General features: G+C 41.7%; 48 protein-coding genes and 1 pseudogene (2 of these 49 cut by a window edge). 24 read left to right on the top strand and 25 right to left on the bottom strand.

The genetic code is table 11. The features are described 5' to 3' along the window. Positions 1 to 1,475: the 5' portion of an ABC transporter ATP-binding protein gene (locus V7K40_RS08285; protein WP_334958451.1), read on the bottom strand. The gene continues 196 nt to the left of window position 1, outside the view; the window shows 1,475 of its 1,671 coding nt (coding positions 1-1,475); its start codon is at positions 1,473 to 1,475; its stop codon lies off the left edge, out of view. Positions 1,476 to 2,043: 568 nt separating this feature from the next. On the opposite strand from V7K40_RS08285, the gene V7K40_RS08280 reads away from it, so the two are divergent. Then, on the top strand, positions 2,044 to 2,367 hold the full coding sequence (locus V7K40_RS08280) for a hypothetical protein (protein WP_334958449.1): 324 nt from the start codon (positions 2,044 to 2,046) through the stop codon (positions 2,365 to 2,367). A 637-nt stretch (positions 2,368 to 3,004) separates the two neighbouring features. Here the strand turns inward: V7K40_RS08280 and V7K40_RS08275 are convergent. Further along, complete coding sequence (locus V7K40_RS08275; protein ID WP_334958500.1) at positions 3,005 to 3,214, bottom strand: hypothetical protein; 210 nt, start codon at positions 3,212 to 3,214, stop codon at positions 3,005 to 3,007. A gap of 730 nt (positions 3,215 to 3,944) precedes the next feature. Between V7K40_RS08275 and V7K40_RS08270 the strand changes: the two genes are divergently transcribed. Beyond that, a complete protein-coding gene (locus tag V7K40_RS08270) occupies positions 3,945 to 4,256 on the top strand; it encodes a hypothetical protein (protein WP_334958447.1) in 312 nt (103 codons plus the stop codon). Positions 4,257 to 4,497: 241 nt separating this feature from the next. Next, a complete protein-coding gene (gene trxA, locus V7K40_RS08265) occupies positions 4,498 to 4,851 on the top strand; it encodes a thioredoxin (RefSeq protein ID WP_334958445.1) in 354 nt (117 codons plus the stop codon). 144 nt (positions 4,852 to 4,995) lie between these two features. Here trxA and V7K40_RS08260 read toward each other — a convergent pair whose 3' ends face one another. From V7K40_RS08260 to V7K40_RS08245, 4 genes are all read right to left on the bottom strand, one after another. Beyond that, positions 4,996 to 5,529, bottom strand: coding sequence for a dihydrofolate reductase family protein (locus V7K40_RS08260; RefSeq protein ID WP_334958443.1), 534 nt, complete (start codon positions 5,527 to 5,529; stop codon positions 4,996 to 4,998). 167 nt (positions 5,530 to 5,696) lie between these two features. Further along, on the bottom strand, positions 5,697 to 5,951 hold the full coding sequence (locus V7K40_RS08255) for a TIGR03643 family protein (RefSeq protein WP_334958441.1): 255 nt from the start codon (positions 5,949 to 5,951) through the stop codon (positions 5,697 to 5,699). 41 nt (positions 5,952 to 5,992) lie between these two features. Next, positions 5,993 to 7,792, bottom strand: coding sequence for an ABC transporter ATP-binding protein (locus V7K40_RS08250; protein ID WP_334958439.1), 1,800 nt, complete (start codon positions 7,790 to 7,792; stop codon positions 5,993 to 5,995). A 309-nt stretch (positions 7,793 to 8,101) separates the two neighbouring features. Continuing rightward, complete coding sequence (locus V7K40_RS08245; RefSeq protein WP_334958437.1) at positions 8,102 to 9,889, bottom strand: ABC transporter ATP-binding protein; 1,788 nt, start codon at positions 9,887 to 9,889, stop codon at positions 8,102 to 8,104. Between the two features lie 149 nt (positions 9,890 to 10,038). Between V7K40_RS08245 and V7K40_RS08240 the strand changes: the two genes are divergently transcribed. Together V7K40_RS08240 and V7K40_RS08235 are read left to right on the top strand one after the other, a co-directional pair. Next, on the top strand, positions 10,039 to 10,575 hold the full coding sequence (locus V7K40_RS08240; protein ID WP_334958435.1) for a pentapeptide repeat-containing protein: 537 nt from the start codon (positions 10,039 to 10,041) through the stop codon (positions 10,573 to 10,575). A 59-nt stretch (positions 10,576 to 10,634) separates the two neighbouring features. Then, positions 10,635 to 11,690 (top strand): L-histidine N(alpha)-methyltransferase, encoded by a 1,056-nt coding sequence (locus tag V7K40_RS08235; protein WP_334958433.1) that lies wholly within the window; start codon positions 10,635 to 10,637, stop codon positions 11,688 to 11,690. A 217-nt stretch (positions 11,691 to 11,907) separates the two neighbouring features. Here V7K40_RS08235 and V7K40_RS08230 read toward each other — a convergent pair whose 3' ends face one another. Then, positions 11,908 to 12,120: a type II toxin-antitoxin system HicB family antitoxin gene (locus tag V7K40_RS08230; RefSeq protein ID WP_334958431.1), complete on the bottom strand. Its 213-nt coding sequence runs from the start codon at positions 12,118 to 12,120 to the stop codon at positions 11,908 to 11,910. Beyond that, complete coding sequence (locus tag V7K40_RS08225; protein ID WP_334958429.1) at positions 12,104 to 12,370, bottom strand: type II toxin-antitoxin system HicA family toxin; 267 nt, start codon at positions 12,368 to 12,370, stop codon at positions 12,104 to 12,106. Before V7K40_RS08225 ends, V7K40_RS08230 begins: the two co-directional genes overlap by 17 nt. 558 nt (positions 12,371 to 12,928) lie before the next feature. Between V7K40_RS08225 and V7K40_RS08220 the strand changes: the two genes are divergently transcribed. After that, positions 12,929 to 13,699 (top strand): pentapeptide repeat-containing protein, encoded by a 771-nt coding sequence (locus V7K40_RS08220; RefSeq protein WP_334958427.1) that lies wholly within the window; start codon positions 12,929 to 12,931, stop codon positions 13,697 to 13,699. A gap of 111 nt (positions 13,700 to 13,810) precedes the next feature. After that, on the top strand, positions 13,811 to 14,431 hold the full coding sequence (locus tag V7K40_RS08215; protein WP_334958425.1) for a TenA family protein: 621 nt from the start codon (positions 13,811 to 13,813) through the stop codon (positions 14,429 to 14,431). 407 nt (positions 14,432 to 14,838) lie between these two features. Here V7K40_RS08215 and ssuE read toward each other — a convergent pair whose 3' ends face one another. Genes ssuE through ssuD form a run of 3 tightly spaced genes read right to left on the bottom strand, consistent with a single transcriptional unit; the run spans position 14,839 to position 17,228 of the window. Then, on the bottom strand, positions 14,839 to 15,405 hold the full coding sequence (ssuE, locus tag V7K40_RS08210; RefSeq protein ID WP_334958423.1) for an NADPH-dependent FMN reductase: 567 nt from the start codon (positions 15,403 to 15,405) through the stop codon (positions 14,839 to 14,841). 17 nt (positions 15,406 to 15,422) lie between these two features. After that, positions 15,423 to 16,040, bottom strand: coding sequence for a carbonic anhydrase (locus V7K40_RS08205; RefSeq protein WP_334958421.1), 618 nt, complete (start codon positions 16,038 to 16,040; stop codon positions 15,423 to 15,425). Between the two features lie 27 nt (positions 16,041 to 16,067). Next, the gene (ssuD, locus tag V7K40_RS08200; protein WP_334958419.1) at positions 16,068 to 17,228 is read right to left on the bottom strand and encodes an FMNH2-dependent alkanesulfonate monooxygenase; all 1,161 of its coding nucleotides are present in this window, start codon (positions 17,226 to 17,228) and stop codon (positions 16,068 to 16,070) included. A gap of 429 nt (positions 17,229 to 17,657) precedes the next feature. Between ssuD and V7K40_RS08195 the strand changes: the two genes are divergently transcribed. After that, a complete protein-coding gene (locus tag V7K40_RS08195; protein WP_334958417.1) occupies positions 17,658 to 18,908 on the top strand; it encodes an FAD/NAD(P)-binding protein in 1,251 nt (416 codons plus the stop codon). 243 nt (positions 18,909 to 19,151) lie between these two features. Beyond that, entirely contained in the window at positions 19,152 to 19,646 is a 495-nt protein-coding gene (gene msrB, locus V7K40_RS08190; protein ID WP_334958415.1) for a peptide-methionine (R)-S-oxide reductase MsrB, read from the top strand. An 864-nt stretch (positions 19,647 to 20,510) separates the two neighbouring features. Here the strand turns inward: msrB and V7K40_RS08185 are convergent. The 4 genes from V7K40_RS08185 to V7K40_RS08170 form a co-directional block, all read right to left on the bottom strand. After that, positions 20,511 to 23,255 carry a calcium-binding protein gene (locus tag V7K40_RS08185; RefSeq protein WP_334958413.1) on the bottom strand — a complete coding sequence of 915 codons (2,745 nt, stop codon included), beginning with the start codon at positions 23,253 to 23,255 and terminating at the stop codon, positions 20,511 to 20,513. A gap of 1,093 nt (positions 23,256 to 24,348) precedes the next feature. Beyond that, entirely contained in the window at positions 24,349 to 24,966 is a 618-nt protein-coding gene (mreD, locus tag V7K40_RS08180; protein ID WP_334958411.1) for a rod shape-determining protein MreD, read from the bottom strand. A 26-nt stretch (positions 24,967 to 24,992) separates the two neighbouring features. After that, positions 24,993 to 25,802, bottom strand: coding sequence for a rod shape-determining protein MreC (gene mreC, locus V7K40_RS08175; RefSeq protein WP_334958409.1), 810 nt, complete (start codon positions 25,800 to 25,802; stop codon positions 24,993 to 24,995). Positions 25,803 to 25,902: 100 nt separating this feature from the next. After that, entirely contained in the window at positions 25,903 to 26,910 is a 1,008-nt protein-coding gene (locus V7K40_RS08170; protein WP_334958498.1) for a rod shape-determining protein, read from the bottom strand. 373 nt (positions 26,911 to 27,283) lie between these two features. Here V7K40_RS08170 and V7K40_RS08165 point away from each other — a divergent pair, with 373 nt between their 5' ends. Continuing rightward, a complete protein-coding gene (locus V7K40_RS08165; protein WP_334958406.1) occupies positions 27,284 to 27,646 on the top strand; it encodes a single-stranded DNA-binding protein in 363 nt (120 codons plus the stop codon). A gap of 103 nt (positions 27,647 to 27,749) precedes the next feature. On the opposite strand, the gene V7K40_RS08160 is transcribed toward V7K40_RS08165, so the two are convergent. After that, positions 27,750 to 28,493, bottom strand: a complete 744-nt coding sequence (locus V7K40_RS08160; protein WP_334958404.1) for an SIMPL domain-containing protein — start codon at positions 28,491 to 28,493, stop codon at positions 27,750 to 27,752. 403 nt (positions 28,494 to 28,896) lie between these two features. Between V7K40_RS08160 and V7K40_RS08155 the strand changes: the two genes are divergently transcribed. From V7K40_RS08155 to murI, 6 genes are all read left to right on the top strand, one after another. Further along, positions 28,897 to 29,310 (top strand): EVE domain-containing protein, encoded by a 414-nt coding sequence (locus tag V7K40_RS08155; RefSeq protein ID WP_334958402.1) that lies wholly within the window; start codon positions 28,897 to 28,899, stop codon positions 29,308 to 29,310. Between the two features lie 83 nt (positions 29,311 to 29,393). After that, complete coding sequence (locus tag V7K40_RS08150) at positions 29,394 to 30,872, top strand: cation:proton antiporter (RefSeq protein WP_334958400.1); 1,479 nt, start codon at positions 29,394 to 29,396, stop codon at positions 30,870 to 30,872. A gap of 593 nt (positions 30,873 to 31,465) precedes the next feature. Further along, positions 31,466 to 33,340 carry an N-acetylmuramoyl-L-alanine amidase gene (locus V7K40_RS08145; protein WP_334958398.1) on the top strand — a complete coding sequence of 625 codons (1,875 nt, stop codon included), beginning with the start codon at positions 31,466 to 31,468 and terminating at the stop codon, positions 33,338 to 33,340. A 488-nt stretch (positions 33,341 to 33,828) separates the two neighbouring features. Continuing rightward, positions 33,829 to 33,984, top strand: coding sequence for a hypothetical protein (locus tag V7K40_RS08140; RefSeq protein WP_334793089.1), 156 nt, complete (start codon positions 33,829 to 33,831; stop codon positions 33,982 to 33,984). Next, positions 33,981 to 35,882, top strand: a complete 1,902-nt coding sequence (locus V7K40_RS08135) for an N-acetylmuramoyl-L-alanine amidase (RefSeq protein ID WP_334958396.1) — start codon at positions 33,981 to 33,983, stop codon at positions 35,880 to 35,882. Before V7K40_RS08140 ends, V7K40_RS08135 begins: the two co-directional genes overlap by 4 nt. A gap of 129 nt (positions 35,883 to 36,011) precedes the next feature. Then, the gene (murI, locus tag V7K40_RS08130; protein WP_334958393.1) at positions 36,012 to 36,875 is read left to right on the top strand and encodes a glutamate racemase; all 864 of its coding nucleotides are present in this window, start codon (positions 36,012 to 36,014) and stop codon (positions 36,873 to 36,875) included. Positions 36,876 to 37,042: 167 nt separating this feature from the next. Here murI and V7K40_RS08125 read toward each other — a convergent pair. Continuing rightward, positions 37,043 to 37,147: pseudogene (locus V7K40_RS08125) on the bottom strand (substrate-binding domain-containing protein); the annotation flags it as partial. Positions 37,148 to 37,300: 153 nt separating this feature from the next. On the opposite strand from V7K40_RS08125, the gene V7K40_RS08120 reads away from it, so the two are divergent. After that, positions 37,301 to 39,448: a Bpu10I family restriction endonuclease gene (locus V7K40_RS08120; RefSeq protein WP_334958392.1), complete on the top strand. Its 2,148-nt coding sequence runs from the start codon at positions 37,301 to 37,303 to the stop codon at positions 39,446 to 39,448. 196 nt (positions 39,449 to 39,644) lie between these two features. On the opposite strand, the gene V7K40_RS08115 is transcribed toward V7K40_RS08120, so the two are convergent. Beyond that, the gene (locus tag V7K40_RS08115) at positions 39,645 to 39,842 is read right to left on the bottom strand and encodes a hypothetical protein (RefSeq protein WP_273768477.1); all 198 of its coding nucleotides are present in this window, start codon (positions 39,840 to 39,842) and stop codon (positions 39,645 to 39,647) included. A 951-nt stretch (positions 39,843 to 40,793) separates the two neighbouring features. Between V7K40_RS08115 and sds the strand changes: the two genes are divergently transcribed. Next, entirely contained in the window at positions 40,794 to 41,765 is a 972-nt protein-coding gene (gene sds, locus V7K40_RS08110; protein WP_334958391.1) for a solanesyl diphosphate synthase, read from the top strand. Positions 41,766 to 42,068: 303 nt separating this feature from the next. On the opposite strand, the gene V7K40_RS08105 is transcribed toward sds, so the two are convergent. Then, positions 42,069 to 42,542, bottom strand: a complete 474-nt coding sequence (locus V7K40_RS08105) for a hypothetical protein (RefSeq protein WP_334958389.1) — start codon at positions 42,540 to 42,542, stop codon at positions 42,069 to 42,071. A 205-nt stretch (positions 42,543 to 42,747) separates the two neighbouring features. Between V7K40_RS08105 and hetZ the strand changes: the two genes are divergently transcribed. From hetZ to V7K40_RS08085, 4 genes are all read left to right on the top strand, one after another. Then, complete coding sequence (hetZ, locus tag V7K40_RS08100; protein ID WP_334958387.1) at positions 42,748 to 43,953, top strand: heterocyst differentiation protein HetZ; 1,206 nt, start codon at positions 42,748 to 42,750, stop codon at positions 43,951 to 43,953. Continuing rightward, entirely contained in the window at positions 43,946 to 44,920 is a 975-nt protein-coding gene (locus V7K40_RS08095; protein WP_334958385.1) for a PatU, read from the top strand. The genes hetZ and V7K40_RS08095 overlap by 8 nt, the downstream gene beginning before the upstream one ends. 314 nt (positions 44,921 to 45,234) lie before the next feature. Continuing rightward, positions 45,235 to 47,526, top strand: coding sequence for a DUF3488 and DUF4129 domain-containing transglutaminase family protein (locus V7K40_RS08090; RefSeq protein ID WP_334958384.1), 2,292 nt, complete (start codon positions 45,235 to 45,237; stop codon positions 47,524 to 47,526). Between the two features lie 125 nt (positions 47,527 to 47,651). Further along, positions 47,652 to 48,392: a Shedu anti-phage system protein SduA domain-containing protein gene (locus V7K40_RS08085; RefSeq protein ID WP_334958381.1), complete on the top strand. Its 741-nt coding sequence runs from the start codon at positions 47,652 to 47,654 to the stop codon at positions 48,390 to 48,392. A gap of 431 nt (positions 48,393 to 48,823) precedes the next feature. On the opposite strand, the gene V7K40_RS08080 is transcribed toward V7K40_RS08085, so the two are convergent. Next, entirely contained in the window at positions 48,824 to 49,504 is a 681-nt protein-coding gene (locus V7K40_RS08080; protein WP_334958496.1) for a uracil-DNA glycosylase, read from the bottom strand. A gap of 188 nt (positions 49,505 to 49,692) precedes the next feature. On the opposite strand from V7K40_RS08080, the gene V7K40_RS08075 reads away from it, so the two are divergent. Next, positions 49,693 to 50,391 (top strand): phosphoribosyltransferase family protein, encoded by a 699-nt coding sequence (locus tag V7K40_RS08075; RefSeq protein WP_334958379.1) that lies wholly within the window; start codon positions 49,693 to 49,695, stop codon positions 50,389 to 50,391. Positions 50,392 to 50,669: 278 nt separating this feature from the next. Here the strand turns inward: V7K40_RS08075 and V7K40_RS08070 are convergent, their stop codons facing one another. From V7K40_RS08070 to V7K40_RS08055, 4 genes are all read right to left on the bottom strand, one after another. Continuing rightward, the gene (locus V7K40_RS08070; RefSeq protein ID WP_334958377.1) at positions 50,670 to 51,752 is read right to left on the bottom strand and encodes a tetratricopeptide repeat protein; all 1,083 of its coding nucleotides are present in this window, start codon (positions 51,750 to 51,752) and stop codon (positions 50,670 to 50,672) included. A 485-nt stretch (positions 51,753 to 52,237) separates the two neighbouring features. Then, entirely contained in the window at positions 52,238 to 52,708 is a 471-nt protein-coding gene (locus tag V7K40_RS08065; RefSeq protein WP_334958494.1) for an NADAR family protein, read from the bottom strand. Between the two features lie 298 nt (positions 52,709 to 53,006). Next, positions 53,007 to 53,861 (bottom strand): cyanophycinase, encoded by an 855-nt coding sequence (locus tag V7K40_RS08060; protein WP_334958375.1) that lies wholly within the window; start codon positions 53,859 to 53,861, stop codon positions 53,007 to 53,009. A gap of 378 nt (positions 53,862 to 54,239) precedes the next feature. Beyond that, positions 54,240 to 54,443 (bottom strand): hypothetical protein, encoded by a 204-nt coding sequence (locus V7K40_RS08055; RefSeq protein ID WP_229483945.1) that lies wholly within the window; start codon positions 54,441 to 54,443, stop codon positions 54,240 to 54,242. A gap of 318 nt (positions 54,444 to 54,761) precedes the next feature. On the opposite strand from V7K40_RS08055, the gene V7K40_RS08050 reads away from it, so the two are divergent. Beyond that, on the top strand, positions 54,762 to 56,672 hold the full coding sequence (locus V7K40_RS08050; RefSeq protein WP_334958373.1) for an acetate--CoA ligase family protein: 1,911 nt from the start codon (positions 54,762 to 54,764) through the stop codon (positions 56,670 to 56,672). A 129-nt stretch (positions 56,673 to 56,801) separates the two neighbouring features. Here V7K40_RS08050 and V7K40_RS08045 read toward each other — a convergent pair whose 3' ends face one another. Beyond that, positions 56,802 to 57,671: the 3' portion of a tetratricopeptide repeat protein gene (locus V7K40_RS08045; protein WP_334958370.1), read on the bottom strand. Its footprint extends 768 nt past the window's final position; 870 of the gene's 1,638 nt are visible here — the last part of the coding sequence; the start codon falls outside the window, past its right edge; it ends in the stop codon at positions 56,802 to 56,804.

Genomic DNA, 57,671 nt, shown 5'->3' with positions numbered 1-57,671 from the left:
AATTGCAACATCAAATCCAGCACTTGCGACTGCACGCTAGCGTCTAACATACTCACAGGTTCATCGCAGATTAAAAGTTTAGGGTGAGTAATCAAAGCACGAGCGATCGCAACTCTTTGCTGTTGTCCACCGGACAAATCTGATGGATAACGCTCATAATACACTTTTGGCGGTGTTAACCCAACTTTCTCTAGCATCGACAAAACCTGTTCTTTTGCCTTAAGGGGATCGGCAAGATTGTGGATAAATAAAGGGTCAGCGATACTTTGTCCCACTGTCATCGCTGGATTGAGACAAGCATGGGGGTCTTGAAAAACCATTTGTATTTGTCGCCGTGAGGAGCGAATTTCTTGGCGCGACAGTCTAGTTAAATCCTGTCCTAAAAACTCAACTTTGCCACTCGTGGGACGAATTAGTTGCAAGATTGTTCGTGAGAGCGTACTTTTACCACAGCCTGATTCTCCGACTAAGCCGAGAATTTCTTTTGAATAAAGATCCAAGTTGATACCATCTACTGCTTTAATTGTCTGCGTTTGTGTGTTCAATAGTCGTTCGATAAAGTTAGGTTCTATGCTGTAATATTGCTTGAGTTCAGTGAGAGTCAAAATTGGGGATTGCTTATTAATAATTGGTAATTGCTTTTGTTCATCATTGACAATTATCAATTCTCCACCATCATTTACTGCTTGAATATGTAAAGCTGCTTTTAAGAGCGATCGCGTGTACTCATGTTGAGGATGTCTAAATACAGTTTCTGTAGAACCCATTTCCACCATCTTGCCGTTGTACATAACGCCAATGCGATCGCAATACTCAGCCACCATTGCTAAATCGTGAGAAATCAGCAACAATCCCATGTTTTCTTCACTGCACAGGCGAGTTAATTCTTGCAAAATCTGCGCGGAAACTGTGACATCTAAACTGGTGGTGGGTTCATCGGCAACAATTAACTTGGGGTTGAGGAGTAAAGCTAAGGCGATCGCTACCCGTTGACGCATTCCACCGCTAAACTCATGGGGATACTGATTCCAGCGACTAGCCGGAATATTCACCTTTGCCAAAGTAGCAAGTGCTTTTTTTTTGGCTTCTCGCGTTGATAATTCTGGTGAGTGCGCCTGAAGGGTTTCGATACAATGCTTACCAATCGTCATCAGCGGATCGAGGCGTGTCATCGGATCTTGAAAAATTAAGGCGATCGCCTCTCCCCGAAATTTCCGCAACTGGTTAGGCGTCAAGTCAAACACTGACCGTTCTTGAAATGTCACCCGTCCCTGAATACGACTAGAGGCTGGTAGTAAACGCATTACTGCCCGTCCTATAGTTGACTTACCACAACCAGATTCTCCCACCAATCCCATTCTTTCACCTGGTTGCAAGCTCAAAGATACATTATCAACCGCCCAGCTTGCTTCTTCTCCATTCCTGTGAGGATAAGCAACTCGCAGATTTTCGATACAGAATAAGGCTTTACTCATAGTTAGTTATTAGCCCTGGGCTACCAGCTTTTATAATTTCAAATTTAAGATAGTCTATCAGATTAGTATTAGACCTCCGTTGTGCGAACATCTTTATTGTCTTAGGGTAGGCGTAGCCCGCCGTACCCCTACGGGGATCTTGCTACGCGCAGCGTCTCAAAGAGTTGGCATCACCTTTATAAAAAACTCCACCCACAAGGAAATGGAGTTTCCTGCCAACTTTCGATGAACAACAGTTCTACAACAGAGATGTTGAGGTTGGATCAACCTAATGGATCTACCGACAACCAATCCAAAGGTAGTGATGAGATCCGCCAATCTTCTATCATACTGATTTATACCGCTAGTCTCAAGTTTTCTCTGTTTATGTTAAGAGACAAGCAAGCATTTTTACTATTGAGCTAATTAATCTTCATCAGCTTGATATTCATTTGTACCTTGCTCAGTTTCTAGTAATTAATTCATCCATTTGTGGGAGGTAATTAGTAAGCCAATAAGTGTACTTTGCTAATAAGCAGACCAATACAAGATGGTTTAAATCAGCATTCATCCAATAAATATATCAATCATGTTGAATTCGATATTCACCGGATCTATAAAAATAAAACCCTTGGTAGTTTCAACAGCTTTTTTGCTGGTTGTACAAACTTCTGCCAATGCTCAACAACCCCTTCCTAGTTTGACTCCAGCACAAGCTCAACATTTATCCCGTGACTTGGTTCCATATAATTCTCAAGACTTTTTTAGGCAAGGAAAAAATTCTATTGAGAGAGAAATTCAAATTCTTAGGCAAAGGCAACTGCGCTCAATTAAACCTGTTCTTAAGATTGATTTAGTACCACAGATAAAAATACCACAGACCCAGCAAAACCTTAACATCTTATCTAAGTAATAATTATCATTCTTCTATAGGACTTCTATTTGATTTTTGAAAAAACTCTGTACATCTAAAGAGTGCGGAAATCAAAAGTAGTGTGTTGAATAAACCACTTTTTCCATTCACTTCAAAAGAAAGAACAGCTATGTCTTTTCGATTTTTTGATTGGGTGTCCTACCCTGCGGGAAGCCACTTCTCAACTCTTGGATAGGCTGTGCCTCAAGCGTTCGCGCAGCGTCTCGAAGAGAAGCTATGCCGCAGGCTTTACGAGACGCTTTGCCTAGCTTGCTTCTCCGTAGGAGTACGTGTCTATGCGCCCTTTACGGTTCGTTCCTTATATAGTTTGTGACACGTTGATCAGTTCAAGTAGTAATTCTTTGGGAATTCTCAAAGAATATACAGGTTCAGTAGCTTTGGTGTAACTTGGTGCTTGATAATTTTTTGCGGATGTTCCTTCCCTACGGGACGCTAACACGAACACCCTCACCATACTGGTAGCAGTAACCAAAACTCTCAGTACTAATCCCAAGGCATCGACTGTTAAAAAACGTTTGCCTAAACCACACCCCCAGGCATCACAATCACTATGCTCTGCTTTCTGTTAACAGAGATTTTGTGTTTTGAATAAACTTTGCAACACAAATTTACAATCTTAATCGTCTAGTAAACTCATCAATGCTTGGATTTCAGCGTCTTGCGGCTCTGATAATTCACACTGTAACTTTAATAATTCATTTTGTAATCCTTCTGCTACATAGAGCAGATTAGATTCTTGTGCAATTTTTAGCTGATTTTCTTTAATTTCGATTTGTTTAAGCAAGTTGTTTTTAACATGAATTGAATTGTAATGTTGAGCAATCATAGCTTTACATTTCTTATCAATATATAGAGTGCAATTAAATTTACCACCTATGTATTGTTCCACACTTTTATGATTTTTTAAATATCTGGTGATTTTATCTTTTGACTCGTAGTGTTTAGGGGTATGGCATTTCTTCTTGCCTGAGTAGTTAATTTTTGTTCAGGGTCTTTAGGGCATTGAATCGGACGCTTAATGCAATTTTGCTCTATAGCGATTTTCATTTTAATCAGGGACACGGCATTGCCGTGTCCCTACCTTGTATCTGTGTTCATCTGTGGTTAATTATTTTTTCTGTACCTTACCCGTGTGGGAACCGCTATATTCTCCGAAGGAGGAGACTTTTAGGGAGCATCCCAATAGCAAGCAAATTTACCAAAATCGTTAAAAGTCAATTGCGAATGAAGCGTACTCCAACTCTACAAGACGCTTTGCGAACACTGCGTTTTGTTCGCAATGACAAATTATGTTTTTACACATTTGGGATGCTCCCGACTTTTCACGAGAAGTCCTCAAACGACAAAATTGCATAGTTTTTTTCACAAATCCATTCTCAATAGTTTGGGAATATTGGCTTAATACACCATATCGATATTTTTACAGGCTTTTACAAAAATGTAAATTATGATATAAGATTGGTTGATTTCGGGAGAATTTTTAGATAACAGGCATTAACTTATCTGTTACTTCACCGAGTCTTATAAATATGTTAAACATTTTTTTTGTGAACAGAATGGACTTAAAGTTTATAAAGAGAAACCTTTTTACCTTTGTGAAAATTATATCTACAGTGCTTATAACAAGTGCGATTGGATTGGAATCGTGGAATATTTATGCAGTAATAACTAATAGTTATTTACCAAGCAGTCTTAATCCAATTTTTTGGATTGAGCGTTTTGCCATGACGAGCCATTTTATAGAAAGCATTATAGCAGCTTTTTATGCACCTTCAAGAAAAAAGATGCCAATAAAATATGCTACTTATACTTTTTTTGTAGGCACAATTGGGTTGTTAGAACTGTTTGATCAGCAGGATGACTATTGATACCTCCACCCTTGAAGGTATGAGATTTTTGGATTAGATAGGTTGTTGGGGTGCGTTATGCGATCGCTAACGCACCTTACGTAAGAAAGTTGTAGGTTATTAAATCCAGGCTACCAAGCAAAAGTCAGTTGCGGGGGTTTCCCAATTTAGGTGACTGGTAAATCTGACAGCCAGAAGGGAGTATAGTTTGTATAGTTAGCTTTTTGCTGAAATTTTTAGTTTGACACTAAGGAATTAAAAAATGTCTACTGATACTGACATAGTTGCTTACGTTGAAGAAAGTGAATTTGATACTGTTTTAACTGGAAGTGAAGAGAAAGTCGTTGTTGTTGATTTTACTGCTACTTGGTGTGGCCCCTGTCGCTTAATCAGTCCGTTAATGGATCAACTTGCCCAGGAATACAAAGGTCGCGCCAAAGTCGTTAAGGTAGACGTTGACAGCAACAAGCCGATTTTCAAAAAATTCGGTCTTCGCAGTATTCCAGCAGTTTTAATTTTCAAAGATGGTACTTTAGCAGAAACCATCGTGGGAGTTTCTCCTTACGAAGACTTCAGCAACGCTGTTCAGAAGCTTCTTGAGGGTGTTTCAACATAAATGGTAATTCATAATTAAAAAGGGTTTATACCTGATGCCTAATAACGGCAGTCACGTTTCAGATGGAGTTTAAATTCCCCGAAGTTCCGAGCTTCGCAAGCCGACCCTCGGACTTCTTACCACTTGAAACACAATTATAAATTTTTAACCCTTTCCTTTTTGCCTATAATGTGATTGGAGTAAACCACTAGGATATTGTTTTGAATCAATCAGCTCCAATTTTTCTTCAGGGCTAGCTGGTGGGAAAAGGTGTGTACCACCACCTAAGATAATTGGAATAGTTGAAATAATATATTCGTCAATCAAGCTGTGCTGAAGAAACGAATTGATTAATGCTCCACCACCAACTAGCCAGATATTTTCCAAACCTTGAGCCTCCATATTTGCTAAGACGTGCTTCACTGTGTCCGAAACAAACACAACGTCCTCGCGGTCAGATTGGAGATGGCGCTGGGTGAAAACGAAAGATTTTTTCCCCGAATAAGGCCATTCATCAAAACTAAGCCCTACTTCATATGTATTACTGCCTAAGACAATAGCATCAATAGATTCGTAGAAAGCAGCGTAACCGTAGTCTTCTCCTTCTGTATCAAGGATTGATAGCCAATCAATTCCACCATCGCTACGAGCAATGTAGCCATCCAAACTAGCTGCGATGTAAAGTGTAACTTTCGTCATTGTGCTTGGTGAATGTGGTAGTTTTCACTCAATTGGTGCAAGCGATGCCTGCGGCAAGGCGAAGCGTGAACGCAGGCTTATTTCTTTTAAAGTATTTTAGCTTCTGATGGTTCTGGACGATATTTTGATTGAACAGATCATAAAAAAGCGATCACTTACCCAATTAGTTAGGGTTTTTGATTGGGCGATTTAAACCGACCTGCAATAAATTCTCGCTTAGATAAATGCTTTGTATTGCGTTTGGTGACTCGCTCGCGCCACATCTGGAAACTAGATTCCTTCATTTCGCGCCTCATTAAGGCAATTACCTGTTTCTCCAGCAGCCCAAACTGAGCTTCAATGGCATCAAAAGATGTTCTATCTTCCCATGCCATTTCAATAATGCGATCAATGGTTTGTGAATCGAGGTTAGGTAGGTTCATTCCTTTGCTGGCAATTGAGAAATTCGAGCTATATATATATTTTACTTTTCATTTTGAAGAACCATTGTGTCTGCTGCACCCAGTTGTAGGGCATAGAGATTCGCATAGACACCCTGCTGATCGATGAGTTCGGCGTGAGTACCCTGCTCTACAATTTGTCCCTGCTGAATTACTAATACCTGATCTGCCAGAGTAACTGTACTCAGGCGGTGAGCAATCACGAAGCTGGTACGACCTTGCAGCAAGCGGGCGATCGCAGTTTGTACTAGCGCTTCTGTGCGGGTATCGATGCTGCTAGTGGCTTCATCGAGAATCAGAATTCGGGGATTAACCAACACCGCACGGGCAATACTGATCAGTTGTCGCTGTCCTTGGCTCAGGGGAGCGCCCCGTTCACCCAATTGAGTTGTATAACCCTGTGGCAGAGAGGTAATGAACTCATGCACATTTGCTAGTTGTGCAGCCTCTTCAATATCAGCTTGGGTGGCGTAAGGAGCGCCAAAGGCAATGTTTTCGGCGACGGTGCCGCTGAACAGAATATTGTCTTGCAGGACGATGCCAATTTGACGCCGCAGACTTGCTTGAGTCACGCTACGCACATCAACATCATCAATTTTCACTGCACCGCCAGATACATCGTAGAAGCGCAAAATCAAGTTAATGAACGTACTTTTTCCCGAACCTGTCGGCCCTACTAACGCAACCATCTGCCCTGGATAGGCGTGCAAATTCACCCCTTTAAGAACCAATTGATCTGGGTTGTAGCCAAACTTGACATTTTCAAATGTCACTTCACCCTGAATAGGCAGCATTTCTATCGCATCGGGTGCGTCTTTGAGTTCTGACGGTTCATCTAGCAATAGAAAGATTCGCTCTAATCCGGCGAAGGCAGATTGAGCTTGGGTATAAAACTGGCTGAGAATTTGAATCGGGCGGAAGAATTGCTGGACATAAAGTAAAAAAGATGTCACCACACCCACGGTTGCAGCTCCAGTGACCGCAAGATAGCCACCATAGGCCAGCACGCTTGCCGTTGCTAGTGTGTTGAGAAAATCAATGGAGGGTAAGAAGGCGGAAGTAATTGCTACAGCCTCGACGTTAGCATCACGATTGGCAGCGTTGAGAATGTCAAATTCTGCGATGTTCATCTGTACACGATTAAATGCCTGTGCCTCTCTGACGCTACCAATATCTTCTTCTAACTTGGCGGAAAGCTCCCCAATAGTCTGTCGCGTAACACGAAACCTGGCTCTTGCCCAACGCGCAAACAAGCTTGTGGTAAAAATCATCAGTGGCACAACCAGATTGCTCAACAAACCGAGTTGCAGGTTGATTGAGAGCATAGCAATGATTATGCCGACCAAACTGAAAGTGTTGCCTAGCATTTGGGCGATCGTCAGTCCAAATGCCTGATTTACAGTATTGACATCATTCAGCAAGCGGCTCATTAAATCGCCTGCTTCGCTGCGATCGAAAAAGCTAAGTGGCAGACTTTGGATTTTAGTGAAAATATCTTGTCTCAGTTGAGCCAGCAATCGCTGCATAATCCAGCCGACTCGAATAATTTGACCTCGGATTGCCAAAATTCCAAGTCCATAGTTCAGCGCTAGTAGCCCTAATAACACCAGCAGTCCTTGCAAATTCCCTTGTTTAATTAGGTGATCAATCGACCAACCGATGAAAAACGGCCCAATTGCCTGGGTTACAGCACCAATAAATACTAATGTCAAGGCGATGGGAATTTCTTTGCGATAAAGTCGCAGGTATTGCAAAAAGCGCCGCAGGGTGGAAAATTGCTGACTCGCCTGCTCAGATGCAACAACGGTAACTGTGCCTCTCATACCAATTTTAGATTTTAGATTTTGGATTTTGGATTCAAAGTCTTTGTCTTTATTCGCTGTTATAAAAATCTCAAGCAAAACTATTTATCAATACGGTTGGGTTAAGGCTTAATTCCTCCTCGTCAATTTTTTTAACGTAGACGCCCAGGCTACTGCCAACTCTTGGAGACACTATTTGTAGCTTGCTTCCCCGTAGGGGTACGCGCAGCCTCCGCACCAGAAGGACACATTCGCCTCTGGTCTAGTAGAGAAGAACGTAAAGGAAGAGAAGGAAGAAATGCTTAACTGAACTGTATTGGACTACTTATACTAATTTAGGATCATTTGTTTCTTCACCTTAACCTGAGATTCCAAAATCACACCGTAGAGTGGGCTGGTTTGCATCAATTCCTCATGGGTGCCTTGTGCCACCAATCGTCCTTTATCTATAAGAAAAATGCGATCAGCATTCTTGACGGTGCTAATACGTTGAGCTACTACAAAAGTTGTACAAGCTTTTTGGTGGATTAACTTATCCAGTTCGGCTTGAATTTGGGCAGCAGTCTTGGCATCCACTGCCGAAGTACTATCATCTAAAATCAGAATGCTGTAATCGGTCAGTAAGGTCCGAGCGATCGCAATTCGTTGTTTTTGTCCACCAGACAAGCCCACGCCCCGTTCACCCACGATCGTCTCGTAGCCATTGGGTATACTGGTAATAAAATCGTGTATTTGTGCGGTTTTTGCAACCTCAATCACCTGCTCTAAAGTTGCATTGGGTTTTGCGTAGGCAATATTTTCGCGGATTGTGCCAGAGAAGAGGGTGGTTTCCTGAAATACAATGCCAATACGCGATCTAAGGCTTTTGAGCGTCAAACCTTTTACATCTCGTCCGTCAATGCGAACTGCTCCCCCTGTGACATCGTAAAAGCGGGGAATTAAGTTCATAATTGTACTTTTTCCCGAAGCAGTCATTCCTAGAACGGCAATCAACTCGTTAGGCTTTGTTTCAAAGGAAACTTCTTTAAGAGCTTCGGTTGTCGCTCCTGGATAGCGAAAGGAAACATTTTCAAAGGTGATTCTCCCACCGCAGGTGTCAAATGGGACAGCACCGGGGCAATCACGAATTTCTATCTCTGCATCTACAACTTCATAAACCCGTTCCGCAGAAGCAGCTGATTGAGCGATCGCAGGTGCAGCAAATCCAATCAACAAAATTGGTTGGAGAATTAACGCTAGGTAGGAGTTAAACGCCACTAGTTCGCCAATGGAGAACCTACGCCCAATCACCTGCGCTCCCCCGTAGGCGAAAACTGCTAGTGTTACTAAATTACTCAGCAAAAAGATCAACGGAAAGATATCACGGATGGCGCTAATGGTCTTCAGATTTGCCCTGACTAGACCATCATTCAGGCTCGTGTAACGCGACCTTTCAGTTGACTCCCGCACAAAGGCTTTCACTACCCGTATTCCTAGTAAGTTCTCTTGCAATACAGCATTGAGGTCGCTCAGTTGCTCTTGTACTTGCCGAAAAAGTTTATCATTCCGGGTAATAAATTGCGCCATCAACCATCCGCATAGGGGCACTACTGTCAGGGTAATCAGTGCTAATCGCCAGTTCATCACCAGCAAAATCACCGAAATACTCACCAATGTCACAACTGAACCGATGACTTGAATTAAACTGGTGCCAACAAAGGTGCGGATCTGCTCAATATCGCTGGTGACACGGGTTAGCAGTTGGGAAGTCTGCGCCTGGTCATGATAACTGAAACTGAGATTTTGAATTTTGCTAAAAATTTTGTTTCGCAGGTCATAGGCCACACCTTGAGACATCGCTTCTGCCAAATAGCTTTGTCCAAAGTTAAATAAACCACGAGCGATCGCGGCGAGTACCATCCAGGCGGCGCTGTGTAGCACAATTTGGAGGTTTTTTGGGATGATGCCCTGATCAATTCCCCACCGAAATAGTTGTGGGGTAACTGCGTTTGCGATCGTCAACAGCAATAGGCTGGCCAATGCTCCCAGCGAAGTCCATCGGTAAGTGCTTAAACTCTCAAGCACCCGCTGGATTGACTGTATCGACGAAGTTTCCTGGAGTTCTGGTTGCTGAACCAATGGTATTTACCCCTGTATCTTTGGAAAATTATCTCCTATTTTTTATGGTATAAGCGATCGCGCTTGATAATGGTCTAACTCAGGTCGCCAAATTGACTAAAGTCGTTAAAATAACTATTCTAAGTAGTAATTGATTCAGGAGTTAGGGTATGGATGCTGAGGAGTTGTTGAGAAGGTATGCTGCTGGGGAGAGAAATTTTGTTGGGGTTGATTTGAGTAGTGTTGATTTAAGAGAAGCTGAGTTGACTCGTATTAGCCTTGTAGGTGCTAACTTGAGAGGCGTCAACCTGACTGGTGCCAACTTGAATTGTTCTGCCTTGAGGAAGGCTGATCTCAGGAATGCCAACTTGAAAGGAACCGACTTGAGTGGTGCTAATCTGATTCGGGCTAACTTGCAAGGTGTCGATCTCAGACGTGCTTTGATGTGGGGTACTGGCTTGAGAGAAGCTAATCTGAGTGATGCCAACTTGGAGGGAGCTAATTTGACGAATGCCTGGTTGAATAATGCTGAATTCGGAATCACTGGAAATATGCAAAGTACTATTTTGATCGGAACTAACTTTGAAGGAGCTAAGATTTCGTATATCCTGTGTGAGAATTGGAGATTTAAGAGTATTTACAATGCTTTTTACTGGTACACTATTATGCCAGATGGAAGTACTGTGGTCGGTCCCAGATATGGTTGACACGTCTGGTGTAAATTGGGTTTGGGATAATAAATTAAGAAAACCAAAGAACAAGAATAATGGCTCAAAATTTTCCTAGCAATTCCCAACTTCCATCGGATATCTCAACTGCTATCAGTCGCACAGCCAAGCCAAGTTCTGATTTTTACTCTCTTTTTTCTGAAGAAGAAGTTCTAGGAATAATTCATGCATTAGAAGTCAGGCGAGAAATACCTCTAAAGTATTCTTATAAAGGTAGAGGTGCAAAAATCTGGGATGATTTTTATCTAAAATATATTATTCCTACATGGTATCGAGCATCAAGTGTAGAAGTTGACCTTTTACAGAAGAACTTTAAATACTTTAATGGCAATATTAAAAGTGGCGAAAGAGTAAATATTGTAGACGTTGGTGCCGGAAATTCATATCCAGTTAAAAATTTTATTCAAAGACTTAATAAATTGGAGAAGGTTAATAAATATATTGCCTTAGATATTAGCGAGGAATTGCTTCATGTATCCAAAAATAATTTTAGAAAATGGTTTCCTCTCATTGAATTTATCAGTTCGACGATTGATATAGAAAATAGTAGTATACCCAAAATTTTATTTCAAAATAAAGCTAACCTTGAAATTGATGATACAGCAAAAATATTTTTCCACTTAGGTGTTACCATTGGGAATCATCAAAATAGAGATGAGGTACTCAAAAACTTTAGAGATAGCATGGGAAAAAATGATTTTCTGGTGTTCACTAATGAAACTGGTTCTAACTCTCAATGGGATGGAAACGTCAGAGGTGGCTGCAAGTATCATGTAGAAGAAATATATGAATGGGTTAAAAATAATATTGGGATTAAATCTGAAGATTGTGAATTGGTGAGGAAGTATAATTTAAAAACAGATAGTATAGTTGCTAATATGAAATTTCGTCATAATTACACTATAAATTTCAGTCGGATGGGGATAGATAAGAAAATAGAAATCCCTGAAGGTGAAGAAATTACTATTTGGCGACATCACAAGTATGAAATTCCTGAACTTTTGCAAGAAATAGAACGTTCTGGACTACAACTTCTTCACTATAATACTGACAAATACAAATCACATATTATGGTGATTTGTGCGGTTCGTTAAAAAAATTGACGAGGACAAAGAGTTAAGTAAGCATAAAATTGCGGTGTTCAGATCCTCGACTTCGTAAAAATTGTCAGGAACTAATACCAATTCTGTATTGGCAATTGGTAGAATTTTTTAGACTTTTTAGCAAAAAACTTTTCTTGCCGGTATCCAATCAGGTGTAAAATATTTCTGAGAATGCTAAAAAATCAGTTGCCCTTGGCTTGTTTATCAATTAGATGTATATCAAACGCCGTCTAGGTTCAGGAACTAGACGCCCTAAATCTTTAGCTGTTTCTATCCATTCCTGCACAACTACTTCTACATTGTGCAGGGCTTCTTGATAAGTCTCGCCGTCAGCAGTACAGCCTGATAATTCTGGTACTTCAGCAATGAAGGCTTGATCTAATTCACTCCAGTAGAGAATAATTTCATAACGAAATATCATTTTTACTTCCTAGCTTATACTTGATAATTACTGCACGAACTTGTTTAATTTGATAGCTTTTGGCTTTTCCTTTTTTATGTTGCAGGTTTAATATTTCCTCAACATCGGCTTTGACAAAAATCCGATGATCGCCACGAATCCGTTCATCAAAGCCTAGTGTATATAAGAGTTGCCACAGTTGTGCGAAAGGGATGTCTGTATCAGAAGTCCCAGAGAGGATTTTTTCTAAGAGTTTGTCTTGCTGACTCACGTTTTTCTGACTGTCTTAATGTTTCTATAGTCTCATATTTATTTAAAATCAGGGTATACACGAGCAAATCTCTGTTTTTACTCCTGAGTGAGATAACATTAGCACCAGGCACAGACGCATAGCGGTTTGTCGTTAGACATCGCTTCTTTATAAAATCAAGAAATGCAATCTGTGTATATTTGACTTAGAGTCCAAAGAAGTAGAAGTGTAATTTTATGTCTAATTATCAAAAAGTATTACAGCAACGTCAAGGTCTGACCCCTGAAGAACAAATAAGTATAGCAATCCTAAATGAGTCGTAAAAATCTCCGATTCCTTTCTCTGCGCTCTCTGCGCCTCTGCGGTTAATTTATTTTTACAAATGATTTGGGACTGTTATAGCTAGGCATAAATAATTAGAAGATAGTGAACTTGCAAAACTAGTGAGTGTTTACTCAAATTTACAAGTGATATAGGCAATTACAGAGGGCAAACTCTTCAGATTGCTCATATCATAGGCTGAGGTATAAATTCATCTCAGTTAATTGTTACCTATTGAGTAACAAATATTACGCAATTATGAAAAACCAAATTCTAGTCATAGCTGCCTTTTTAACCACAATTAGTTTGACAACAACCGTACAAGCAGCAAATTCTGAACACGTTAGACAGTTATTGGCAACCAAACAATGTCAAAACTGTGATTTAACCAGTGCAGGTTTAGTGATGGCTGACTTGTCTGGAGCCAATTTGAGTGGTGCTAATCTCACAGGTGCTAACCTCAGCCGGGCAAACTTGAGCGGTGCTGATTTACGGGGTGCAAACTTGAGTGGCGCGAGTTTATTTGGTGTTAACCTAAGCCAAACTAAATTTAGTGGGGCAAATTTGGCGGGTGCTGATTTAAGAAATACCTATCTAGCAAATGCAGAACTGACTGGTGCTTACTTAAATGGTGCTAACTTCCAAGGCGCAGTTGGTATACCATCACAAATTGCTTCACCAGAAGAATTTTATGCTTTGGGTGTAGCAGAAGCACAAAAAGGTAACCAACAGCAAGCAATCAGTTATTTTAATCAGGCGATCGCTATTAAACCAGAATATGCCAGTGCTTATTTAGCTCGTGGTGTTGCCTGTTACCAAATACTGGATAGACAAGGTGCATTCAAAGATGCCCAAATTGCTGAAAAATTGTTTACATCCCAAAACAATACCGCTGGAACGCAAACAGCCCAGGCTTTTATTAAAGAACTGCAAACACCCGTAAATGAGAAGGTAAGCGCTGGTAAGCCCAGTTTCGTTGACTTTTTGGGAAGTCTTGGCTCAGTCTTGCTTCAGTTCTTACCTTTTTGAGGGGGAGAGTTCACAGAACAAAGGGATAATAACAGATGACAAATGACAAAGCGCAAAGTCTGAGCGGAGGTTTCCTCCGATCAGAACTTTGTAAGAGAGGACAAATGACAAATGACCTTATCTAACGAATTATGGGCAGCAAATCAAGACTTAGCCCAAGCTTGCCTAAAGCATCCTTTCGTTCAAAGCATTGGCGATGGTACTCTTGAACAGGCGAAATTTGCTTACTACGTAGGGCAAGATGCTTTTTTCTTAGAAGCTTTTGCCCGCGCGTACAGTATTGCCGCAGCTAAAGCACCAGACTGGTTAGGTTTCACCACATTTCATAACCTAGCTAGTGAAGCTTTAGAAGAACTGCGGATGCATACTGGCTATGCTTCCCAGTGGGGAATCAATTTGGATTCTGTGGAACCAGGAGCCACCACCCGCCGCTATACTGACTTTTTGTTAGCAACTGCTTGGGGTAAAGATGTGGGTTTAACTGCTGCGGCGATGTCTCCGTGTATGCGTTTGTATGCCTTTTTGGGAGAACAGTTAGCTCGTAACGGCATTCCTAATCATGAATATGCAGACTGGATTCGTACTTATAGCAGCGCAGACTTTCAACAACCAACACAACAATTAGAAAGTTTGGTTGACAATTATGCCACTACTAATTCTGTTGTGCATTCAACCTATCGTTATGCTATGTTTTGCGAACGCGACTTTTTTCAGGCTGCGTGGGAGTGTTAAAAACTGCTGTTATCATTTGCTCAAAAATAGCCTAGACAAATTCCTCCCAACTCTTCTAGAGGAACGTTCTGCTGCTATGGGGTTCCTGCATGAGTAAGGTATAGAAAAAATAATTAACCACAGATAAATACAGATACAAGGTAAGACACGGCATTGCCATGTCCTATCTTGTATCTCATTCAAATGAGAATCGCTATATATGGGAAAAATCAAAAATTGTGTTAGTTGAATAGACTAGAGAGGAATGGAAGCGAGGTCTAGGCGTAGTCTATTCATTTGAATATCACTATAAAAGTGTAATTTTTGAGAGTAAATTTATGTTGCTCTAATTAACTTTTAAAAAAAGGTAGCAGAGGGGTAATTTTTAGCCCTCTGCTACAAGTAAACGGAGGTATAAACTTGATTAGTTAATTGGCATGAGCCAATTCTTGAGGCGCTGCGGCATCATATTCTACAGCTTTAACAAATTCCTTGAGAACGTCTTTGAGTCTTTGCTCAATTTCCTCATCTAACAGCACACTGTTATCAGCTTGTCGTTGAATTTGTTTGTCTACCGCATAAATAGTAGCTAGGATATGCCGCGCTCCTAATTCAGATAAAACAGGTTTAAGAGCATATTCAATTGCCAATAAGTGAGCCAGCGTCCCACCAAGGGCAATTGGTAACACGGGTTTACCTGTCAATGATTTTTGTGGCAGCAAATCTAGAAATGTTTTGAGCACTCCTGTGTAAGCAGCTTTATAGATTGGGGTGGCAATAATCACACCATCTGCCTTTGCTAGCAAAGCTTTTGGCTCTTCCAAAGCAGGGCTGTCGTATTGTCCAAAAACTAAATCTTCAGCAGGCAAATCCCTAACTGAAATAATGTCTACATGCAAGCCTTCTTGTTGTAAAAGCTTGGCAGTGTATTCGACAACACCATAGGTTCTAGAGGGATGAGTTGGACTACCAGCGATCGCTAAAATATTTGTCATTCAATTGAACTCCCAATTTATAAAACGGGTTCAGTGTGTTTTGTGGTTTTGGTCTTCATAGCTTCTGCTGTGTTGACCTTTTCACTCAGACGTTTGTAGGGACGGCGTAAACTCATACTCTCTACTTCCCAGATGTAGCCATGAATAACTACATCCTGGGGAATTAAAGGAGAATTACGCAGCAATTCCACCTGCTGTGTGCAGATTTTGTCCACATCGGTAAACGTTTTGATCCATTTGGAAAAAACGCCTTTTGCTAGCTTCAACTCTGGCAAAGCAGGATCGATCGTAACTTGATCCACATCAATACCTTGGTTTCGCAATACCTCACTGAGAAAGTCTCCTGATGCTGTCATCATGCCACATTCGGTATGGTTAATGACGATGATTTCTCTTGTGCCAAAAAACTGTGTAGTTAACATCGCTGACCGAATAGCATCATCCGTAACTAACCCCCCGGCATTACGGAAAATATGAGCATCTCCTTCACCAATTCCTAATGCTTTATCCACAGGTAAACGTTCGTCCATGCAAGTTAGCACCCACAAGCGTTTATTGTTAGGTATCCCCGACTGACGACGCAATGCCCACGCGTCTTTTTCAGAAATCTTTTGGTCAATTTGTTGGTGCAACATGGTTGGTAATTTCCTAGTTCTTATCTACTAGGATATGGACGTTGCTCTTTGCTGAGGCTGCTGCTTAGGGAAATCTTCATTTGCGACAATCTCACCAAATGGACTCAAGACATGTTGCTTCTCCACTGCTGGCAGATTCTCTAAGGGCAAATGGGGAAATAGAAGTTCTGCGACTCGATAAGCTTCCTCTAGGTGGGGATAGCCAGAGAGGATAAAGGACTCAATGCCTAAATCTGCATATTCCAACATTCTGGCAGCTACGGTTTGAGGATCGCCTACTAAGGCTGTTCCTGCACCTCCTCGTACCAAACCGACTCCCGCCCATAGGTTCGGGCTAATCTCTAATGCCTCACGATTACCGTGGTGTAATTGGGTCATCCGTTGTTGTCCAACTGAATCCATCCGAGCATAAGCTTTTTGGGCTTTAGCGATCGCCTCGTCATCTACATACTTAATCAATTGATTCGCCGCATCCCAAGCTTCACTCTCGGTTTCGCGCACAATCACATGTAGGCGAATCCCAAACCGCAAAGTCCGGCCTTCTGATAAAGCAAGTCTGCGAGCCGATGCAATCTTCTCGGCTACTTGCGCCGGTGGTTCGCCCCAAGTTAGATAGACATCTACATGCTTGGCTGCGATTTTTTGGGCGATCGCAGAGGAACCGCCAAACCACAAGGGCGGATATGGCTTCTGCACGGGTGGAAATAGCAGCTTACCATCCTGAATGTTGAGATAGTCGCCCTGAAGATTAACTTGTTCACCACTGGCGATCGCTCGCCATACTGTCAAAAATTCATCTGTTAATTCATAGCGCTGATCGTGATCCAAATGCAAGCCATCTCCCGCCAACTCCACAGGATCGCCCCCTGTCACGACATTAATCAGCAAACGTCCACCAGAGAGGCGATCAAAGGTCGCCGCCATCCGCGCTGCCACCCCAGGTGATACCAAGCCGGGACGAATCGCTACCAAAAAACGCATCTGTCGCGTTAGTGATACCAGCGTTGACGCTACAATCCAAGCATCTTCGCAAGAACGTCCTGTAGGCAGCAATGCCCCTGTATAACCAAGGTCATCCACCGCTTGGGCTATCTGCAGCAGATAAGAAAAACTTACTGCTCGTCCGCCTGTAGCAGTTGCAAGGTAACGTCCGTCGCCGTGGGTTGGGATGAACCATAGTAGCTGCATGAGTCCTGTCCTTTTAAAATACGGTATTTCTATCGAATTACCGTGCTTTATTTATAGTTTTCACACTATCACATATTCCACTTAACCAAGCAAGAAGTTTTTTATAAAACTACGGTATTCCTATCCAACCAATGTATATTAAGCCGTGTTCAATAAGCTGGCGATCAAAAAAATTGGGCATTGGGCCAAAGAAGTTGCTCTGATGTTGATGTAATCAGGGAATGTGGACAAGCACAGAAGTCGCAAGTAGGAGCCAGCGTTGCGGGAGGGCCTCCCTCTGGGCGAACTTCAAAGGGCAAGACTTGGCGGAATTATTGAATAAGTCTCTACCTTGTCTTCTCCCAATGCCCTATTTTCAGAATCACTTTGCTGATCTGACTAAGATAGAATGATAACTATTATCATAAAAACTAGATTGTTTCTCCAGCAATGCAATTGACGACCACTGTTCCTGCAACAATTGACCTGGCGATTATTGGTGCTGGGCCTCATGCTCTGACCTTGACTACCCATCTGCTGCAAAAACGGCAAAGAATCAGGGGAAAATTTCTAGTATTTGACCCCAGTGGCAGGTGGATGAGTCAATGGGAACACCAATTTAAAGCTTTGGAAATCCCTCATTTACGCTCCCCTGCCGTCCACCATCCTGACCCAAACCCTTTCGCTTTAAGGAAATTTGCCCAATCTCGTCCTGATGAGTTATTTGCTCCCTATGATTTACCAGGAACGCAATTATTTGAGGATTTTTGTCAGGATGTAATTCGAGTTCGCCAGTTGTACAAGCAAGTTATTCCTTTAGCAGTCAAGACTATTGAACCTTTAAGAGATCATTTGCGTTCCCGGTTTTGCCTCTGCTTGCAAGACGGACAAGAAGTCATTGCACGGCGGGTAGTGTTAGCAACGAGTAGCGCTCAAATTCAAATACCTGATTGGGTGAACCAGATTCAAACAGCCTACCCACAAGATAGACTTTGCCACTCACAAACTATTGATTTACGAAAATTGCAGTTGATGGCTAAGAGAGTATTGATTGTGGGTGGTGGCTTGACAAGTGGACATTTGGCAGTGGGTGCTATTTCTCGCGGTGCAGAGGTTCATTTGATGATTCGGCGTCAGTTATCAGAAAAATTATTCGATGCAGAACCAGGTTGGTTAGGGCCAAAGTACCTAAAGGGATTTTTTGCCCAATCAGATTGGGAGCAACGGGTAATGATGATTCAGCAAGCTAGAAATGGCGGTTCCATGACACCTGCGATCGCTACACAACTACGGAAACAAGTGCGTCGTGGGAAAATCAGAATTGATGAAAACTGTCAAGTAGTAAAAGCCCAATGGTTAGGTAAAAATTGGCACATAGAATGTAGCGATGGTAATCAACATGAGTGCGATTATATTTGGCTATCGACTGGCACTAAATTCGATGCCACCACTGAACCCTTGTTAAAAAATATTTTAGAGACTTACCCCATCAAGATTGTTAAAGGTTTGCCTGTTTTAGATACTTATCTGCGTTGGCCTGGTTGTGAATTATTTATCATGGGTGGCTTGGCTGCAATGCTCGTCGGGCCAACAGCACGGAATTTATCGGGCGCAAGAATGGCTTGTGAGAAAATTGTCCCAGCTATTGTCAAGCCAAGTATAGCTCTATCCCATAGGCTCAAGGAAGTACAAGCAGGCTGACCTAAGACCTTACACTAAACCCACACCAGGAATAGGCAGTGGAAGAATTTTTCTCAATCAGCAACGCCACTTCTTGAGGAACGTGAATTTCATCGCTCAACCATTTTCCATTGCAACCATCCAATAACGTACTGGATGATGCTCATATCTTCTGTTTAATTAACCCGTTATAGTCATTAATGTAGGGAATTCCGTACTGGAGTTGATTGCTCAGTTAACCAGAAAATAGAAAATAATAGATATATGGACAAACGGTATTTTTTACAGGCTAGTGCAGTAATAGTCGGCACAGCATTGTTATCAAGGTATATTAATTGGGGGTCAAAAGAGATGACAACTTCTAAGAGTGGATTTGAAGTTACCAAACCTGAGCAAGAGTGGCGCACGATTTTAACGCCAGAACAGTTTAATGTATTGCGTAAACATGGGACTGAACGCCCTCACACCAGCCCATTGGATAAGGAATACGACCAAGGCACTTATTATTGTGCTGCGTGTCAACAGCCACTGTTTACATCTGATACCAAATTTAACAGTGGTACTGGCTGGCCTAGCTTTTTTAATCCAATTGAAGGTGCGATCGCCATTACTGAAGATAAGTCGTTGTTTATGACCAGAACTGAAGTACATTGTAGTCGCTGTGGTGGTCATTTGGGTCATGTTTTTGATGACGGCCCTGCACCCACTGGTAAGCGCTATTGCATGAATGGTGTTTCGCTGAAGTTTACTCCTGCCTAATTTAGTTGCCCAGAAGTAGCCCGTCGTAGACATTGCACGCGCTACCAACCTAAATTATCAGATTTTGAGATTTGACCAAGAGTGAATAAATTTTTGACAATAATTTATCCTAGTCAATTCTACTGGACGAAGTATTGTCAATTTCAGGAAATGAACTCTTGGTCTTCGTTAAATGTATTTTCTTAAATTGTCCTATTTATTTGGGTCTTTTTTATCCTTTTTGTCTTTCGGATCTTTTTTAGGTTTTTTAACTTCTTTATTACTTTTTCTTTCCTTTGACATCAGCGTTCTCCAATTAGATTAATCAGTGCAAGCTTCCAGATTCTGCCGTCAGCAAAGCAGTAGATGACTCATCTGATATTTTTTTAAGGCAAAAAAAGAAAACATCAGACATCAATACTACTAACTACCATGATAAGGTGTTGTTTGATTTAATGTAGCTTGAATTTATATTGCCAGAGGTTGCCTAAATTCCATGAAGATTTAGGTTATATCACGTCCGCCTAATTATTTATAATTCAAAACTCTCTGCCTCTCCTTTAGGAAAAGTTATGATCTGACTTTTCACCTCATGTGGAAAAACCAATGCTAAACCTAACCCTTGAGCAAGCTTCCCTAGTAGGGAAAGGGGAAAAATCAAACCCCCTCCCGTTTTAGGGGAGCCATTGCGCCCTTCTCCCTTGGCGTTAGCCTCTCCCTTTGGGAGAAGGGGAGACGCCAAGGGCGATGCAGTTTTTCGACTGATTCGCTCTTAGCGTTCCCGCAGGGTAGCATGTGGCCTCAGAGGAATAGGAAGTCAGGTTTTCCAGATGACGTGAAAAGTAAAAAGTTATGACTGTCCGTTCGCTTATTTCGATCTCAGTTTTAAACAATTACAAAGTTGTTGTTGGTTAGTGGCAACCCAGGAGATAATTGTGCAAATTGTACCTGAGTCGCATCACCAGTGCCATCTTGATCAAAGGACAATGCACCTGTAGTATTGTTGTAAATAAATCTCTGATCGCTAGTAGTTGCAGATGCTCCGATTTGAAACTGATTAGCTGAAAGTGAACCGGTTGATAACCCCCCACCAAAACTAGCCGATATCCCAATCACGTCATTAGTGGCGTTGAAGTCATAAACTCTATTACCACTATTGGAAGCTAAATCGTAAGTATTAAAAACAAAGGTATCAATACCAGATCCTCCATAGAGACTATCATTACCTTTGCCACCTATGAGGATATCATTGCCATTACCACCTATGAGTGTGTTCTTATCAGTATATGCCTGAGAGGCTGTGAGAGTATCATTGCCATCGCCTCCATCTAGAAGATTATTACCTGATAAATAATTATATCCATCAATATTCAAGCGATCATCACCTGCACCGCCAATAATCGTATCGCCACTGTTAGAATAGCCCCCAGAGATCGTATCGTTGCCATTGCTCCCCACAATATTGTCATCATAGGCTGTACCTGAGATATTTAATCCTTCGATATTCTTGTAGCTAACCAGATTCGTGCCCGTCGTAATTGAGCCAATGTTAGTAGTGGCATTGAATGTCGTTGTGATCCCCCCTGTAGCACCAGTGTAATCAATATATAATACATCGTCACCCTTACCCCCATCTATCGTATCTTTGCCACCACTGCCTGTGGAGAGCGTATCGTTGCCATTGTTCCCCACAATGTTGTCATCATAGGCTGTACCTAAGATATTTAATTCTTCGATATTCTTGTAGCTAACCAGATTCGTGCCCGCCGTAATTGAGCCAATGTTAGTTGTGGGATTGAATCTTGTTGTAATCCCCCCTGTAGCATTAGTGTAATCGACGGATAATAAATCGTCACCCTTACCTCCATCTATCGTATCTTTGCCACTAACTCCCCCAGAGAGCGTATCGTTGCCATTGCTCCCCACAATATTGTCATCATAGGCTGTACCTGAGATATTTAATCGTTCGATATTCTTGTAGCTAACGCGAGAGATGCCCGCCGTAATTGAGCCAATGTTAGTAGTGGCATTGAATGTTGTTGTAATCCCCCCTGTAGCATTGCTGTAATCGACTCTCAACAAATCGTCACCCTTACCCCCATCTACCGTTTGAGTCACTAAATTAGAGGGGGCAGTATCTGAAGATTTAGCATTTACATAGAAGGAGTCATTGCCATCGCCACCAGAGAGTAGGTTATTACCTGTTGAATACTCAGCAAGCAAAGTATCGTTACCTGCGCCACCGTTGAGCGTGTTATTGCCTGAGGAGGCATCAAAAATTTCACCGTTGAAGTACCCGATCAAATACCCAGAGGTGGAGAGATAGTCATTGCCATTGCCACCAGAGAGTAGGTTATTGCCTGTTGAATACTCAGCACGCAAAGTATCGTCACCAACGCCACCGTTGAGCGTGTTATTACCTGAAGAGCTAAAAGAGAAAGGTGATCTATAATAATCAACGCCAGAACTGGAGAGATAATCATTGCCATCGTCCCCAGAGAGTAAGTTATTGCCCAATGGAGACTCAGCAAGCAAAGTATCGTCACCAGCACCACCGTTGAGCGTATTATTGCCTAAAGAAGCAATAAAGCCGTGTCCCGATTTAATAGTAAGGTAAGAGGCGTCAAGACGATCATTGCCTTCACCCCCAGAGAGTAAGTTCTTGCCTTTTGAACCGTGAGCATACAAAATATCGGCACCAGCGCCACCGTTAAGGGTGTTATTGCCTATTGAAGAGTCAACATTCAAAGTATCGTTACCAGTACCACCATTGAAGGTATTATTGCCTGAAGTATAATAAACATCATTTGTATAGTAGTCAACGTAACCAGAGGCAGAGAGAAAATCATTGCCATCACCACCATCAAGTAGGTTATCACCTAATGAATAGTTAACATTCGAGTTATCCTCATCAGTACTATCAAAGCTGTAATTCCTCGTACCAGCAACAAGAGTATCATTGCCGATACCACCAATGAGAGTATCGTTGCCCGTACCACCCCGCAGCAAGTCGTCACCACTTAACCCGTTGATGATGTCGTTACCCCCCTGACCATTCACCACATCATTTGAGTCATCTAAACCCGTAATATTGTTATTTAGGTCATTGGCGAAGGTCACTGTGTTCTTAATGCCGATGCTTGTATTAGTAGAGTTAGCATCCAAGACATTAAAACTATCGGTGATACTAGTTTGCCCATCAAACAGGATATTACCAATGGCTGGTTTTGTTCCAGAAGCTTTAAGGTTATTCAAGTCTTCTAGTTTAAAGTTTTTCAGGATAACTTTTGTGCGAACTAGCCCTTCAAAGCTAATTTCCAAACTTGTGCCATTCTGCGTAAGTAGCAGATTTTGGGGAATCAACCCAGCACCAAGGAATTTGATGGTATCAATTTCGCTAATGACCGCTGGTGTTGGGTTTATTTTTTTACCGACACCACTAAAATCAGCGATGGTATCAGTGCGGTCACCTACATTGAAAACAAATGTATCGTTGCCACCGCCACCAGTCAGGGTGTCCTTACCCTCATAACCTGTGATGGTATCATTGCCGGCTTTGCCGTTAATCGTATCGTGACTATTAGTGCCTTGTAGGGTATCATTTGCGTTGGTTCCAATGATGTTTGCCATAACTGTTTCCTACCTAAATCGATTTTTGCAGTAACTTTAGTTTTCAAGTGTCAGTGGTGTTTTAGGGCACAAAAATTCCCCGAAAGTTGACGCTTTTGACACAGCTAAATCTCACCGTTGGGGATTAAGAATTTTTAATGAAAATTCTCTTTTTGATTGATTTGCAAGTATTGAAGACTATTTAAGTTTTAAGTATTCTACAAATTCATCAGTGTGTGGATTCACAAAAATAGTAGTTTCAGGCTGATTTCAATCATCCTTCAGCAGTAGCATAGGCAACCATTTACCATAGACATCGCTGACAAAGATTTACAAAAATCGAGCTTGATACCCCAAATTCATGCACCATTATTTAGTTTTTTTGTCAAGGCATAAGTTTTACTAGCTTGAAAATAGGGAACACTTGATAGAGCATAGGAGAAGGGATCTTTATGCCCGGGCCGTGGACTATTGCCTGTAGGTATTTGGCTTCAAAATATGAAGTATCTAAATCACATCATACTACGCTTAGTACAAAATATTTACTTACATGTCTAGATTTAGACAAATATCTTTGCATATATGTATATATTAAGCACTGAACTTTATATGTACTTGACATTTTCAAGTTAAAGGATTTGCCGAAAGTAGTAGACAGATCTCCTCTGGAGCGATAGAACATAAATATTTTGTTTAGCGATCGCTACTAGAAAAATAAATTGTATCCAATTTACAATCGCTCAATTGCTGTGAGCAGACAGAAAATCTCGCTGCTCGGTTGAAGGTAGATATCAAAACCCTGTATTAAATGCAGGTTAAATCAAAAACTTTAGGTGAATTTATTAGCTGGAGCAAAGGCAAAGACCCTAATGGTTTGGGTTGGTAGTATAACCCAGTTGAAGGAATGTATTATCTAGTACAATAAGCCTAGATCAGTAAACTGAAAAGTTTTTCTTGTAGACAAGTATAGAGTATGGAGAAGAAATACAGCGTACATTCTGCTGATCGATAAATGTTCGCTTAACAGCAGAATGTGAGTTTTACAGGGTACAGAGGATAATTTTCTTTACTCTCACCTGTAAACTATCCCCTTCTTAACTCCTAACTTCCTTTACTATTGTTCCAACAATTTCATCCGCTGCCACCAACGATTCAGGGGATAATAGACCACAGGTGCCCACAGACTACTAAGAATGGCAGAGGCTAGAGCGACACGCTGGTAATATGTCCAAATATCTGTTACTTTGCGCTCATCGCCGATCAAAGTTAATTGCAATCCAAAGATAGTTTCTGCCAAAACTGCCATACCAAACACAATTACAGCAATCGAAATAAAATCTTCGTCGATAAAACGCTGTTTCTGGAGCAGACCAGTTAAAATTCCCACTATACCTAAACTGAGGGCATGAGTAGGATTAGGTGATGTCATGGAATCTTGAAGTAGCCCCAGAACTATACCTGCCAATGCCCCGGAAAACACTGTACGCTTCACACTCCAAGCTACCACCCAAATTAACAGCCAGTTAGGGCCAATTCCCAATAATTCCATACCTGGCAAGCGGGTTGGCAATAATAGTAAACATAACACTACAGATCCAGCCGTCACTATCCAACTCAACAACTGACGGATACCGGGATGCCAACGAGAAAGCGGCTGGATTTGGAATTTCGATTTTCTCTCTGAGGATTTTGGCTTTTTCTGCCTGCTGCCACTGAATGCAGGAATCTTCATTTTTCTATGGATTTTCAATGGAGAATTTACTTAGACTTTTGCGGCACTTGATTTACCGACTTTTGGGTTTCCAACTCTTGGTTTTCTACTTTTGGATAAACAGCTACCCAATCGAGAGAGCGGATTGGCGGAAAAAGCTCAATTTTCGCCACTGATGCCGGAAGTTTCTTTAAATCCAGCGACTTTATCCGTCCTACTGCCAAGCCAGATGGAAATTTCTGACTATAAGTAGATGTGGAAACTAAATCTCCTACCTTAACATTTGGGACTTTTTCATAAAACTCCAGCACAGCTTCTGCCGAAGAATCTCCTCGCAAAACGCCTTTAGCTGCCGTGCGGCTAACTGATACACCCACTTGACTCTTGAGGTCACTGATTAACAACACGCGGCTAGTATTAGGAGTTACACTCTCTACCAGACCGACCAATCCGCCATCTGCCTTGACTATGAAGCCTTCCTGAATCCCTGCATTCGCACCACGATTTAGAAATACTTGTTGCCACCATTGGTCAGCACTACGTCCTACTACCCGTGCTGGAATTGGCCGTGATGCCAGTGGCTCTTTTTCTACATAGCCTAATAAATCTTGTAGCTTTGTCTTTTGACTTTCTAAATCTACTATACGGGTTTGCAATTCCAATATCCGGGCATCTCTAAGACGTTCTTCTGGAGTTGGCCCTGACTGCAACATCTCTAACGGACGGGTAATTGCTTGGTATGTCTCAAGCACCAATTCACCTTGAGTCTGTCGCAATATGCAAGCACTACCAACTACTAGAGCTAATAACCCGATTTGTAACCCTTTACGATCCCACCAACGTCGTATTGTCACCATATATACCTTTATATACTTATATAAATGAAGTTCTACTTGGATTCTATTTATATAAAACCCAAATAGAACTCAAATAGAACTCAAGTCTGATATTTTTTTGCTACATATTGCGAGAGCTTTCTGTGACAACTCGTTCCAACTGTTTGAAGTTTTCTAACACACGACCTGTTCCCAGCACAACACAGCATAGAGGATCGGCGGCAATGTGGGTCACAATCCCGGTTTCATGGCTAATGAGGCTATCTATGCCTTTGAGCAAAGCACCGCCGCCAGCTAACATAATACCTCTGTCAATAATGTCTGCTGCTAGTTCTGGAGGTGTACGTTCCAGTGTCCGCTTCACAGCTTCTATAATTACTGATAGCGGTTCCAACATGCTTTCACGGATTTCTGGGCCTTTGATCGTTACAGTTCGCGGTAGACCAGAAAGCAGGTGTAAGCCTCGGACTTCCATAATCGCATCATTATCATCATTAGTAGGATAGGCAGAACCAATCCGAATCTTGATGTCCTCGGCAGTACGTTCACCAATGACTAAGTTATGAAGTTTTTTGATATACTGAATGATCGCATCAGTCAGTTCATCTCCAGCAATGCGTACTGATTCGCTGATCACCGTACCCTGAAGACTCAGCACTGCAACTTCTGTTGTGCCACCACCAATATCGATGATCATGTTGCCAGTGGGTTCGGCAACAGGTAGTCCTGCACCAATGGCCGCAGCTACAGGTTCATCGATTAAATATACTTTTCTTGCTCCTGCTTGATGAGCTGCATCCATCACAGCTCGCCTTTCTACTCCTGTGACGCCACTGGGAATACCAATGACAATCCGGGGTAAAATCAAAGACCTACCTTCATTTACACGCTGAATAAAGCTTTTCAGCATTAGCTCGGCTATATCGAAATCAGCGATTACACCATCTCGCAAAGGGCGGAGGGCAATCACATTTCCAGGTGTGCGACCGAGCATTTTTTTAGCTTCTTCTCCTACTGCCAGTGCTACCTTTTGGTTGACATCAATCGCAACTACAGAAGGCTCTTGCAGTACAATACCTTTACCAGATACATAAACGAGAGTGTTAGCGGTACCGAGGTCGATACCCATATCCCATGATGTGCGAAAGTTCCTAAAAATACTCACGCGTCTCTAAGCCCCCTATGTGCGATACTTTTTGACTACAACGGTAAGAATTAATCGTGCTGAATTAGATTACGTTTATATCCTGAGTTGAGTAAACTAGACTATATTTTTATCTGATTCCCAGGAATATTTACTATGTCTGAGTCCTCTATCTTTTTGATATTTTCTGGTTAACTTAGTATATTCCTATACTTTTATGTGTTTCTCCAAGTAGTATGTATAATTTTTCAATTAAACTATATTGTTAACTGTTTAACACATTATTTTCAAGAGTTTCACAATTCGCTATGATGAAAGTCGGAATGACTAAGTACGCATGTACTAAAAGGTAACACGTATGAGTATAAATGTTGTCACCCTCATTGGTCGCGTAGGCGGCGACCCAGAGATTAAGTATTTTGAGTCTGGTAGTGTTAAGTGTAGATTGACACTAGCTGTTAATCGCCGCACTAAAGAAGGCGAACATACCGACTGGTTTAATTTAGAACTATGGGGAAAAACGGCGGAGGTAGCAGGTAATTATGTACGTAAAGGCAAACAAATTGCCGTCAAAGGTTCCTTGAAGTTTGACACATGGAGCGATCGCCAAACAGGAGCAAACCGATCATCACCAGTTATCCAAGTAGACCAACTGGATTTATTAGGCTCTAAACGGGATGGAGAAGGCGGTACAGAAAATATGTCTTCAGATAATTTTTAATTAGTCATTAGTCATTCGTCCTTTGTTTTGATAAATGACAAAGCGCAAAGTCTGAGCGCCGGCTTCCGGCGATCAGAACTTTGTAAGAGAGGACAAATGACAGTTAATAACTAATTTGCAGGGTCACCGATGCTTCTACTTGCTGTTCACCACCAACAACAGGGGTGGAAGCATCAGCTACCTTGGCAGCCTCAGCCCGTAAAAACATGGGTGGTGGTGGAGGCGCACTAGCATTATTAACTTGAATGCTTACTATTTCTTTGGATTTAAAACCCAAGGCACTGAAAACGGCATCAGCTTGCTGCTGGGCGTCTTGGGTAGCTTCTTTTAATGCTTGTTTTTGAGCAGCCGCGATCGCTTGATCATTCGCAACAAAACTAATGCCATTAATTTGTGTTGCACCCGCTTTCACTGCATCATCCAATAATGTACCAGCTTTCTCGGTGGGAATGCGAAAACTCACGGTGTTAGTGGCAGCATAGCCTGTAATCCGTTGCACATTATTAGTGTAGCTATAAACTGGGTTAAGCTGTATACCAGTGGTTTGTAATTTTTCGACATTTTGGCTCTTGAGGAACGCAACTACAGCCGATGACCTCCGGGCAGCTTCTTGCTGTACCTCCTGTGCTGTTTTCCCCTGAATTTCTACTCCTAAACTGACTTGTGCCAAGGTTGCAGGAGTTGTTTCCACTCCGCGACCAGTGACACTAAGGGTTCGCCACAATTTATCCTTTTCTTGTGCTAACGCAGGTAATACAAAAGTTGTACATAAGAGCAAAGCTAAAGGCAGTATTTTCCACAAGTTCCCATTAAGAAACTGAGAACCAGGTAAAGCGGCTCTAGTCATAAGATTTGCACTCCTCAAAATATCCACAGATGTTTTTAATAAGCGTATGTAGCAATCTTCAGGTGGCTGTTAAAAGTCAACAGTCACCACAAGTTTTTCACAACTTAAGTGCGATCGCTAGATCCGATTTGTATGTTCTTACTTTGACACTGCCATAATCAAAAGCTGAAATGGTTACATTTTTGGATACTAAAAAAATTACACTAGTATGCTACGGCGTAAATAGAGCAACCATTTAAAATCCATAAAGAGCTTATTCCACAATACTTTTGACTTTTGAACGCCAGTTGCTAAAGAGCGGGAACGCTAAGAGCGAACAAGTTGGGCATTGCCCGCCCAACGCACTGGCTCCTTTTGATTTTTGACTTCCGCCTTGCGGTACTAGCCTTTTTGGAGATTTGTCGTGGCGTATTGGCTGCTGAAAACTGAACCGGAAAATTATTCCTACTTCGATTTAGAACGGGATGGCAGTACAGTTTGGGATGGAGTCAACAATTCCCTAGCGCTCAAACATCTACGTACCATGCTCCTTGGTGACTTGGCGTTAATTTATCACACAGGCAAAGAACGGCAAGTTATAGGTTTAGCAGAGATAGTTAGTCAACCCTATATCGATCCAGCACTCAATGACAGCAAACGGGCAGTTGTGGATGTGCGGGCATTACAAAGAGTACACCAACCCGTCACCCTAGCCCAAATCAAACAGGATGGTAAATTTAGAGATTTTGACTTGCTGCGACTTCCTAGACTTTCTGTAGTCCCGGTTTGGGAAGTCTATTGGCAATACTTGATCGAGTTGACAGGTGGTACAAATTAATTTGTGTCAGCTGCCAATTGCATCTTCATAGGATGTTTTTCAGAAACGCGTCAGAATCAAAGAGAAGGATTTTCACAGAACCCATGCATTTGTTAGATCCAATCAGCTACTCTTTTCCTCTGCTGGCCAGCGCAACACAAGCCGCAGACAGTTCAATGGTAGTAGCAGCAGTGCTACTAAGCTTAGTAGTCATTTATCTCGCCAGCAAAGTTGGTGGAGAGTTATCAAACCAAGTGGGTTTCCCGCCTGTCTTAGGCGAACTTGTAGGTGGTGTGGTAGTTGGCATCTCTGTTTTCCACCTTTTGGTGTTTCCAGAAGGCGGCACAGACAGTTCTAGCTCTTTGATCATTTCATTCCTTCAAATGACTGCTGGTTTATCTCCTGAAGCCACTCCAGCAGTGTTTGCAGCACAGTCCGAAGTCGTTTCTGTTTTGGCAGAATTGGGTGTGATCATCCTGCTGTTTGAAATCGGCTTGGAGTCGAACTTAAAAGATTTAATGGCAGTTGGTATCCAAGCCACCGTCGTTGCAATAGTGGGGGTAGCAGTACCCTTTGCTGCTGGTACTGTGGGACTGATGACTTTGTTTGGTATTGGCGCTGTACCCGCAATTTTTGCCGGGGCGGCTTTGACTGCTACTAGTATTGGTATTACTTCCAAGGTGTTGTCAGAATTGGGACGACTCAATTCTAGAGAAGGGCAGATTATTCTCGGTGCTGCCGTAATTGACGACGTACTGGGAATCATCGTTTTAGCGGTAGTAGCTAGCCTAGCTAAAGATGGCGTGGTGGATGTAAACAAAGTCATTTATTTGATTATCAGCGCCACTGGTTTTATTTTGGGAGCAATATTACTGGGCAATGTTTTCAATAAGTCCTTTGTGGCGATCGCTGATAAACTCAAAACACGCGGTGGACTGGTAATCCCAGCATTCATCTTCGCCTTTGCAATGGCATACCTTGCTGCCGTCATCCACTTAGAAGCAATTCTGGGAGCTTTTGCGGCTGGTTTAGTCCTGGAGGAAACAGATAAACGTAAAGAACTGCAAACGCAAGTCATACCCATCGCTGATATGCTGGTGCCAATTTTCTTTGTGACTGTTGGGGCAAAAACCGATTTGGGAGTGTTAAACCCAGCGATTCCCGACAATCGTGAAGGTCTAATTATGGCAACTTTCCTGATTACAGTAGCCATTCTCGGTAAAGTAATCACAGGCTTAAGCGTGTTTGGTCAACCGGAAATCAACCGTTTAGCGATCGGTGTGGGGATGATTCCCAGAGGAGAAGTCGGTTTGGTGTTTGCTGGTGTCGGCGCAGCCAGTGGCGCTCTCTCGAAACCATTAGGAGCAGCAATTATCATGATGGTTATCTTGACAACCTTTTTAGCTCCTCCTTTGTTACGATTTGTATTTCCAGATCCAAAAACCGTGGATGCAGGCTCAGAGCAACTGATTTTAGACGGTTCCTCTGGGACTTCGTTGGTAATTGAACCACCTGCGTCGAGGATGCCAGCATCAAATGATAGTGGCAATTTGGAAGTAAATTCAGAATCGGGCGATCGCTAATTAAAGTCTTGGGTAAATTCTTGCTGAGTTCTGAGTGATTTTGCTCGGAACTCAGGACTCTGAATTCAGTACTATCACCGGGCTTTGAAGATTTTGCGATTGTGCAGTGGAAACTTCTCTCCCCAAATTTCCGTCCCGTGTGATTGTAGAATAATCGTTTGTTTCTAATTTCTACCAGCATTCGGAATGTTATTTATTTCCAGTCTCCCTTGGCTTGTGAGCCTTTATCTGAATATTTTCCAGGTAATTGAGAGTAACATCCATAAATCTTGCTAGATCATCTCACGTAATGGGAATTATTTACTTAGTGCATTGATGGCAACAAACAAAAAACAGTTATCAGTGAACAGTTATCAGTTTTTAGTTTTTTAGCTTCCTTGGGAGTCAGAGTCCCCCACCTCTAAAGGTGGAAGATTTTACATGGGGATTTAAACCCAATATGAAACCTGATAACTGATTTAAGCGCGTCTTTATACCAGCTTAAAAAATCAAAAAAGGCATCAGAGGTCAAGTTTTGGTGGTGACGATGTGATGATTTACCAATGAGTTGAGATATTGACGGCTCCCATGAACGTGAATTAGGAGAAAGGACTGTGAAATTACACTGGTTACTACCCAGCACTATTGGAACTATCTTCATGCTATCGTCGCCGGCAATGGCTGCGAGACTTGAATCTTGGCGCTTTGATGCCAATCAAAACAGGCTGGAAATTAATACTGTGGGAGCAGTTCAACCCCAAGCGCAACTAATTTTTAACCCGACTCGGCTGGTAATTGATTTGCCAGGAACTACATTTGGTCGTCCGCAGCTAACCCAACAGGTGGGCGGTGGAATTCGCTCGATCCGTGTTGGGCAGTTTGATGCAGAAACGACGCGGATAGTTGTCGAACTGACTCCTGGTTATACTTTAGACCCCAAACGAGTGCAATTTGTGGGCACAACTGGCGATCGCTGGACAGTGCAATTACCTAAGCCAGAAGTCGATATTGCCTCATCTCCTAGAAGTGCTTACAGTGTCGTCACCCCAGACTCTGAGCCTCAACCTCGGATTTCAAGGGTTGCCACTACTACACAGGGGGCGACTCAAATTGAGAGCTTACAAGTAACAGGCGATGGGTTGTTCATTCGTACCAGTGGTGGTAATCCTCCGATTCGGGTAATTCGCAGCCGCGATCGCGCTACCATCTTCATGGATATCTCTGACGCATCCTTATCACCACGTCTGACGCAACAGAATAATATACCCGTTAATAAATATGGTGTTAGCCGCGTCGAATTCACCCGATTACAAACCCGACCTCCTGGTGTCCGTTTGACTTTGCGGGTAGATAAAAATAGCCCAGACTGGCAAGCAACTAATAGTAACAGCGGTGGTTTGGTGGTTCTACCTAGTCGTGTTGTCAGATTGCCTGGAAGTAATAATTCGGACAATCAGTCAGAACGCGTTTCTTTTCCCAACAGACTATCTGCTAACAACTTACCAGCAACAATTGAGTCTGTACAACTGGCTAATAATGGTACACAACTGCTAATTAAAGCCGACCAAACTTTATCTGCTAGGGGAATCTGGGATAGATCATCAGGTGTGTTCCGCGTCACAATTACCAATGCCAAGTTAGCTGCCAGAGTTACAGGCCCTACTTTTGCTGCCAATAGCCCCATTCTCAGAGTCCGGCTGCAACCGCAAGCACCCAACACAGTTGTTGTTTTAGTTCAACCAGCAGCCGGAGTGCAACTTGGGCAACCCAGGCAAATTGGCGACCAGCTTTTGGTATCAATACAAAGTTCTCGTCGGGTTGTGGCACTCCCCGGAAGACCCCCCTTTGCCTTACCTGGGCTACCACCGCCAAACCGGGGACCATTCCCAGACCCAAACAATCCAAATCCGCAGTTCCGATCACAACCACAGCGCCGAGTTACCAATGGGCGAGTGGTAGTCATTATTGACCCCGGACATGGTGGCAAAGACTCTGGAGCGCTTGGGATTGGGGGGGCACGCGAAAAGGATGTTATCTTGCCTATTGGTAGAAGGCTGGCAGAGATTTTGCAGCAAAATGGTGTACAAGTAATTATGACCAGGGATTCTGACTATTTTGTTACCCTTCCGGGACGAGTGCTATTAGCAGAGCGAGCTAATGCTGATGTGTTTGTTAGCATCCACGCTAATTCAGCAGGTGCGAGTCGTCCCGATGTTAATGGCTTAGAAGTCTATTATTACGACAGCGGTCTGGGTCTAGCTCGCATTGTCCGCAGTAGCATTCTCCAAAGTATTGCGACTATCAAAGACAGGGGAGTGCGGCGAGCCAGATTTTATGTTCTCAGAAAAAGTTCTATGCCCTCCATTCTCGTGGAAACGGGTTATATGACTGGTCGAGAGGATATGGCTAGGCTGAGAACCTCAGCTTACCAAAATAAAATGGCAGAGGCGATCGCTCGTGGTGTTCTTCAGTATCTAAAGAGAAGATAAGTAATTTAGTCGAAATTATTGAGTAAATACATCTAATCTTTACCATTTTTATCCAATTTAGTAGTAAAAAAATTTAAGTATTCTTGCGGTGGGACAGGAGTAGCTTCTTTATTATTGTCATCTGATGCTTTGCAAGCCATCCAATTTTGGATTTTGGTGAAGCAGTGCGGTCTTAGGGGTTTCCACGCCACTTGACGGCAGTTGCTTCTCTTAAGGGAGACGCGCAAGGGCGCACTCCCTCCTTTATGTCGGGAAACCCGTCCACCGCAGTGGCTCCCGATGAGCGACTGTACCAAGGCGAAGGGATTGACCCCACTGATAAACGGATGGGGCTTGATAATTTTAAATTTAGGATAATTGAATTATTTCAGGTCACAAGGGGTGTTAGTCTAGCAAGACGTTAGTCTGGCATGAACCAAAAATCAAAAAATCTAAAATTGGGAATCTAAAATCTAAAATTGACAGTCAAATTTATCTGAGCTAATGGCATGGCAAATTCACAAGAGCGTGCTATATTCTACCCCATTAGCTGTGTCTTAATAACAGCGCAAAACTCAAGTGGGCGCGGTGATGGTGTGAGGATTTGCCAATATGTTGAGATGTTGACGGCTCCCATGAATGTGAATCAGGAGAAAGGACTGTGAAATTACACTGGTTACTATCCAGTACTATTGGAACTATCTTCATGCTATCGTCGCCAGCAATGGCCGCGAAACTTGAATCTTGGCGTTTTGATGCCAATCAAAACAGGCTGGAAATTAATACTTTAGGGGATGTTCAACCCCAAGCACAATTAATTTTTAACCCGACTCGTTTGGTAATTGATTTGCCAGGAACCACATTTGGGCGTCCGCAGCTAACCCAACAAGTGGGTAGTGCAATTCGTTCGATCCGTGTTGGGCAGTTTGATGAACAAACAACACGCATAGTCGTTGAAGTCACTCCTGGTTATACTTTAGACCCCAAACGAGTACAATTTGTTGGCAGAACTGGTGATCGCTGGACAGTGCAATTACCTACGCCAGAAGCCGAAAATGTACCCTCAAGAAATACTGTGGGGCAACAAGAACAAGCTATAGCAACAGAAACTTCACCGAGAACATCTCCACCAGTGTTCTCCCAAAAAGATATTTACAGCGTGGTGACAACAGGTCCTGTCAATCCACCTAAAAACGGAATGCTTGTCGCCAGGGTTACTCAAATTGAGGACTTACAAGTCACAGGCGATGGTTTTTTCATCCGTACCAATGGTGGTAATCCTCAGATTCAGGTTAATCGTAGCAACGATCAGAGGGCAATTAACATCGATATTGCTGGCGCAACTTTATCACCAATTCTAAAGCAGCGGGATTTGTCGATTAATCGCTATGGTGTCAGCCGCATTCAGTTTAGCCAACTGCAAACAAGCCCATCTGTTGTTCGCCTGACTTTACAGGTAGACGAAAATAGTGCCAATTGGCGAGCAACCACTAGTAGTCTTGGTGGTTTTATCGTTCTGCCCAGTCGTGGCGTTGCCCAGTTACCTGGAGGTAAGAATCCACGCCCTATACCATCTACTAACACCTCAACTGCTACTATTGAGTCTGTGCAACTGGCTAATAATGGCACACAATTGCTGATTAGAGCCGACCAAGCTTTATCTGCTACAGGAGGCTGGGATAGAAGCTCTGGTCTGTTCCGCATAACTATCAATAATGCTCGGTTAGCTCCCAAAGTCACAGGCCCGACTTTTAATCCTAACAGCCCTATCTTGCGAGTCCGCCTGCAACCACAAGAATCGAATACTGTCATCGTCTTGGTTCAACCAGCAGCCGGAGTGCAAATTGGGGAACTCAACCAGGTTGGCGACGAGCTTTTGGCTCTAGAATTACAACGCTCTGGTAGCGTCACAGCGCCCATTGCTTTACCTCCTCTGCCATCGCCAAACCAAGGTCAATTCCCAAACCCTACAGATATTCCCCGGACAATTTCGCAGCCACGGCCACACCCCTCGGTTCCCAAAGGGAAATTGCTAGTAGTTATTGACCCAGGACATGGTGGAAAAGATTCAGGTGCCCCAGGTCTGGGCGGACTTTTAGAAAAGGATGTAATCCTGCCTATTGGTAAGAGGGTAGCAGCAATTTTAGAGCAAAATGGTGTACAAGCTGTACTAACGCGGGATGCTGACTTTTTCGTAGAACTTCAGGGACGGGTAGAAATTGCCGAGCGAGTTAATGCGACTGCGTTTGTCAGCATTCACGCTAATTCCGTTGATAATCGCCCTGATGTGAATGGGTTAGAAGTATATTATTACGACAGCGGTTATGCTCTGGCTGAAGTAGTTCGCAATACCATCCTCCAGAACATCGGCACTATCAAAAACCGGGGAACCCGCAAAGCCAGATTCTACGTTCTTCGGAAAAGCTCTATGCCCTCGATTTTAGTGGAAACAGGCTATATGACTGGTTACGAGGATAATCCCAGATTAGGAACACCAGAGTATCAAAATCGGATGGCAGAAGCGATCGCTCGTGGCATCCTCAAATACTTACAGCAGAGGTAATATAGTACAAATTACTAATTAAAGAGGTGGTATTTAAACTTCTTTTACGTACAGAATTTAGTAGTCAATTTGGAGATTGTCTGCTAAATTCTGTATTTTAAATCCAAAAACCTAAATCAACATCTGCCTGTGTATTCATCTTCCATCTTTGAAAGGAATCTTGACGATTTTTCGGCTCTTGAACCCCAACGGGCCCCAATTGGCATCTTTGATAGTGGTGTGGGTGGACTGACGGTACTGCGACAACTATATCGGCAACTCCCCAATGAATCAATTGTTTACTTTGGGGATACAGCTCGACTTCCTTACGGAATTCGTTCACAAGCAGAAATTTTACAATTTACGCGGGAAATTCTGACCTGGCTACAACAGCAGGGGGTAAAAATGGTGATTATGGCTTGCAACACCAGTTCTGCCCTAGCCCTAGAAACGGTGCGTCATGAATTCAGCATACCCATTTTGGGAGTGATCCTACCGGGTGCAAAAGCAGCGGTGCAGCAAGGAAAGCGGATTGGTGTGATTGCCACTCCAGCTACAGCTAAGAGTAATGCTTATAAGCACGCTATACTCGAAATTGCTGCTGATGTCCAAGTCTGGCAAGTCGGATGTCCAGAGTTTGTGCCACTCATCGAGCAAAACCGCATTCACGACCCCTACACTGCTGAAGTTGCACGAGCCTACCTAAAGCCTTTACTAGAGCAGGAAATTGACACCTTAGTTCACGGCTGTACCCATTATCCTCACCTTACACCAGTATTGCGATCGCTCCTCCCCTCTCAAGTCCAATTGGTTGACCCGGCTGTTCATGTTGCCGCAGCTTGTGCCCAAGAGCTAGACTTGCTGGGCTTAAGAAATACTTACCTCCCACTGCCAACTCGCTTCGCCGTCAGCGGTTGTCCGCAACAGTTTTCCCAGTCAGGAGTGCAGTGGCTAGGCTATACCCCAATGGTTGAAGAGGTTTGCACTGATACCGCTATTTCGCAACTCCAATAAAACTATGTGAAGTAAATGAGAAGTTAAACCTTGTCTACCTTGAAAACTATAGTTTTTTGTCATCAGGGTAGAGCACAAAACTCAAGCCAAGGCTGATTAATATGCTCTCCTTAAAACTCTAGCTTTCAAAATGGACGCGGTTTAGCACAACTCCAAGCACTGCATAACTTATGTAAGCGAATAAATCTCAATCCAAAGGCACTAGCAATCGATGCTGAACTGACTCCTGCATCTACTTTTTTAGTAGCCACAGCCAAAGCAACCTCTTGATGATCAGCTTACTATTTAAACAACTAAGCTAGAGATTTAATCGACTTCAAAGGTACGCAGCACAGCAGCCTTGCACTCTCCTATATGTCCAAAGAGGAATATTAAAGTACACTGAGGCTTATCAGAATAATTTGATAAATAAGGAAGATTGGTAATTGAAGGAGTTTGACAAACCCATTCCACAAGAAAGTCTTGACATTGTTGAGAAAACCAGATCTAACTTATTTGCTTGGCGTGGTCAGTTTTCGCCACAGCTTATTGAAGTTATATTAAGCTCATATTGTCTATCTAACTCAGTTATTCTTGATCCTTTTGCGGGTAGTGGAACTGTTATGCTAGAGGCTAGCATTCTTGCGTTTGAGTCACATGGTTTTGAAATTAACCCAGCAGCGTACATTCTTAGCAAAACGTATGAATTCATAAATAATTATCAAAGAAAGGAGGTTATCAAAATAATTAGGACTTTGATAGATAGGGAATTTCCCTTTAGAGTTTTTGAAAATGCTAGCCAAGTACCAGATTTTGCAGAGAAGTTAAGAATGCTCAAGAATGAGTTAGATGAGGAGGCAAAAATAATATTTGATGCTTTGATAATCCTTCTTGATGCTGCAAATAATAAAATTACTAATGAATTTATACAGTCTAAATTTGCCGCTTTAGCAAGTGTAATTGAAAAGCTTCCTTACTCCGAAAAGGAAATTAAAGTAGGTCTATCTGATGCTCGTTGTCTTCCATTGAAAAAAGATCAGATAGATTTTGTTGTGACCTCCCCACCTTACATAAATGTATTTAACTATCATCAAAACTATCGCAGTTCTGCTGAGATATTAGGATGGGATTTATTAAAGATAGCAAAGTCAGAAATTGGATCTAACCGAGCAAATAGAGGAAACCGTTTTTACACAGTAGTACAATATTGTCTAGATATGGCTGACACTCTAAGGGAGCTTTCAAGAGTAACCAAAAATGAGGCTCGAATTGTGTTTGTTGTAGGACATGAATCCAATGTTCTTGGAGTACCTTTTTACAATGCTGACATTATTGAAAAAATTGGACTAAAAGCAAATCTATTTCATCGAGCTTTGAGACAAAAGAGGGAATTCAAAAATAAATTTGGCAAAATTATTAGAGAAGATTTAATTAACTTTATTAACTTAAATAATGAGTTTCATAAAGAAACAGTTGAGCAAATTGCAAGAGAAGTAGCATTTGATGTACTGAAAAGTGGTCTTTCTCTAGTCTCATCTAAAAATATTGAATCTTTAGAAGATGCAATTGACAAAGTTCAGGATATTGGAAGAACACCAATCTTAGATAAAAGATTTCATATTTATCAATCTCATCAACCTGCTCAATTAGTCGGCCTTAAATATTCACAGTCAGTTCAACCTATGCCTGAACTTTCTCGCCCTCATTACACGAAACTAACTGCATGTCTCAATAACCGTCGTCTACCTGAAGCAGATAAAGAACGGGTGGAAGAAGCTGTTAGAAAGTATCATGAGTGGATTGCTGAGTTAGAAATAATTGAGCGTGGTCAAACAGATACAGTAAAGAAGTTAGTCGAAGCTACTAACCGATATAAACGTTTTATTGAACTTAATTTAATATTTGATAGTTCAGATAACTTTTTGTATAGGCAGAAGGGGCAATTAAAGCTAGATAATACTATCCTGGAAGAATTTTTGCCACAATTAGTTTTCCGTAGTTTGCGAGGAATAGATGATTCTTTCGAGTTAGGTCCAAGAAATACCTACTCTGGACTTAGTTTTTTATCTTCTCTTGGAAATCTCGGTCAAGGTGGTGAACCAAACATTAGAACTAAAGATCAGGATTTTATACTTGGTAAAAGGTTATATTTAAAGTCATCCTTTGATCCAGAATTTAAAGACTACAAGTTGATTGAATCACATCTTGGATATGTTTGTGCAGAATGCAAAACAAATTTAGATAAAACTATGTTTCAAGAAGCAGTAGCAACGAGTAGAGATTTAAAGATAGCTGTTCCTGGATCTTTATATTTTCTGATTTGTGAATTTCTTGATATGACACCAATTTCAATAATTTCAACTCAAATTGATGATGTTTTGATCGTGCGAAAAACTAAGCGTATGTCTTCTAATATTCGACAAGAGTATCGAACACCAGAGGAAAGGCAACTTCACAGACAGGAATATCTAGACTTTTTGGATTCTTCTAAGTACTACCCAGACGTATTTCAAAGGATGATCGATAAGATTCAAGTTCTAATTGACAATACAAGTCCATCAATGGAAAATGTTTTAGACCAAGGGCATTTCTAATGTTTTTTATATTTTTTGGCAGAAAAACCACGGGTTTTGAGCTAGAAGAGGTTTATACCAATTCTTTGTGAAACTGTATAGAATCAAGCTTGATAAGGCAGAGGGCAAAATCCCCTTGTTGGGCAGCAACCTCAGATGTAATCGGTATTAGGTGTTAAAAGTTTTGAATTAATAACTCCTAACTCCTCACTCCTCACTACTGACTATTAACTGCTTGAGTCACCTTTGTCCTTACTGATATCTCCTGCTTGTGTTTTCCTTCGGCAGATGAAGGGAAACTTGTAGGAACAGTCTTTGTACCCGTTCGCTTTGCCAGTGCTAATAACAGGTAGACTGTGAACAAATATCCAGACGCTAAAATAAAAATCATCATAGGTATACTTCCGTAAATCATTGTTCTACCAGCACCTTTCTAAACGAATATAAAATTCCACAAAATTAGTAGAACCTCAGCCAACTAAGTGCATTCTTAATGGCTATAGTTCCAATATGGTAAAATTAGCTGTAGAGATAAAATTCTTTACGGACAAAGAATTTATTATCTAATAGCGACTTATTGCAGACCATAGATCCCACAACAGTTAGATTGCCCTTTAGCAATCTAAAACTACGATTCTTTGCGATCTACTTGATCTGCGTTATTTTTGCTCACACTACTGCTAAATGAGCAATGCTTGCGCTCAACCTGCGCTGAAGACGTGTAGCGGCTTCCCTAAGGGATATCGCATAGCTCCAAACCAGGAGTTTCGCGGATTCGCAGGAAAAATCAAAGGAATTATTCCCTTAATCTAGGCTACGACTGATTATTTTAGACTCACATCACTAAGTCAGTAAAATCAACTAGTACGTGACTTAACTTTTAGGGGTGTGAATATCTGAAAAATTTAAAATTCCTATATTTTAGCGTAACACAACCACCCTAAATTTTAAGCCCACTTGAGTGCTAAATTTCAAATTTTTTCAATAGCTACACTTCAGTCCTGAAAAATTCCTTCTTACCTATTGGTGACCATTTGAAATTGCATTCTTTTTCTTAAACAGTAATATTACTTAGATTATATTTTAATTTGTGGTGGGAAACATCTACAAGTAAACTATTTAGTATAATTTAAACTGATATTTGTTATCATGTACTGATAATTCCGGTTCTAAGTTAATTTAAAACCTAAATCTCGACAAATTAAGCATAATTGCTTATTGACAAATGCATTACTAATCTAAATTATCACCGATTGACTGATGAATATGGGATTACTTTATGAAAACTTTGCGCTGGCACAGGGTTATCTTAAAATGAGTAGAGGATATGTAAACTTTCGTAACCTAAGTCAGAGTCCGCCCATCCATGACCCCAGCCACCTCCATGTTTACCCCTGTGGAAGCAGACCTGCGACTACTAGCAGATAACCTAAAACAGCTAGTTGGAAATCGTCACCCCATTCTGTTTGCAGCAGCCGAACATTTATTCGGAGCTGGGGGAAAGCGTATCAGACCAGCAATCGTCCTGCTAATATCGCGGGCAACAATGTTAGATCAAGATATTACGCCGCGTCACCGCCGCCTAGCTGAGATTACAGAAATGATTCACACAGCAAGCTTGGTACATGACGATGTGGTAGATGAATCAGACGTGCGGCGAGGCGTTCCTACCGTTCATAGTTTGTTCGGTAATCGCATTGCCATATTAGCAGGAGATTTTCTTTTTGCCCAATCGTCTTGGTATTTAGCAAACTTAGACAATTTGGAAGTGGTGAAACTCCTCTCAGAAGTTATTATGGATCTGGCTACTGGGGAGATCCAGCAAGGACTGAATCGTTTTGATACTGGGATCTCTATTGAAACTTACCTCCAGAAAAGTTATTACAAAACAGCTTCGTTAATCGCCAACAGTTCCAAAGCTGCTGGGTTACTGAGTGAAGTCTCGCAAGAAACTGTTGAGCATATATATAGCTACGGTCGTCATTTTGGGATAGCATTTCAAATTGTTGACGACATTCTAGATTTCACCAGTACAACAGATACCTTGGGTAAACCAGTGGGGTCGGATCTCAAAAGTGGTAATCTGACTGCACCCGTTTTATTTGCTTTGGCGGAAAAAGCATCCTTGGAAGTGCTGATTGAGAGAGAGTTTGCTCAAGAAGGGGATTTAGAGCAAGCACTGGAACTAATTCAAAATAGTCAAGGTATACAACAGGCGCGAGAGTTAGCTGCTCATCATGCTAAGTTAGCAATTGAACATCTTGCAGTTCTCCCAGCCTCAGAATCCCATCAGGCATTGATTAACATAGCTGAGTACACACTTAGTCGCCTCTATTAAATCAGTTATCAGTTAACAGGTACAAAATGAGAATTTAGACCCTAAGTTAAACCTTTCACCTGTTTTTAGGTAAGGGAATCTGGCTCAACGGTAAACTCAAATTTAAAAAATGTTCACTGATAACTGTTTGTTAACCAATTTTAGATTAAAGGGAAATTTAAGCCGATCGCCTGGTTGTTTAAAAGACTAAAAGAGTAATAACTGGCATTAATTTTTCTTCATGATAAACTTTTTCAAACGAATTTGAGATTTAAAAATTTGGATGTTGGATTGTATAGAAACAATCCAACATCCAAAATTTTTCTATGCAATATCAGGGGGTATCTGTTTAGGCGATCGCTGTTGTCGCAACTGTTGTTGCATGAGTTTTTCTAGGTCAGCTCGCCGAATTTCAACGGTATGAGTGGTCTTACCCGGCGTTTCCAAAAAAACGATACTATCTACGGGTTCCAATGCCACCAATTGGAACAAAATATGGGTGACAGGAATAATTTTAGCTAGCATTTGAGGGTCAAGCCCAGCAGGGGAAATTAGAGAGACATCCTGTATGGTAGGAAAAGCGTAAATCACAGGCTTTTCCAATCCTGGATTAACACGATTGCTCAATGTAGTTAAAACCCAGCTTGCCTCTGAATTTTGCAGAATATAGTACTGGGAGTAACGTAATTTTTGAGCGATCGCTCTAAGGGCAGGAGCAATTGCTGCAACAAGATGTGGTGTCATCCCATCGCGGGGCGCATTCTCAATCAGCAATTGAATTTGTGCTTCTAAATCCATAATGACTTGTATACGGCTCCTGGGTAATGGCAATAACATCTATCAAAGTGTGAACAATCCCATCAAAGTTGGGAATAATAAAATCAGCCACATCCTAAATGTAGGATTGGTCTGCGTTTAGCTTATACATAAAACGGAAAAAACCAATACCCACAGTCATACAGGTTGTATTTAAGTAAGTTAGGGTCTTTTGAAAACCGAGACTATGAATTCAGCCGCAACCGCAACTATTCCATCTGTAACTATTCTGGGAGAAAATTCTAAAGGCGTGGAGGTGATCTTTCAACTCCTGTCCAGGGAGTTTCAGCAGTCAACCAAAGCTTCGGAACAGAATTGCCACGATGTAGCAACACGTATTACCACCGAAGTATATCGAATTTGCCATGAAAGCAAACGTATCCAAGCTTCTGGCTCTGTAGAAAGCTCGGCGATGACCCTAGCTCGGCATCGGCTACAACAGTGTCTCAGGTATTATCAGTTGGGTTCAAATCGGGGCAGGGTAGAATTACACAGCACTCTGAGTGCAATTATTTATCGATACATTAATCCTCCTCAGAAGCAATTGAGTTATCAAGGGCGGCTGACTATAATTGAAGATTTCTTACAGAGTTTTTATCTGGAGGCATTAAACGCTTTCCGGCGAGAAAATCAACTTGGTCCCACTTATCGCCCTCAGACGCTTCTAGAATTGTCCGAGTACATGGCATTTACCGAGCGCTACGGCAAGCGACGCATTCCCTTACCAGGCCGTCAGCAGCAGCTAATTATCCTGCGGGCGCAAACTTTTTCCCAACAGCAGCCCCCAGAAACCAGCGTAGATATAGAACAAGCCGCAGAAGGCAGCAATAGTGAAGCCGATGGTTCTTGGGAAGAGCCAGCAGTGCAGCAATTGCGCTCCACAATGGCAACGCAAGCCGAACCTGAACCCGAAGAAGATACCTTGCGCTCCGTTGTGGTTACAGAATTAATGAATTATCTCGAACAACGGCAACAATCTGACTGCGCTGATTACTTTTCCCTCCGCCTCCAGGATCTATCAGCACAGGAAATTGAGTCGATTTTAGGTTTAACCCCTCGTCAGAGAGATTACTTGCAGCAGCGCTTTAAGTATCATTTGATTCGGTTTGCCTTGTTACACCGTTGGGAATTAGTTCACGAGTGGCTGGAAGCTTCTTTGCACACTAATTTGGGCTTAACTCCTCAGCAATGGCAAGTATACACAGCACACCTGGACAATAAGCAACGGTCTTTACTAGAGTTGAAGCAACAAGGACAAGCCGATGAAAAAATAGCAAAAACTTTAGGGCTGTCAATGGCACAACTTCAAAAACGATGGTTTAAGATTCTTGAGCAAGCTTGGGAAATTCGTAACTCATTAGTGTCCGGATCAGGTGCATCTACTCATGAATAGTGACTCAGAATCCTTACAACACCAGTGTCTCGATTGGTTATTGACAGATGATGTCAAAAATAACGAGCAACTCTCGGTATGTGAGGAAAATGACGGGGTAGAAAACCTCCTCAAGGAAGCCACTGCTTCAAAAAGCAGTGAGCCAAAATTGGGAGGAACGCCCCAGGCCTTTCAATTGGGAGAAATTCCTACTGTGCAAGATCGTTTCCAAGCCGTGCTTAAGCGTCGGTTACAAATCCAAGTCCAAGACCACCCACCTTTGTTTCCCTGGGAAACACAATTAATCGACTATCCCGATTTTGTTGATGAGCCGTCAATGACGCTCGTTCCTACCTGGGGGTGGATGGTACAACAGTCGAAGCTGAATCTGCCACGTCCCTTGCCAGAGAAAGTTTTCCGGCAATTGCTAGAACAATGTCAGGCGTTGGTGACATCTTCGGTGCCTCTGGGGGCAAAATTAGTTCAAGTGGTGGAGAACTTTTTTCCCAACGAATCTCAAGCATTAAACGACATAGCTGGATTGGTGCTAAGAAGCACCTATCGGTCTGTAAATACTCTGGAAACAATACCCAATATTCAGAGCGATTACTCAGATTTACAACCACGTCAACAGATGGCTTTGTCGTTGCTAGCAGCTAAACAACTGCTGGAAAATCTGACTCTACCACTTTCAGCAACCAGTCCAGTGGTAGAAAGACAATGGCTAACCAGTGTCGGTAATTTGAACATTAGAGTAGAGTATCAGTCTGTAGGTATTACGAAGTTACTTGTTCAGGCTGAGTTACCCGTTAAAGGAACTTTGACACTTCGCGGAAGTGGCACCTTAGCAATGGCAACATCTTCGACTTCGGGATACTTAAGTGTAGAGTTAGGCTGCGAACAACTTAACCCAACTTATACCCTAGAAGTTGAGTTTCCAGAAATAGACCAACAGCCATTGTTGTTCGTGATTAGTCCCACGATTTAGTTTAAATTGCCAGCGCTAGCACACTACGTCGATCAACGCCGATATATATTAAGAGGATTTTCCTGGTTTTGAAGCTTATCCTATTTTTCAACAGGTGGTCATTAGGGTGTCTACGAGAAGCAGTTATTACAAAGACACGGGGACACGGAGAAAGTATTTGATAATTTCTCCGTGTCTTTACGTCTGTAGCCGCATCTTCCGCTATCGATTATTTCTTTGACACAGTAGTAGGGTAGCCAATTACATCCCCCCGATTGTGTCCGTTGCATCTACATCATTGCTTCGCTTAGACTCAAATGTTTAACTTATCCAGGATGAATCGGTTTTGGCGTCTCCCTGTTGGTAATTTCTGGCGGCAAAATATGCAGGGGTCGCCTTTGATAGAAGTGGAAGATTCAATTTCCTTACGGGTGCTGGTGCTAGCGTTGGTTATTTTGGGAATTGTGGCGACGGATATCGCTGCCGAGACTTCATTCAGTTTTTGGGCGTTACCCCTGAGTGGATTAGGTGGGATTTGGAGTTACTATCGTCGCCGTGATGCCAATGTTGCAGTTAAGTTTTGCATCGCTATCGGGATGTTAATAGCACTGGGTGCTTTCTTTGGGCGGTTAGTGGGAGAGTTGAATGATACGCGATTGGGTTTGGCGGAGTTATTAATTCAACTCCAGGTGTTGCACAGCTTTGATACACCCCGCCGCAAAAATTTGGGCTATTCGATTGTTATAGGACTGATTTTATTGGGTGTGGCGGCAACGTTAAGTCAGACTTTAGCATTTGCACCTGTGTTGCTGTTATTTTTAGCGATCGCTCTGCCAACTTTAGTATTAGATTATCGCTCACGCTTGGGTTTGCAGCCATTAAAAACTCAAAAGGAAAAACTCAATCAGAATTCCTCAACTCTTAATTTTAAATTTTTAATTCTGAATTTTTTGCTAATTGTCGGTCTGGGGCTGGCAATTTTTGCTCTTTTACCCAGATTCCCTGGCTATCAATTACGGAATTTTCCTGTAAGTTCTCCTATCGAGTTAAAAGGCAATTTTACAGGTCGTAGTATCATCAATCCCGGTTATGCCCGCCAAGGTAAAGGTAATAATCAAGGTAGTGGTACGGGACAAAATCAAACTGGTCAACCAGGGAAAGTAGATAATAACTTTTATTACGGTTTTAATAGTCAGATTAACCAAAACCTGCGGGGCGAGATGAAACCTAAAGTTGTGATGCGGGTGCGATCGCAAGCTGAGGGTTTTTGGCGAGTGCTAGGATTTGACCGTTATACAGGTAAGGGATGGGAAATTTCTCGTAATGAAGATGTTATGACCATGAAGCGATCGCCTTGGTCTTACCAAATTTTCCTGAACCTACCTCTGATTACAGGTAAAACCCAAGAGATAGTACAAACTTATACAGTGGTGGCGGATTTGCCTAACCTAATTCCGGCGATGGCTTATCCTAAAGAGATTTATTTTCCGACACCAATGATCGCGGTTGATACAGAAAATGGATTGCGATCGCCTGTGGAATTATCAGAAGGATTCACATACACAGTAATTTCTGGAGTACCATACCGCGATCGCACTTTGTTAGGTGAAGCTTCTACTAAATATCCGCAACAGATTAAGAAGCATTATCTGCAAATTCCTCCCGAAATTGCCGAAAAAGTTCGACAACGTACCGAAGAGATTTTCGCTAACTACAATCGGGAAGGAGTATCAAAGTCTTTTAAAAGTTTGGATTCACCTTATGAAAAGGCTCTCTACTTAGCTCAATACCTGAAGCAACACTATTCTATTCCCCAAAATCCCTTAGATTTGCCTTATTTGGGAGAAAAAGATGACTTAGTAGAAGCTTTTTTATTCAAATATAAAGGTGGTTATCCAGACCACTTCTCAACAGTTCTTACGGTGATGCTACGTTCCATTGGTATCCCAGCACGGTTAGTGGCAGGGTTTAGTACAGGAGAATTTAATCCATTTACAGGGCTGTACGTTGTCCGTAATACTGACGCTTATGCGATGACGGAAGTATATTTTCCGAAATATGGCTGGTTTGCTTTTGACCCCATTCCCAATCATCCCCTCATACCTCCATCAGTAGAAGATACTCAGACTTTTAGTGTGTTGCGCCAGTTGTGGCACTGGGTTGCTGGATGGTTACCTTCTCCGGTGACAGGTTTATTGAATAATATATTTGAGACAATATTTAGGTGGGTGATTAGAGCGATCGCTTGGTTTTTAGCTTTATTCTCCCAAGGTTGGTTTGGTGTATTAACTGGCTTAATCTTGGCAACTACAGCAGCTTTCTTCGGTTGGCTGGGTTGGGGTCAGTGGCGAGAGTGGCGCAACCGCCGATGGTTAAAGAAATTGCCAGCAATGGGGAGCCTTTATCAACAAATGTTGCAATGGACAAGCCAAAAAGGTTTAGGTAAGCATCCAGCACAAACACCTTTAGAGTATGCCAGAGGATCATACCAGCATCATGCCCCAGCAACTGCTGAGGTAATAGACGAGATTAGCCAAGCTTATGTTAGTTGGCGTTATGGTGGTCATACGCCTAACTTGAAGCGACTGCGGCAAAGATGGCAAGAACTGAAAAAGACTGCGAAGTAACTCATTGATAAATTACATAAGAAGGTGTCTTTTAGCAGGACTTAGTAGCAACACGGAAGCGAAGTCAAAGCCTAAATTAGTCCTGTACCGCATTGTTTAAAATTGAAATTGTAAATTGCTAAGTAATGAGCATCTATCCGCCTGATGAATTTCAAGTTAATCGCTTTGACGTTACTCCAGAACAATTAAAAAAGTTTATTTCCCTTGTATTCAGAAGATGTGATGAGACAGAAATCGATGTTTTTTTGAGAGCAAACCCTGAAATACTAGCATTTGTTTCTGTTTTCTTTTTAACAGGGCATCACAATGCCTGGGTTATTCCTCAACAGCTTATTCGTCCGCGTGTTGGCTCACAAACAAAAGGTTTGAAACCTGATTACTTATTTGCAGGAGAGAACTCGGATGGAATTACGTGGTGGGTTCTAGAGTTAAAAGGAGCAAACGAGACTATTTGGATTGAAGATAAGAATGGTGATTTCCGGTTTGGAGATGCAGCAAATAGAGGAATTAATCAACTTACAAGATATATTGACTATTGCACTACAAATCAAGAAACAATGAGAAGTGCCTATGGAATAACGACATTTACAGAACCGATAGGTATTTTAATAATTGGGAGGGAGCATGAGTTTAAAAATAATCAAGAAAAACGAAGATTAAAAGCACGTCATAATAAAAATAATCCTCATCTTCAAATCCGAACTTACGATGCTCTGATTCGCAAAATAGCCGAGGCTGGACAGATATCTTACAAGTTACCTTGGTTACAGAAACTACAAATAAATTTATTGATTACTAAACCTGGGGATGATGTACAATACGAAGCCATAGAAACTGATATAGATGAAGAAAATTCGCCATTTTAAATGGGCATTACCCTAAACTTTGCTTTAACACTAATCTCCTAAAACTTTAAATCGTGTATTATCTCATTAATTACCTCAAGTTAGCTCAACTTGAAACACTGGCAGAACTTAGCCTCACATTTGCATCAAATATTGAAGAGTAGCGACAAAAACCGTGGTAAAACACAGCTCACCAACCAACAGCACGGTAGTTGACCCAGCTACTGCTATCACCTGTATGAGTCAAAGATAGCGATCACAATTAGTGGACTGAAATTTTCTCTTTTCTTTCACAGAGTCTAGTCATCTACATCGCTTAAAATCTTGTATTTAGTCCTCTTGAGAGGACTTTAGCTATTAACTTTGGAATTTATTCCCAAGCGGGATAGCAACGAAGCAAGTAATTGAAAAGATGTTGGTAATGACAAGCCTTAAAAGGAGGAAATTAAATATTAGCTGTTGTTTTGGATTTCGTCTAATTTGGCCCGCACTGCCTGGATATCCTGCCACATCAACCATTTTGGCGCACCTCTTTCTTTAGAAGGGTTACGCAGCAAGTAGGAAGGATGAAAAATTGGCATACATAAACGCCCTTCCCACTCCAGCCACTGTCCGCGAATTTTCGTAATCCCCCGCTTATCGCCAGTGATTCCTTTGACAGCAGTTGCACCGGTTAACAAAATTATTTTGGGGTCAACTAGGCGAATTTGTTCTAGTAAGTAGGGTAGACAAGCCGCCACTTCTGTTGGAGTAGGAACTCTATTATCTGGTGGGCGACATTTATTGATATTGGCAATGTATACATCATGCTCAATAGTCAGATTTACAGATGCCAAAATTTTCTCTAGCAACTGCCCTGATCTACCTACAAATGGTAAACCTGTTTCATCTTCATTTTGACCAGGCGCTTCCCCTATAACCATGATTGGTGCTTTGAGATTACCGCGTCCGACAACAGCATGAGTCCGAGTGTCTCCCAATGCACAACGGTGGCAGCGATCGCAATCCTGTGTCAACTCCGTGATGTCAGAATATGTTCCCGGAGCGATCGGAATTTTAGCGTCCGTGGGAATCAGTTCTTGCTGGCTAAAGGTTGAGTCGTCGAAGAGGCTGAGTTGGGTTTCGCTGCTCATGAAAATAAGGATTTTGGTATCAGCACCTGTCATATCTGAATTAAATACCGCTTTTGTTGCAGATTTATCAGAATAAATAGACTTTTGCTGATTACTTATTATTTATACAAATCTTATTGTATCAGTTAATTTGAGACAAAATTCAGTCATGATAAAAGTAATGCCGTCCTAAGATGCTGGGGGAAACCATGTCACATACCCCACTTTTTGCCGATCGCACCCATGCGGGTGAGAAATTGGCGCGAGTGATTCATGATGTTTTAACTCAGCAAGCTATTGATTCTGGGGTAAAGCCTGTACCAATTATTTATGCTTTGCCAAGAGGGGGCGTACCAGTAGCAGCACCAATAGCCCGTCTTTTAGATTGTCCGTTGACAATCATTGTGGCGAAAAAGATTAGCCATCCAGAAAATCCAGAGTTAGCAATTGGTGCGGTGACTACTTCTGGAAATGTTCTTTGGACTGATCAAAAGCTATTTCGCCCTAAACATGATGCGCGGTGGCGGGAAGTGGCTTTAAATAAAGCCATCAACCAAGCTAAATCTCTTGAAGCTCTATTAATTCCTGCTTGTCCGCAGGTGAATGCCGAGAATGCTACGCTCATTTTAGTTGATGATGGCATTGCCACAGGTATGACAATAGCGGTAGCGGCAACTGCGATCAAAGCGCTTTCTCCAGCAGCAGTTTGGCTATGTACTCCAGTAGCGCCACAAAAATTGCTACCCTGGTTAAATCAGTGGGGCGATCGCACAATTGTCTTGGAAACACCGGAACCCTTCTGGAGTGTGAGTAATTTTTATGCCCAATTTCCTCAAGTAGATACATTAGAAGTTATCAAATATCTCCAGCAACAAAAGACAATGGGGGGAATGGATCTGTGCGAGTAATTTTAAATTTTGAATGACTAAATTTTAAATTGTTTCCCTCTCTTCCTTTTTAATTATTTGGAAATTTTCCTTACTGGTATTGCATCTGGTTGACTGACAAAAGTCCTCAAAGTCTTGTGCTTTCGCTTTCATCTAGCTTGGAATCAATTCCCAAGCTAATAGCTTAAGTCTACTAAAGTAGACTCAAAAGCATATCCAGTCTACTAAAGTGGACTAAAGCTATGAGCAATCAATTTATTGCAGGGCGGGTTAGGGTGCAACCCATTCATATTTATCAGTCAACCAGGGTATTGCATAGCTTTGGTATAATCGCCCAAGGCATAGCAAGCAGCTTTCAAACGAGCAAGAGCTTCTTCTTCACTGCGCCGGTCTTTCATACTCCTAGCTAACAGTAAACGTTCTTCATAATATGTAATTGCTTTGTTATAGTCACCCAAAGCTTCACAAGCAACTCCTAAACTACCTAAAGACTGTTCCTCGCTACGGTTGTCTTGAATTTCTCTAGCTAATTGCAACCGCTCTTCATAATACTTAATGGCTTTGACATAATCATATAAGGCATAACAAGCATTACCTAGATTCTTTAGCACCTGAGAAGCACTACGAACATTTTTTAAGGAGCGTGCTATTACTACACATTGCTCATAGTAGGCGATCGCTTTTGGGTAATTGTCCAAAGCATACCAAGCATTACCCAAATTCTTGAGTACCTGTTCCTCGCCCCAATTATCTTTGAGTTCCCGTACAATTTCTAGGCTTTGCTGCTGATACTCAATTGCCTGTATAAAGTTACCCAAAGCTTTATAAACCAATCCCAAATTATTCAGTGCAGCCAGTTGACTCCGTTTGTCTTGCAGCTGTTGGGTTATTTTCAAACACTTTTCCAGAAACTCAATAGCCTTGCTATGGTCATTTAGGTGACGGTATGAATTGCCTAAATGGGAAAGTGCTTGCATCTGCAATGCTAAATCTGAGGTGTTGTTGAGCAAAGACAAACACTGTTGGGAGTGAGAGATAGCACCCTTGTAGTCTCCGGCGCTGTAAGTTACCAATCCTAAAAAACAAAGCACCTGTGCCTGTTTTTGCAAATCCCCAATTGCCTGAAACAACCCCAAGGATTGTTGTAAAGATTTCATCGCCGTAAGGAATTCACCAGCTTGCTGCTGTTGAATTCCTTGCCGTAGTAGCTTGGACGCTTCCGATAAATTGTCGTCACTTTCCTGTGGAGGTAGTATTTCTGCTTGTGAACCAGAGTCAAATTCATGGGTAATTGTATTACGCTTCACTGATTTTAGGTATGTTATAGGTAATTGCAGGGGAACTGTATTTTTCGATCTGTTATTCCATTGGCCTTTAGACATCAACCCCTTCCTATTAAGTCTGCTGGTAAATTTAGTGTTCCCAAAACCAGAAGGTATTCTTTCATCAGGTTGGTTTAGCACAGCGTAGGTTAAGCAGGGTTGAGAGTTTATCAATGAAGCGATCGCTTCGCTATTGAATCGTTGATCGAGGCTTTAAGATTACCACTCATGAAGAGTAATAACTATAGTTGTCAGTTAGCCAATAGGCAACTTTCAAAGACAAATACGTCTTTAGACCGCAGAGTGTCAATCCTGTGAAGAATTGCTGCTTTTAACCTATTCAACAATAATCTACATTTCATAAGTTTTGGTGAGTGTGTTTTTAGTGTCTTTAAAACTAGAAGATATAAAAATATTTTTTCAAGGCAGTGTACTACTATAAATTTAAGCGTAGTAATCTTAGTTTCACACCTTTAATTGCCTATCTCTCCTTCAATTTGGATTATAAGAGTCAATAACTGGGGCAAGCATTCATAGCAACAATATTATTTAACAGTTCTATTACCAACATCTGCACTGTATGTATGGTGCAGGATTTCTCGCACCTCCATTAAAATTTTTCCTAGCATGTTTTTACCACTACCATCGGCTCCGCAACCCCAGTAAAAATCGATGGGCGAGTTTTCAACAATTTCTGCATTGCCTGTGGAAAGTAAGATATCCCTGATATTTCTATGAGTTTTAAATTTACATAGCACAGCTTGCCGCATGATGTCATCTTTAACTTGTTCCCAATCTTGACGTAAGAGACGGGTTCTCTCACGCCCCATTCTTGCCGCATCTTTAGGTGTTCTAATTAGGCGGATTTGTTCTACATCAGGTGTACCCACAAACTTTTGCGCTTGAAAGTAGTGTTCACTAGTTAGCCAATACAATCCATCTAATTCAAAGCCGTGGGGCGAAAAGTTAGAGAAACAGCCATATTCTTCACGAGTGCTATAAAAATAGATTGTTATAGAAGTTGATACCACTTTGAATTTACTTAATTTGTAAGGACTGAAGCCTTTACTACAAGCAAGCTTAAGTGATTTTACATTGTATAACATAGTTTAATTAATTCTTGCTTACTTCCTTAGTTGTAGAAGTTTGCTGAAGTTAAAATAAGGAATATTAATAATTAATCCCCCCTTTCCTCCTGAAAAAGCGGAGCTATGTCCGCTATTTCTGAGAGTAATTGGGAGGATATTCAAAAGATAAATGTCACTAATCTTCAAGTATTAATTACTTACTCAATTTAAATGCACTTGCTAAAAGTTAGGTGTTGGTTGCACCAACTGGTACAGAGACATTTGCCACAGAGCCATTATTGAGGATAGGTTGACGGGTTTTCAAGTCAAATTTGAAGCCATGAGGCAAAATATGAAGCTTTGCTCCGCAAATCGCCAAAGACTCATCCTTCAAAATTTCGCCCATATTGTTATATGTAGCTTCTGATTCATCAACAATTGTGACAGCGCCTTGACCAATCACTTCAATTTGATTATCTGTCACTACCATAGCGGTATTCTCGTCAATACCAAATCCCAAAACAGCAGGCTGTAGTATCAAAGCTGAAATTAAGCGTCCCAAGCGTCCGCGCTGGGAAAAATGCTGGTCAATTACCACCCCTGGTAAGAAACCTAGACCGGGACCCATTTCAACAGTTTCAATCCTTGGATGTGTTTCTGAGTCGCCTTCCACAATCATCACATCTGGCATCACAGCAGCACCCGCGCTGGTGCCGGCGATAACTACACCTTCAGAGAACCGCTTGTGAATCGCCGCATCAATTTCGGTATCCTTGAGGATGCTGGTAATCCGAGCTTGGTCTCCCCCAGTAAAAAATACCCCAGTTGCTTTATTAATTGCTTCCAATGCGGTAGATGAAGATGCATCTTCGCGGGTTTCTGTATCAATAATGCGAACATTCTCGGCTCCCAGCCGCTCAAATACTCTAATATAATTTTCTCCCACTTCTTTTGGTAATTCTGTCGCCGCCGTGATAATTACAATGTACGCCTTGATACCTCCAGAGCGTCGCACAAAGTCCCGCAGAATTACGGAATCTCCATCCTTGTCTTCAGCTCCCCCAATAATTACCAACTGCCGTTTGATATTACTTTGCACCATGATGCCCCCTGATTTGAGTTAATCAATCTCACTAAACCATGACAATTCCAACTATCAAATCATCCTTTTGGTAGATTACCTGATAGAAGGTAGTATTAAAATTTGCGTAGACGCATTCGCAAAGCGTCTCGTAGAGAAGCGGCTTGTCGTTAGACATCGCAATTAGACCAAAAGATTTTTCTGAAAAATTACAGACAAATAACTATCCTCGTTAATTTTCCTTAACTTAATAAAACCTACAGCATCAATTGCCTCTAGAGAAATCTTCTAGAGGCATTGTTGACTATTGTGCTAATTGCCGATTGGAAATTTATCGTGCAATCGTAAGTAATTAGTATTAACTCTGGCTGGATGCAATTAGATATCTAATAACAAGTCCTAATGAATGCGACTTCTGTAAAGCAAGTTAGTTAAGAAAAAACGTGCTTGTTCTAGTGGGAGATGCCTGGGTTTACCTTGGTAGACAATTTGATACTCATTCATGTCTGGGCCATCACCATGCCCAGAGATCAGCTTTTGGTGAAAAGCTTCCTCAGCAAGTTCTCGGATTTCATCTCTTAGAGCAGCTTGTGTGCTATTCATAACTTTAGCTGTCTTTTCAATACCGTACATTTGATTATACAAATACTTGGGTGGGTGTTGCACCCTTCAAAGGTTATATTTTTGACTATTCATGAGGATGAATAGACTGTACTTTATTCTTTGCTAAGGAAGGGGGGTTTAATTATGCCTTGAGATAGTTGAAAATACTTACTAATAGGGTTAAGGTGGGTTCTGATTAGATCAATGGCTTTGCCATCACTCTTCAAAATTAATCTGAATCAATCTACAATCAATAAGTCTGAGTAACCATAACTCAGCATCTAAATTTCAGGGTGTTTAGCCAAAGGTTCGTAATCAATGGTTCTACAAAAAAGTAGTGATTTAGCCCGCATTAATGCTAGAAGAACGGATGTATTCGATATTTTCAACTTCAAGCATTATATTGGGCCCAACCCCTATTTAGATACAGGGGCGCTAGTATTTGACTTTGCTCTAATTGACTCTAAAGAGCCTTTGCGCATTGAAGATTATATTGCAAGGATTGGCGATCGCTATCCACACTTGGGCAGCCAAACCTACGAATCTTATGCTCATTTATTTGCCCAAGTTGTGTCCGAAGTCGGAAAACTGGACATGGATTTGCACCTTAACCATTGGAGTGTTAAGCCATATCCAGATTTGGTGCGGATTAGTGTCCAATCACTACATGAACGCACAACTAGAGAAGTAGCTTATTTTGTTTGGGATTGGTTTGAAGCCATTACTCAAGACGAAGACTTTACCTTTGATGAACAGTTAGTGAAGCTGCAAAATAGATTCCGCGCATCTGCCTATGGTGGCCCTACGGTTTACGCTCTATTGCGAACAGCCTACGAAAAAGGTATTCCCGCCTTTTATTTGTGGGAAGAAGGATTGATGCAGTACGGCTTGGGAAAAAAACATGTCCGGGGGGTAGCAACAACATTTAACTGTGATAGTCATCTAGATTCGGAGTTTACCACCCGCAAAGATGACTGTAAGGCATTTTTAAAAACTTTGGGTTTCCCAGTCCCTGAAGGGGATATCGTCTTTTCTGAAAAGGAAGCCTTGGCGGCAGCAAGACAAATTGGTTACCCAGTGGCAGTGAAGCCAGTGGTAGGTCATAAAGGAATTGGTGTTACGGCTGACGTACAAGACTCAAAAGAACTGGTATCTGCTTATAATAGAGCATTGGCAGCGATTCCCGAAGACCAGCTAACTCGGATAATTGTTGAGAAAAGTATTTCCGGATCAGATTTTCGCTTGTTGTGTGTCAATGGTAGATTCGTCGCCGCCACAGAACGCCGTCCAGCATCGGTTGTCGGTGATGGGTATTTAACGCTTGCAGAATTAATTCGCCAAGAGAACCGCAAACCTGCACGTTTAGACTCACCCACCTCGCCGATGAGTAAAATTCAGATAGATGAAGCGATGGAACTCTACCTAGACGAACAGCGTTTATCATTAGACAGCGTGATTGAGAAGGGACGCACTGTTTACCTGCGTAAAGTCGCCAATCTTTCAGCCGGAGGTATAAGCATCGATGCAACTCAAACAGTTCATGCTGATAATATTATCTTGGCGCAAGATATTGCCCAACACTTCCAGCTGACTTGCCTTGGTATTGATGTGATTACCAAAAGTCTCTCAGAATCTTGGAAGTCCAGTAACTTTGCCATCTTGGAAATCAACGCTGCACCAGGCGTTTTAATGCATCTAAAACCTTCTGTTGGTGAAAGCGTTGATGTGCCTTCCTATATCTTAGAAACCTTTTTTGAGTCGGGTACAGATGCCAGGATACCAATTATTACCTTTAATAAAATCTCAGTTGAAGAACTGCAAGCAACGATTGACCATATCCTTTTACAACATCCCGACTGGACAATAGGCGCTGTTTGTCGTGATGCAGTTTTTGTAAATCGCTCGAAAAAAGTATTAAGCAAAAATTACAACAGCAACGTCCAAACTTTGCTGCGTCATCCAAAACTTGATTTGCTGATTGCCGAGTATGCGGAAGACATCCTAAATGAAGAGGGCATCTTTTACCAGAGTAGTAATATCGTAGTTTTGGATAATCCCACCGAAACTGAGATGATACTAGTGCGGGATGTCTTCGATGGTTCTACTGTGGTAATTAGAAAAGGCAACGACATTTCTGTGCGTCGTAAAGGGTTGATTGAAGATTATACTTTGGCTGAAGATGAACCATTTACACGGGTTTATTTGAAAGAAAGTGGAGCGATTTTGTGAGCTAAGTAAATAGGCGCTCAAGGCAATATTTCTGAATTTAACTGAAAAGTTAGAACCCCGACAACTTTTACGAAGTCGGGGTTCTGGAGTCTAGCTAAAAATTGCTAATTATCTGAATTCATCGATTTTCTAGAACTTTAAAATATCTAATGATTCTTCTATTTCTAAATCTAATATTCTTTCTCGTGTATCTTTGAGTGCTTCTAGTTTACCTTCTTGACGATAGATGTCTGCGGCTTTTTGAAAATCTTCAATTGCTCCCTGTTTATTTGCTATTTCTAAACGGATATTGCCACGATTGTAATAAGCATCTGCATAATTTAAATTAATCTGTATTGCTTGAGTATAATCTTCAATTGCTCCCTGAAAATCTCCTAAATCAGAACGAGCATTCCCACAGTTGTAATAAGCATCGGCATAATTACGATTAATCTGTATTGCTTGGGTATAATCTTCAATTGCTCCTTCAAAATCTCCTAAATCAGAACGAGCATTTCCACGTTTTTTATAAGCGATGGCATCTCTAGGATTAATCTTGATTGCTTGAGGAAATCCCGGTTGAGAGCCTAATAAATAACGAGCAATCCCACGGTTTTTATAAGCATCAGCATAATCGGGGTTAATTTTAATAGCCTGGGTATAATCCTCAATTGCTCCTTGATTATCTCCTACATGAGAACGAGCTTCAGCCCGGTTTTTATAAGCCACAGCAACATTAGGATTAATTATGATAGCCTGGGTATAATCATTAATTGCTTCTTCTAATCGCCCCAGTTGAGACAGAGCTAAACCTCGTTTATTGTAAGATTTAGCATCATAAAGATTTATCTGAATTGCCTGAGAATAATCTGCGATCGCAGCTTCATAATCTCCTATTTGATAGAGAGCCAAACCTCGTTTATAATATAAATCAACATCGCTAGATTTAAATTGGAAGGCTTGATTATAGTTGGCGATCGCATTCGGATATTCTCCTTTTTCAAAACATTCATCACCTAA

Origin of the sequence: Nostoc sp., from assembly GCF_036917195.1 — a bacterium.
GTDB lineage: Bacteria > Cyanobacteriota > Cyanobacteriia > Cyanobacteriales > Nostocaceae > Nostoc.
This window is presented reverse-complemented; position numbering and strand designations above follow the sequence as displayed.

Excerpts from the sequence above, each read along its gene's own strand:
- V7K40_RS08075 (WP_334958379.1), top strand. The coding sequence starts at position 49,693 with ATGTCACATACCCCACTTTTTGCCGATCGCACCCATGCGGGTGAGAAA.
- V7K40_RS08165 (WP_334958406.1), top strand. The coding sequence starts at position 27,284 with ATGAGTATAAATGTTGTCACCCTCATTGGTCGCGTAGGCGGCGACCCA.
- V7K40_RS08050 (WP_334958373.1), top strand. The coding sequence starts at position 54,762 with ATGGTTCTACAAAAAAGTAGTGATTTAGCCCGCATTAATGCTAGAAGA.
- V7K40_RS08105 (WP_334958389.1), bottom strand. The coding sequence starts at position 42,542 with ATGGATTTAGAAGCACAAATTCAATTGCTGATTGAGAATGCGCCCCGC.
- V7K40_RS08070 (WP_334958377.1), bottom strand. The coding sequence starts at position 51,752 with ATGTCTAAAGGCCAATGGAATAACAGATCGAAAAATACAGTTCCCCTG.
- V7K40_RS08170 (WP_334958498.1), bottom strand. The coding sequence starts at position 26,910 with ATGGGTATCGACCTCGGTACCGCTAACACTCTCGTTTATGTATCTGGT.
- V7K40_RS08085 (WP_334958381.1), top strand. The coding sequence starts at position 47,652 with ATGAGCATCTATCCGCCTGATGAATTTCAAGTTAATCGCTTTGACGTT.
- V7K40_RS08090 (WP_334958384.1), top strand. The coding sequence starts at position 45,235 with ATGAATCGGTTTTGGCGTCTCCCTGTTGGTAATTTCTGGCGGCAAAAT.
- hetZ (WP_334958387.1), top strand. The coding sequence starts at position 42,748 with ATGAATTCAGCCGCAACCGCAACTATTCCATCTGTAACTATTCTGGGA.
- sds (WP_334958391.1), top strand. The coding sequence starts at position 40,794 with ATGACCCCAGCCACCTCCATGTTTACCCCTGTGGAAGCAGACCTGCGA.
- V7K40_RS08280 (WP_334958449.1), top strand. The coding sequence starts at position 2,044 with ATGTTGAATTCGATATTCACCGGATCTATAAAAATAAAACCCTTGGTA.
- V7K40_RS08160 (WP_334958404.1), bottom strand. The coding sequence starts at position 28,493 with ATGACTAGAGCCGCTTTACCTGGTTCTCAGTTTCTTAATGGGAACTTG.
- V7K40_RS08080 (WP_334958496.1), bottom strand. The coding sequence starts at position 49,504 with ATGAGCAGCGAAACCCAACTCAGCCTCTTCGACGACTCAACCTTTAGC.
- V7K40_RS08260 (WP_334958443.1), bottom strand. The coding sequence starts at position 5,529 with ATGACGAAAGTTACACTTTACATCGCAGCTAGTTTGGATGGCTACATT.
- mreD (WP_334958411.1), bottom strand. The coding sequence starts at position 24,966 with ATGAAGATTCCTGCATTCAGTGGCAGCAGGCAGAAAAAGCCAAAATCC.
- V7K40_RS08230 (WP_334958431.1), bottom strand. The coding sequence starts at position 12,120 with ATGATATTTCGTTATGAAATTATTCTCTACTGGAGTGAATTAGATCAA.
- ssuE (WP_334958423.1), bottom strand. The coding sequence starts at position 15,405 with ATGACAAATATTTTAGCGATCGCTGGTAGTCCAACTCATCCCTCTAGA.
- V7K40_RS08215 (WP_334958425.1), top strand. The coding sequence starts at position 13,811 with ATGACCTTATCTAACGAATTATGGGCAGCAAATCAAGACTTAGCCCAA.
- V7K40_RS08150 (WP_334958400.1), top strand. The coding sequence starts at position 29,394 with ATGCATTTGTTAGATCCAATCAGCTACTCTTTTCCTCTGCTGGCCAGC.
- V7K40_RS08235 (WP_334958433.1), top strand. The coding sequence starts at position 10,635 with ATGGCTCAAAATTTTCCTAGCAATTCCCAACTTCCATCGGATATCTCA.
- ssuD (WP_334958419.1), bottom strand. The coding sequence starts at position 17,228 with ATGCAGCTACTATGGTTCATCCCAACCCACGGCGACGGACGTTACCTT.
- V7K40_RS08255 (WP_334958441.1), bottom strand. The coding sequence starts at position 5,951 with ATGAACCTACCTAACCTCGATTCACAAACCATTGATCGCATTATTGAA.
- V7K40_RS08240 (WP_334958435.1), top strand. The coding sequence starts at position 10,039 with ATGGATGCTGAGGAGTTGTTGAGAAGGTATGCTGCTGGGGAGAGAAAT.
- V7K40_RS08185 (WP_334958413.1), bottom strand. The coding sequence starts at position 23,255 with ATGGCAAACATCATTGGAACCAACGCAAATGATACCCTACAAGGCACT.
- mreC (WP_334958409.1), bottom strand. The coding sequence starts at position 25,802 with ATGGTGACAATACGACGTTGGTGGGATCGTAAAGGGTTACAAATCGGG.
- V7K40_RS08055 (WP_229483945.1), bottom strand. The coding sequence starts at position 54,443 with ATGAATAGCACACAAGCTGCTCTAAGAGATGAAATCCGAGAACTTGCT.
- V7K40_RS08140 (WP_334793089.1), top strand. The coding sequence starts at position 33,829 with ATGGCAAATTCACAAGAGCGTGCTATATTCTACCCCATTAGCTGTGTC.
- V7K40_RS08205 (WP_334958421.1), bottom strand. The coding sequence starts at position 16,040 with ATGTTGCACCAACAAATTGACCAAAAGATTTCTGAAAAAGACGCGTGG.
- msrB (WP_334958415.1), top strand. The coding sequence starts at position 19,152 with ATGGACAAACGGTATTTTTTACAGGCTAGTGCAGTAATAGTCGGCACA.
- V7K40_RS08220 (WP_334958427.1), top strand. The coding sequence starts at position 12,929 with ATGAAAAACCAAATTCTAGTCATAGCTGCCTTTTTAACCACAATTAGT.
- V7K40_RS08195 (WP_334958417.1), top strand. The coding sequence starts at position 17,658 with ATGCAATTGACGACCACTGTTCCTGCAACAATTGACCTGGCGATTATT.
- V7K40_RS08060 (WP_334958375.1), bottom strand. The coding sequence starts at position 53,861 with ATGGTGCAAAGTAATATCAAACGGCAGTTGGTAATTATTGGGGGAGCT.
- trxA (WP_334958445.1), top strand. The coding sequence starts at position 4,498 with ATGTCTACTGATACTGACATAGTTGCTTACGTTGAAGAAAGTGAATTT.
- V7K40_RS08115 (WP_273768477.1), bottom strand. The coding sequence starts at position 39,842 with ATGATTTACGGAAGTATACCTATGATGATTTTTATTTTAGCGTCTGGA.
- V7K40_RS08095 (WP_334958385.1), top strand. The coding sequence starts at position 43,946 with ATGAATAGTGACTCAGAATCCTTACAACACCAGTGTCTCGATTGGTTA.
- V7K40_RS08275 (WP_334958500.1), bottom strand. The coding sequence starts at position 3,214 with ATGATTGCTCAACATTACAATTCAATTCATGTTAAAAACAACTTGCTT.
- V7K40_RS08270 (WP_334958447.1), top strand. The coding sequence starts at position 3,945 with ATGGACTTAAAGTTTATAAAGAGAAACCTTTTTACCTTTGTGAAAATT.
- V7K40_RS08250 (WP_334958439.1), bottom strand. The coding sequence starts at position 7,792 with ATGAGAGGCACAGTTACCGTTGTTGCATCTGAGCAGGCGAGTCAGCAA.